The following is a 55810-nucleotide window of genomic DNA, read 5'->3' as shown; positions in this document are numbered from 1 at the left end:
CGGAATTCCTCGCCGGCGAGCTAGTGCGCGAGCAGCTCGCCCGTGCTGCGGCAGCGGCGGTCCACCCCCATCCTGAAGACGAGCCGGAGCCACACTCCCACTTGGCAGGCATCCCTGAAGCTGCCGCCGAGCCGGAGCCGACCTCGGAATCACACGAGGCCCACAAGGGCTGGTTCGGCAAGCACTTGCTGCGCTGGGTCGGGGTCCAGCCGGCACATCATCCCCGCTCGTAGTTCTCGGTCGATTAGTTCGCTGCGCCGGCAATGTACGTAATCGTACGCGGTGCTGAATTAAGGAACTCGCAAGCGGGTGGAACTCAGAGTATCCGCGGTGCAGGGGCGCAGTCTCGGCTGAGTCATTGATCGTGAGTCCGGTTCGATGCCGGGCCATCGTCGGGTGACGGCGCGCGCCATGGTCTTTCTCACAGGATGATGTCGATGTTCGCCAAGATCACCATACGTACCAAGATTACTGCGCTGGTCGCCGCGCTGCTGATCGCCCTGTCGGGTCTCGGCGCGCTGGCGGTGGTCGAGATGCGGTCGCTCAATGCCGCGTCGACGGATATCGCGACCAACTGGCTGCCGAGCGTGCGGATTCTCGGCGAGATGCGCGCCTACGTGCTGAGCTACCGTGGCGCCCTGCGCGACCATATCCTGGATCTCACCCCAGAGGGCAAGGATGGAGCGGACAAGCGTCTGGCCGCTGCTGAGAAGGCGCTCGACAAGGCGAATGGCGACTACGAAAAGCTGATCTCATCGCCGGAGGAGCGGGCGCTCTTCAACGAGTTTGCGAAGGGGTGGACCGACTATAAGGCCTCCGTGTCCAAGGCTCTCGAAATGTCTCGGGGCAGCGTCGGCCAGTTTCCCGCGTCGGCATGGGATTATGTGAAGAAGAACTTGGTCCCGATCGCGACCCGGATGGATGACACGCTGCAGCGCGACATCGACCTCAACAACAAGGGGGCGCAGACCTCGACAGAGACGGCTGACACCACCTACAGCTTCGGCTTTGGCCTGGTGGTCACGATTCTTGCGCTCGCCTTTGCGCTGGGCATCGCCATGAGCGTGTTGGTGATCCGGGACATCATCAGTGCGATCGCATCGATCATTTCGCCGATGCAGGACCTCGGGAAGGGCAATCTGGCAGCGGAGGTGCCGCATCGCGGCGAGCCGACCGAAATCGGCCGGATGGCGGATGCGCTGCAGGTCTTCAAGGAGGCGCTGATCGCCAAGCGCGATGCCGACGCCGCGGCCGCCAAGGAGGCCGAGGAGAAGATCGCGCGCGCCCAGCGGGTCGACACCGCGACCCGGCAGTTCGAACACGCCATCGGCGAGATCGTCGACACCGTGTCGTCCGCCTCGACCGAACTCGAAGCTTCGGCCAGCACCCTGACCTCGACCGCCGAGCGCGCCCAGGAGTTGGCGACGTCGGTGGCGGCGGCTTCCGAAGAAGCCTCCACCAACGTGCAGTCGGTGGCGTCGGCGACCGAGGAGATGACCTCGTCGATCACCGAGATCAGCCGTCAGGTGCAGGAATCGGCACGCATCGCCAACGATGCGGTCGATCAGGCGCGCCGGACCAACGAGAGCGTCAGCGATCTGTCGCACGCCGCCGCGCGGATCGGTGACGTGGTCGAACTGATCAACACCATCGCCGGCCAAACCAACCTGCTGGCGCTGAACGCCACGATCGAAGCGGCGCGTGCCGGCGAGGCGGGCCGCGGCTTCGCGGTGGTGGCGGCCGAAGTGAAGGCGCTGGCGGAGCAAACCGCCAAAGCCACCGGCGAAATCAGCCAGCACATCACCGGCATTCAGACCGCGACCGGCCAGTCGGTCGATGCCATCAAGGAGATCGGTCAGACCATCGGGCGGATGTCGGAGATCGCCTCGACCATCGCTTCGGCGGTGGAAGAGCAGGGCGCCGCCACCCAGGAAATCTCCCGCAACGTGCAGCAGGCCGCGCACGGCACCCAGCAGGTGTCGTCGAACATCACCGACGTGCAGCGCGGCGCCACCGAGACCGGCTCCGCCTCGTCGCAGGTGCTCTCCGCCGCGCAGTCGCTGTCGCAGGACAGCAACCGGCTGAAGGTCGAGGTCACAAAATTCCTCGACACCGTACGGGCGGCCTAACCGCCCGCGGTCCCGCGGATTGCAAGATCTGCGAAGATCGAAGGCGCTACGCTCAACGACCTCATGGCCGGGCTCTGTTCCGGCCATTTGCGTTTGGGGTGTTGCTGCCCGAGGAAGGTGCGGTATCTGACTGTTTGTTGGTGCACATCGATTAGTTCGGGCGGATCCTGCCTTCCAGGAAAGTGAACCTGATACTCAGAATGCGCCGAGCTCGGCTAAAAGGAGCGCATTCTGCAATGCGCGCTGTGATTGGACAGCCTTTCTGACCGAATCCATGGCGAGGAGACCGCCGTCCCGACAGCTAATCAGCTCCGGCGCCGCGCAATCCTCCAGTCGTCCTACTTGTCCAGTAGTTCTACGGGGGCGGGGTTTAACCCCCCTCAATCTGCAAGCTGCACATTGGGTTCCAGAATTGGACCGGTTAACTGCGCTCCTATGCTCGCTGTGGCGTGCGGTGTCGTACCAATCCTGTGATTTGGTCTTCCATCAGACGAGTAGATGCCGATGTTGTCCAGACTTTCGATTCGTACCAAGATCATCGCGCTCGTGGCGCTGCTTCTCGTGGCCATGTCGGGGATCGGTGGGCTGGGCCTGCTCAAGATGCGGACCCTGAACGACTCGACGGTCGATATCGCCACCAATTGGCTGCCGAGCGTGCGCGTGCTTGGTGACATCCGCACGACCCTGGCGATGTACCGGGTGACGCTGCGAGCCCACGCGATGGAAACAACGGTGGACGGCAAGACGGCTGCGGCGAAGCGGATTGCCGGTGTCGAAGACGTCATCAACAAGCAGCTCGCCAGCTACCAAAAGATGATTACCACGCCTGAAGAAAAGGCGCTGTACGAGCAGTTCAGCAAGGAGCTGAACGTCTATCTCGACGGTGCCAAGAAGGCAGTGGAGATGTCGCAAAAGAGTGTCGGTCAGTCGACTGCCGAGCTGGGCGAGTACCTGACCAAGACGCTGGGGCCGATCGGAAGCCGGGTCGATGCCGTCCTGCAGAAGGATGTCGATCTGAACAAGAAGGGTGCTGATGAGTCGACCGCGTTGGCGGAAGCGACTTATAGCTCGGCGGTGATGATCGTCGTCAGCATTCTGGTGCTGACGATCGCGTTCAGCTTCATCGCCAGCTATCTGGTGATCCGCGACATCAGCCGCGGCATTGCGTCGATCATCGCGCCGATGCAGGCGCTGGGCCAGGGCAACCTCGCTGCCGAGGTGCCGCATCGCGGCGAGTCGACGGAAATCGGCGCGATGGCGGATTCGCTGCAGATCTTCAAGGAAGCGCTGATCGCCAAGCGCGAGGCCGATCAGGCTGCGGCGCGCGAAGCCGAGGAGAAGATCGCTCGCGGCCAGCGGGTCGACGCTGCCACAAGGCAGTTCGAGTCTGCGATCAGCGAAATCGTCGAGACGGTGTCGTCGGCTTCCACCGAGCTGGAGGCATCGGCCGGCACGCTGACCTCGACGGCCGATCGCTCTCAGGAACTGGCGACCTCTGTCGCCGCGGCGTCCGAAGAAGCTTCCACCAATGTCCAGTCGGTGGCGTCCGCGACCGAGGAGATGTCGTCGTCGATCACCGAGATCAGCCGTCAGGTCCAGGAGTCCTCGCGCATCGCCTCGGAGGCGGTGGATCAGGCTCGCAAGACCAACGCCAGCGTCGGTGATTTGTCGGAAGCGGCCAGCCGGATCGGCGACGTCGTCGAGCTGATCAACACCATTGCGGGCCAGACCAACCTGTTGGCGCTCAATGCTACGATCGAGGCGGCGCGCGCCGGTGAGGCGGGCCGTGGCTTCGCCGTGGTGGCCGCCGAGGTCAAGGCGCTGGCGGAGCAGACCGCGAAAGCCACCGGCGAAATCGGCCAGCACATTTCGGGAATCCAGTCGGCGACCAACGAGTCGGTCAATGCGATCCGCGAGATCGGGCAGACCATCGGGCGGATGTCGGAGATTTCGTCGGCGATCGCCGCTGCGGTCGAGGAGCAGGGCGCCGCTACTCAGGAAATTTCCCGCAACGTGCAGCAGGCGGCGCACGGCACCCAGCAGGTGTCGTCGAACATCACCGACGTGCAGCGCGGCGCCACCGAGACCGGTTCGGCCTCGGCCCAGGTGCTGTCGGCAGCGCAGTCGCTGTCACAGGAATCCAGCCGGCTGAAGATCGAGGTCACCCGGTTCCTCGATACGGTCCGCGCAGCCTGATCGCCGCGCCGACTTCCTCCCTTCAACTCCGCGTCATGCCCGGCCTCGTGCCGGGTATCGATGTTTTAGGGGGAGACGGCGCTGCGCGCGTCCCCATCGTGAGGTTCTGTTTGGGGTGAGTCCGCCAAAGCGCGGCTCTGATTCCATCAGAAAGGAATCGCTCTCAGGCGAAACGCTTGGCGATCAGCAGGCAGAGCAGCACCGAACCCGACGATGCCGTCACGATCGCCATGTTGGTCAGGTTCTGAGCCAGCATTGTGAGCCACGCGCCGCCCGCCGCAGCGGCCGGCTTGCGTCGTTTCGCTTTGGAGGTCTTGGCGGCCATGGCGCTATCCGGTCAGAGGCGGTGATCGGGACATGTTCCCCGATCCTGCGCCCAGTATCCGGCGCAGCGTTGGCCGAAGCCTTAACGGGAGACGGTCTCCCGCCTCCGATCACGCTCCATGGTTTACGGATCGCGGCTGCGTGATGATCCGAGGTCTGGTCAGACGAGGCATGCGGTTTGCGCGCTCGCTCTTAGATTGAATCTGGCCGATGCAGTCCGCAGTTTTGTGCCAAATCAAACCATTTGGCAGGGCTCTTTTGTTAGATTGAGAATTGATAGCGCCTGTTACAATCGTTCTAAACTCCCGATGGCGCCGGCTTGAATCTCTTGACCTTCGCGGCGCCGATTGGAAGAACGAGTAATGACCCAAATCCCCCATCACAACGGCCACAGCCATCACCAGCCGATCCTGCTGGGGAACGCGCGACGCGGCTATCGCGGCGTCGTGCAGGCGATCGATCCGCACCGCGGGGCGTCGTCGTTGCAGCCGATCGAATTGGAAAGCCGGCTGATCGAGCTCGGTTTCGTCGAGGGGGCCAAGGTCGAAGTGTTGCACGAGGGTATCATCGGCAGGGATCCGATCGCGGTCCGGGTCGACAACATCACCATCGCGGTCCGCCGCCGCGAGGCGATGGCCGTCGTGTTGATGTGACGCGCAGATTGCAGCTTCTTGATTTGGCGATTGCGCGATGAGCTCGATCGATTCTCACCCGTTCAACCTTGCCCTGGTTGGAACACCCAATAGCGGCAAGACCTCCCTGTTCAACGCGCTGACGGGTAGTCGCCAGAAGGTGGCGAACTACCCGGGCGTGACCGTCGAGCGCAAGACCGGCCTGTTCACCACGCCGGCCGGCCGCGTCGTCAGCCTGGTCGATCTGCCGGGCACCTATTCGCTGCGCGGCCGCAGCCCCGACGAAGAGATCACCCGCGATGTGGTGCTGGGCCGCAAGTCGGGCGAGCCGGTGCCGGATCTGGTGCTGTGTGTCGCCGACTCGACAAACCTGCGGCTGACCTTCCGGCTGATGCTGGAATTGAAGGGGACCGGCCGTCCGCTGATGCTCGTGCTGAACATGTACGACATCGCGATGCGCCGTGGCGTCACGGTCGATGTCGAGAAGCTTTCGGCGCAGCTTGGTATTCCGGTGGTGACGTCGATTGCGGTCCGCAAGGGCGGCACCGCGGAGCTGCTGAAGCGGACCGATGAATTCGCCGCTCAGACGCCGACGCCCGCGACCGACACCAATTGGCGACCGCTGTCCACCAGCGAGCTGCGCGCCCTGCAGCGCGAGGCCGACCGCATCATCGGCGAGTGCGTCAGTCTGCCGGCGCGGCCCCACACCCTGACGGCTCAGATCGACCGGGTGGTGCTGCATCCCGTCGCCGGCCTGCTGATCCTGATCCTGATCCTGTTCGTGATGTTCCAGGCGGTGTTCTCCTGGGCGCAGCCGATCATGGAGCTGATCTCCGGTGGCTTCGAAGCCCTCGGCGCTTTCGTCCAGGCCAACTTGCCCGAGGGGCTGCTGCAGAGCTTTCTGCAGAACGGCGTGATTTCCGGCGTCGGCAGCGTCCTCGTGTTCCTGCCGCAGATCATCATCATCTTCCTGTTCATCCTGCTGCTGGAAGACCTCGGCTACATGGCGCGCGCCGCGTTCCTGATGGACCGCATCATGGGCGGCGCCGGGCTGCACGGCCGTGCCTTCATTCCGCTGCTGTCGAGCTTTGCCTGCGCGATCCCCGGAATCATGGCGACGCGCGTGATCGACAACCGCCGCGACCGCCTCACCACCATCCTGATCGCGCCGCTGATGACCTGCTCGGCGCGCATTCCGGTCTATACGTTGATCATCTCGGCCTTCGTGCCGGCCAAGGACGTGTTCGGCTGGATCAATCTGCAGGGGCTGGTGATGTTCGGCCTCTACACCGCGGGCATCGTCAGCGCCCTGACGGTGTCGGCGCTGGTCAAGTTCTTCATGTGGCGCGACTACGAGCCGGCGCCGTTCATGCTCGAACTGCCGGACTACAAGCTGCCGCGGCTGCAGAGCGTTGCCATCGGCATTTATATCCGCGCCAAGATGTTCCTGCAGCGCGCCGGTACCACCATCTTCTCGATGATGGTGCTGATCTGGTTCCTGGCCTCGTTCCCGCGCCCGCCGATCGGCGCGACCGAACCGGCGATCGACTACAGCCTGGCCTCGATCATCGGTCACGCGGTCGAGCCGGTGCTGGCGCCGCTCGGCTTCAACTGGCAGATCGCGGTGGCGCTGATCCCCGGCATGGCGGCGCGCGAGGTCGCGGTCGCGGCGCTCGGCACCGTCTATGCGATCGAGGGCGGCAAGGAAGCCGCCGAACAGATCGGCCTGGTGCTGGCTTCGAAGTGGAGCCTGGCCACCGCGCTGTCGCTGCTGGCCTGGTTCGTGTTCGCGCCGCAATGCGCCTCGACGCTGGCGGTGATCAAGCGCGAGACCGGAAGCTGGCGCTGGATGGGCGTCACCTTCGTCTACATGTTCGTCCTCGCCTATATCGCCAGCCTGATCACCTACAACGTCGCCGTCGCCCTCGGCGCCGGCTAGTGCCGGCGTCAACGAGCGCAGTCCAGTGCTGCGCTCTGGGTCACTCACCCTAGGCAAAGCCTCTTGGTGAAGAGACGCGCCGCGCCGTCTCGAACCATTTGCCGCGCGACATGCAACCGCTCATCCCGTCGAGACGTTCGGCTTTGCCAGGCTCCTCGGGACGAGGCGTCAGTCAATGTGGGAAAGCCATCTTGGCGATGGCGAGCGGCAGCCCGTCGCTGGCCTAGAACACCGCGATCGGCTGCGCCGCGTAGCTCGGGCGAATTTCGGCCTGCGGCCGCACGGCGCGCAGCACCGCCTTGGCGATGCCCCGGCCGCGATCGTCGATCCCGGTCCACTGCGCATGGCGGCCGCGGGAATCCACCTCCAGCAGCTTGACGCCCTGCGGCACGTCCTGGCCGTCGCGGACGACGCCGCGCAGGATGCCGTCGCACGGCGCCCGCACCGGAACGCCGCCGAGGTGACCGATCGGATAGCCGCTGAAGACACGGCTGCCGATCTCGACCGCGGTCCGCCATCGGCCGCTGGCCTCGGAATATTGGAAGCGCTCGGCTCCGACGCCGCCGAGCGGGCTGGCGACGCCATCGGCCGCATCGGTCCAGCCGGAGCCGACGATCAGGCCGCTGCGGCCGGGACGGGTTTCGATCGCAACGTCGCAGTTCACCGCGGTCGAAAAGCCGGGGCCGAGGCCGACGCTGATGCGTGCGAGCCCGCGCAGATCCGGCGTGACCCGGTGCTTCTGCATCCGCGCATCGATCAGCACGTCGACGGCGCTGATCGGCAGCAGGTCCGGGAGCGCCAGCCAGGTCACCAGCACGTTGTCGGAGCGGCGCAGCGCCTTGAAAATCTGGGTGGCGTGATCGACGCGCTCACCACGCACGCCTTCGACCGTGACTTCGTCGCCATACAGCGCATCGTGAAACGCCATCTTGCGGCGGATCACCGGCGGAAACGGATCGTGCGACATCACCACACAGCAGCCGGCGCGGTGCAGATGCACAGCGACGGCGGAGGCGATCTCATTAGTCCCGAGCACGACCGCGAAGCCGCCGGCGCTGAGTTGGAGAGGCTGCGTCATCACCACCACGCTGTGTTCAGTGTCCGAGGCCTGTTTAAGCAAGAGCCGGACCAGACCGAGCAGCGGCTGTTAGTGGTAATGGGTGGCGGGTTTTGATGTCGGAAAGCCAACGTTGTGTCGGGTTGTGCGGCGCGAGCGGTGTCGCTGTAATGACATCGGCTGGCAACTAGGTGTGGTTTGTCGGCCTAAATCGAACGTCGTAGCGTTTGGCCCGGTTCATGCAAGTTCACTTGCAACGAAACCGATGGAGACCGTCCCGTGCACCCTGAACCACTGCACGCAGAGCGGCCCGAACCCGCGCCCTCATCGCCCCCTGCCGGGCGCCCCGCAGAGATGCCTCCTGGTATGCCGGCCGGAATGCCGTCGGCCACAGGTGGCGCCTGTCCGTTTCACAATGATCAGCGCGAGGCGCGCGTCGGCAAGCAAAAGACGCTGGTCCTGACCGGCGCGTCGCGCGGTATCGGCCATGCCACCGGCAAGCTGTTCTCCGACGCCGGCTGGCGCATCATTACCTGCTCGCGACAGCCGTTCGCCGACGACCGCTGTCCGTGGGCGACCGGCCTCGAGAACCACGTCGCGGTCGAACTCGCCGACCATCGCGCGGTGCCCCGGGCGATCGACGAGCTGAAAGAGAAGCTCGGCGGCGGCCCATTGAACGCCCTGATCAACAATGCGGCGATCTCCCCCAAAAGCGCCGAAGGCGAGCGGCTGACCTCGTTGAACACGCCGGTCGGCACCTGGATGAGCGTGTTCCATGTCAACCTGCTGGCACCGGTGATGCTGGCGCAGGGGCTGTTCGACGAACTGCGCGCCGGCCAGGGCTCGATCGTCAACGTCACCTCGATCGTCGGCTCGCGCGTGCATCCGTTCGCCGGCAGCGCCTATGCCACCTCGAAAGCGGCGCTGACCTGCCTGACCCGTGAGATGGCGCATGACTACGCGCCCTACGGCATCCGGGTGAACGCGATCGCGCCGGGCGAGATCAAGACCGACATCCTGTCGCCCGAAACCGAGGCCATGCTGGCGCCGACGATTCCGATGCGGCGGATCGGGACGCCGGAGGAGGTCGCCAAGGTGATGTTCTTCCTGTGCTCGGATGCGGCCAGTTACGTCACCGGTGAAGAAATTCACATCAACGGCGGTCAGCACGTCTGAGTGTCGGCTTCAGGCGAATAGTTCGCAATTAGTTGCGGTTGACTAGCAATCACACACGGTAGCCTGCCGGCTGCCGCTCTTTTGGTCGGTCAGTTTTGCGCTGCGTCAATGCGGTAACGGCGGCGGACTGGTGCTAGAGTAGTAATCAGTTGATTATCAGCATTTTGATCAGTGGTAATGAACTAAGCAGAGCTAGCCATAACTTCCGCAGCGATGCAGCCAAGATGAGCACGACATCTGGTTGGAATTCATCCACAATCTCCCAATGCTCCGGATCTGACGGGGGAAGGCTCGGGAGCGATGGAGACGAGCTATGGCTCAGCGCGAAATCCGCCTTGTCGAAAACGAGTACCCGTCGCCGTCGATGACCCATCCTCCGATACCGCTGAGTGATATCGCGCTCACCGGCATTTTCGAGATCTCGAAAATCCTCACCTCACCGGCGCGGCTGGAGATCACGCTCGCCAACGTCGTCAACCTGCTGCAGTCGTTCCTGCAGATGCGCAACGGCGTGGTGTCGCTGCTGGCGGATGACGGCATCCCGGATATTACCGTCGGCGTCGGCTGGAACGAGGGCAGCGACAACCGCTATCGCGCCCGCCTGCCGCAGAAGGCGATCGACCAGATCGTCGCCACCGCGGTGCCACTGGTCGCCGACAATGTCTCGGCCCATCCGATGTTTACCGCCGCCGATGCGCTGGCTCTCGGCGCTACCGACGAAACCCGGGTGTCGTTCATCGGGGTGCCGATCCGGATCGATTCCCGCGTGGTGGGGACGCTGAGCATCGACCGCGTCCGTGACGGCCGTTCGCATTTCCGGATGGACGCGGACGTGCGCTTTCTCACCATGGTGGCCAATCTGATCGGCCAGACCGTGAAGCTGCACCGCGTCGTCACCCGCGACCGCGAGCGGCTGATGGCGGAGAGCCACCGGTTGCAGAAGGAACTGTCCGAGCTGAAGCCGGAGCGCGAGCGCAAGCGGGTCAAGGTCGACGGCATCGTCGGCGAGAGCCCGGCGATCCGCAAACTGCTGGCCAAGGTCAGCATCATCGCCAAGTCGCAGTCGCCCGTGCTGCTGCGCGGCGAGTCCGGCACCGGCAAGGAGCTGATCGCGAAGGCGATTCACGAGCTGTCGGCGCGCGCCAACGGCCCGTTCATCAAGATCAACTGTGCGGCGCTGCCGGAATCGGTGCTGGAGTCCGAGCTGTTTGGGCACGAGAAGGGCGCGTTCACCGGCGCGATCGCCTCGCGCAAGGGGCGGTTCGAACTCGCTGACAAGGGCACCCTGTTCCTCGACGAGATCGGTGAGATCTCCGCGTCGTTCCAGGCCAAGCTGCTGCGCGTCTTGCAGGAGCAGGAGTTCGAGCGGGTCGGCGGCAACCAGACCATCAAGGTCAACGTCCGCATCGTCGCTGCGACCAACCGAAATCTGGAAGAGGCGGTGGCTCGCAAGGAGTTTCGCGCCGACCTGTACTACCGCATCAACGTGGTGCCGATGATCCTGCCGCCGCTCCGCGACAGGCCCAGCGACATCCCGCTGCTGGCGACTGAATTCCTGAAGAACTTCAACAAGGAGAACGGCCGCGAGCTGGCCTTCGAGACGCACGCGCTGGATCTGCTGAAGGCTTGCTCGTTCCCCGGCAACGTCCGCGAGCTGGAGAACTGCGTGCGCCGCACCGCCACCCTGGCGATGGGGCCGGAAATCCGCGACAGCGATTTCGCCTGTCACCAGGACGAATGCCTGTCGGCGATCCTGTGGAAGGGCCACGCCGAACCTGCGCCCGAGCGTCCGCGCCCGGAAATTCCGCTGCAGGTCCTGCCACGTAAGGCGCCGGTGGAAATCGTGCATCCGCGCGAGCCGGTCGCATCAGCGGATGACTTTGCGCCGGCGCCGATCCGTTCGGAGGTCCCGTCCGACGAATCGAACATGTCGGAGCGCGAGCGGCTGATCAACGCCATGGAGCGAGCCGGGTGGGTGCAGGCGAAGGCCGCGCGCATTCTCGGCCTCACGCCGCGCCAGATCGGCTACGCGCTGAAGAAGCACAACATCGAGCTCAAGCACTTCTGACGCGTCTTGCACGTGATCATCGGCCAGACGCGCGACGCTCTCCGGCGTCGCGCGTTTTGTCTGTCTGTGGGTGCTTCAAAGCAGACCATTGTGGTGTCTTGCGAAGTTTGATGACGGGTCAGGGCAGCTGTCAGACTTGCGACAAGTGTCGGGGGCCCTACACCGGCGCGGGCCCTCTGAGGCGACAAATAGTTCTTTAAAATCAATCATCACGCATCTGGCACGCGGCTTGAAAGACAACTGGTCAGCAGCACTCTGCGAACCAGGAGCCGACCATGGCCTACAAGATTGTTACCTCCCAGTGCACCGTCTGCGGTGCGTGTGAATTCGAATGCCCGAACGCCGCGATCAGCATGAAGCGCGGCACCTACGTGATCGACGTGACCAAGTGCACCGAGTGCGAAGGTCAGTTCGACAGGCCGCAGTGCGTCTCGGTCTGCCCGGTCGACAACACCTGCGTGCCGGCCTGACGCGTGATCTTGCAAGACGGCCGACGCCTTGACCGTCGGACGCCGTCTTCAACGGATCGCCGCGCCCGCGGAACGGAATTGATCTTCGCCGGCTCGGTTGCAGCACCATCACCCACCGTCAAGCCGCCTGTCGTGCGGCGATCGAACGAGGCCCGGATATGAGCAAGCTGCTGCAACTGCACGATTTCAGCGCGCTGGGAACGACGTCGTTCGACGAGATACGCAAGAGCGCAGCGCAATCGGGCTGCAGCAGCAAGGGCGGCGCCGGCAAGACCGGCTGCGGCTCGGCCGCAGGTCCCAGCGATCTGCCGCCGGAAGTTTGGGAGAAGGTGAAGAACCATCCCTGCTACAGCGAGCAAGCGCATCATCACTTCGCCCGCATGCACGTCGCGGTCGCGCCCGCGTGCAACATCCAGTGCAATTACTGCAATCGCAAATACGATTGCGCCAACGAATCCCGCCCCGGCGTGGTGAGCGAAAAGCTGACCCCGGAACAGGCCGCGCGCAAGGTCGTCGCAGTGGCCTCGACCATCCCGCAGATGACTGTGCTCGGCATCGCCGGCCCGGGCGATGCCCTCGCCAATCCGGCCAAGACCTTCAAGACCTTCGAGTTGGTCACCGAGACCGCGCCCGACATCAAGCTGTGCCTGTCGACCAACGGCCTGATGCTGCCCGACTACGTCGAGCAGATCGCCGCCATGAAGGTCGATCACGTCACCATCACCATCAACATGGTCGATCCCGAAGTTGGTGCGAAGATCTATCCGTGGATTTTCTACAATCACCGCCGCTACACCGGCGTCGAGGCTTCGAGGATCCTCAGCGAACGGCAGTTGCTCGGCCTGGAGATGCTGGTCGCGCGCGGCATCCTGGTGAAGGTCAACTCGGTGATGATCCCGGGGATCAACGACGAGCATCTGATCGAGGTCAACAAGGCGGTGAAGTCGCGCGGCGCCTTCCTGCACAACATCATGCCGCTGATCTCCGAAGCCGAGCACGGCACTGCGTTCGGCCTGTCCGGCCAGCGCGGCCCGACCGCGCAGGAGCTCAAGGCGCTGCAGGATGCCTGCGAGGGCGAGATGAACATGATGCGGCACTGCCGGCAGTGCCGTGCCGACGCCGTCGGTCTGCTCGGCGAAGACCGCAGCGCCGAATTCACCACCGAAAAGGTGATGGCGATGGATGTCGAATATGATCTCGCCGCGCGCCAGGCCTACCAGGCCAAGGTCGAGGCCGAGCGCGACGCGATCGCGGTCGCCAAGCAGCGCGAGCTGGATAAGCTTGCCGACGAGACCGCGACCATCAAGATCCAGGTGGCAATCGCCACCAAGGGCGGCGGCGTCATCAACGAGCACTTCGGCCACGCTCACGAATTCCAAATCTACGAAGCGTCGACGGCTGGTGCGAAGTTCGTCGGTCACCGGCGTGTCGATCTGTATTGCGAAGGCGGCTACGCCAGCGAAACCGGCATCGAGCCGATCCTCAAGGCGCTGAACGACTGCACCGCCGTCCTGGTTGCCAAGATCGGCATGTGCCCGAAGGATTCGCTCGCGGGCGCCGGCATCGAGGCGGTCGAGACTTACGCGTTCGAATACATCGAGCAGTCGGTGATCGCGTACTTCAAGGAGTACCTCGAGCGCGTCGGCAAGTCGGAGATCCGCCACGTCGCGCGCGGCGATGCCACGATCCGCCAGGGCGCGTTCACCGAGGCTTAGGGCGAGCGCAGCGAAGGGGAACGGCCATGGCCTACAAGATCGTCGCCTCGCAATGCACCGGCTGCTCGGCCTGTGAGCCGCAGTGCCCGAACGTGGCGATCTTCGAGAAGGGCGGCACCTTCGCGATCGATCCTTCGAAGTGCTCGGAGTGCATCGGCCACTACGACGAGCCGCAATGTGTCGCGGTGTGCCCGGTCGACGGCACCTGCGTGATCGACAATTCCGTCCCGCGCTACCAGGCAGCATGAGGCGATTCCGATGGACATGAGCTTCACCCCCTCGGCCGAAAAATTCATCCGTCGCATGCTGCGGTTCAGCGGCGGCACCGGCGGCTTCCGCATGGTGGTTAGCGCCGGCGGCTGCTCCGGCCTGTCGGCGCAGTTCGACATTGCCGGCGCGCCGCACACCGGCGACGCGGTGGTCGATCGCGGCGACTACAAGCTGTTCCTGCCGGAATCGAGCTTGAAGCTGCTCGAAGGCGTGGTGATCGATTTCATGGAGACGCCGACCTCCAGCGGCTTCATGTTCCACGATCCAAAGGGATCGAACTGTCAGTGCGCCAGCGACAGCGGCTCCAAGCCGACCGCCGGTCTGCACCAGCTGCGGGAGCTGTGAGCCATGCCCGACTTAATGCACAGCGAACTGACGATGTCCGGTCCGGAGCAGTCGTTGCTGGCCGGGGCGTTGCTCGGCGCCGGTCTGCCGGCAGACGCACATCGGCATCTCGAGCTGGCGGGCCGTGACTATCAGAGCGAGGCGCTGGCTGAGCAGCATCTGCGCGAAGCTCATCTGCTGGCGCCCGACCATGCCGCAGTGCTGATCGGGCTGTACCGGTTCTATTTCTATAAGGGCCGCCTCGGCGAGGCACTCGAAGTGGCGCAGGCCTGCCTGTGCAAGGCGGCGCGCGACAACGGCCTCGCCTCCGACTGGCGCAGGGTGCGCCGCGGCGACGCCGAGTTTTCCAGCTATTCGGCGGTGCTGCCGCGGTTCTATCTGTTCGCGCTGAAGGCCTATGCCTATTTGCAGATGCGGCTCGGCCAGCTCAACGAAGGTCATGCGGCGGTCGAAAAGCTGCTCGAACTCGATCCGACCGACAAGGTCGGCGCTGCCGTGCTGCTCGAGGTGTGGCGGCGGATAGGGCAGGACGATGACGACTGACATCGACGAAGCCCGTGATTGGCAGGGCAATGAGGTTGATTGTGCGTCGTGCCCGCATCACGAGCTGCTGTCCGCCGGGCTGTGCGAATTGAAGAAGGCGTGTGTCCAGGATCGCTATGCGCGGCGGCTGGAGCGGTTCTTCCAGCAGAATCGCGCGCTCGCCGATTCCTATCTCGACCATCCGTATTTCGAGACGCGCGCGGTTGCGGCCGGCTATGCCACGGTGTTCCTGCTGCCGAAGCTGCTGCAGGATCCCGACGAGACGGTGCGGTGGAGCGCGGCACGCCGGCTGCCGAAGCGCTATCTGCTCGGCCTGCGCAGCGACCCGCATCGCGAAGTGCGGATCCGCGTCGCTTCGGTCTTGAGCGACGACGAGCTGCGTCCGATGGCGAGCGACGAGGATTATTATGTCCGCCAGATCGTGGCGCGGCGGACATCGCCCGGTCTGCTGCCGCTGTTGGTGCTCGATCCCGATCCCGGCGTGCGCCGCGAAGTGGCTCGGCGGATCGGCCCGGAATGGCTGGCCCAGATCGCGATGGATAAGGACGGCGAAGTCCGTCTCGAAGCCGCAAAGCGAATGACGCCGGGCCGGCTGCTGGCGATGCTCGGCGATGCCGATTGGCGGGTTCGCTACGAAGTCGCCAGCCGTGTCGACGCCTACGAACTGGCGCCGCTGCTCGACGATCCCGATCCGCTGGTGCGCGAGCTTGCGCGCAGCCGCAGCGGCTTCACCGAACCTGCACAGCTCAAACCCGCAACGGAGCCCTCGCCATGAACATCGCGCGTGACAGCGACATCGTCGAGCTCGACGGCCCGCCGGAGTTTGAATACGGCCAGAAGGTCCGGGCGCGGCTCAACATCCGCAACGACGGCACCTTTCCCGGCAAGGAGATCGGCGAGGTGCTGGTGAAGAAGGGCGACGAGGGCTACGTCGTCTCGATCGGCACCTTCCTGCAGCAGTTCTACATCTACGGCGTCGACTTCGTGGCGCAGGGCCGCATCGTCGGCATGAAGCGGCGGGAGTTGGTCGCGGTCGAAGCCTTTCAGGCTGAAACGCAGGAGGCCGTGTGATGACGCCGGAGCCGCGATACCAATGGGGCCAGCGCGTCCGCGCCGAGATCGACCTGTTCAATGACGGCAGCTTTCCGGACCAGCCGGAGGACGCGCTGCTGGTGAAGAGCGGCGACCCCGGCGAGATCGTCCGGATCGGCCTGCACACCGAAACTAATCGGCCCGTCTATCTGGTGGAATTCGCCGAACACCGGGTGATCGGCTGTCTCGAAGACGAAATCACCCCACTCTGACCTGTCGCCGCGGCGGCCAAGCAAAGGACCACCCTCGATGAAAGTGATGATCCGCAAGACCGCGACCGGCCACTCCGCCTATGTCGCCAAGAAGGACCTCGAAGAGCCGATCGTCGAGATGGAGAATCCCGCGCTGTGGGGCGGCAAGGTCACGCTCGCCAATGGCTGGCAGCTCGAACTGCCGGTGATGGCGGCGGACACGCCATTGCCGATCACCGTCGAAGCCCGCAAGCTCTGACCATGGCGCTGTCGCCCGACGATCTCGCCCGGCTCGACGCGCTGCTCGGAGGCGACGCGGCCGAGGCCGGTGCGCTGAAGACGGTGCGGCAGGAGCTTTCCGGCCTGTCGCTGACGCAGTGTGACGCGTCCGACATCTATGCGGAGCAGCCGTTCCGCGATTATCCGCGGTTCAGCGTCTATCTGGTCGACGGATCGAACCATTGCTGGACCATCACGACCGATGCGACGCGCGCGACCGGCCTGGTGGTGGTCCATCACAAGGCCGCAAGAGCGATCTAACAGGGAGCAGGATCATGCCGGTACAAGCACTCGACGACATCGCCGCAGGCTTGTTGCGCGGCCGGGTGATCCCGTATCTCGGCTCGGCCTGCGTGGCGCTCGGCGAATCGAGCAGCGTGCCGACCTCACCGGCCGAGCTGGTAGCGCGGCTGACTGCGAAGACCACGGTGCCGCACAAGGTCCGCACCAATCTCACCGGCGCCGCGCAGTACATCGAGAACTTCAAGCACCGCAAAACGCTGACGACGATGATGGCCGAGGCGTTCCGGTCCTCGCCGCAGCCGAACGAGCTGCATCGGATGCTGGCGTCGCTGCCCGAGCTGCCGCTGCTGGTCCACGCCTGGTATGACGACCTGCCACAGAAGGCGTTCGCCAATCGCCAGAATTGGGGCATGGCACAGGGCGTCAGCCAGAGCGAACATCACGGCCATTGGGTGAATTACTACAAGCCCGACGGCAGCGAGATTGCCGAGCCCGCACCCGGCATCGTCACCGAGGACGAGATGCCGCTGTATGCGCCGGTCCCGGACGAGGCGCTCGGCTGGACGACGATGCTGTATCAGCCGATCGGCTCGGTCGCGCCGGCAGCCAATTTTCTGGTGTCCGACAGCGACTATGTCGAAGTCCTGACCGAGATCGACATTCAGACGCCGATCCCGCTGACGGTGCAGCAACTGCGCAAGGACAGGAACTTTCTGTTCCTCGGCTGCCGGTTCGATAACCAGCTCGACCGCGCCTTCGCCCGCCAGATCATGAAGCGCTCCTCGGCCCAGCATTGGGCCGTGTTGCCGGATACGCCCACCCGTAACGAGGAGCGCTTCCTCGAGGAACAGTCCATCACCCGGATTGATTGGCCGCTGACGAAGTTCGTCGCCATGCTCGGCGAACTGCTGCAGAGCCAGGCGCTTACGGCGTAGGCGCTTCTTCGTCTCCTCCCGCTCTCAATGAACGTCCTGGCCGGGCTCGTCCCGCCTGCGTGGCCGAAGCCGCTTCGGCGCGGCGGACGCCCGGCCATCTCCGTTCTTGCTCCAGGCCTGCCGTACCCGTGAATGCCCGGCATAAGGCTGGGCACGACGATACGTGCACTCCAGCATTTCTGGCTTCGACAGAATCAGGACCGCACTTCCTAGCGGTCGCAGCTTGCAGAACCTCATGGTGAGGAGGCGCGAAGCGCCGTCTCGAACCATGCGCGGCGGGCGATGTGGCTCCTCATCCTTCGAGACGCCCGGCGAAGCCGGGCTCCTCAGGATGAGGACATTGGAGCCTTGGCAAGGGCCAAATCCGCTTCGATCAATCGATCAAGCGCTCTAGCTATCTTCGTCGTGCGAGGAGCTTGATCCAGCAGCCCCATGCTCCGGGCCCCGGATCGCCTCGCTTCCCTCGCGATGACGCAGCGAAGCCGTTCTCGAGTTGCGACAGAGTCTCGCGTAGCACGCCCGGCCGGTATCAGTTTGTTTCGTTTCTAACAGCCGTCCCCTGGGATGTCGTCCGCTCGGCAGCGATGTCGGATTCTAAACATCTACGTACATTCTGCCCGGACATTCTACATCTCCCCGAAAACACACACTTTTTCGTCTCCGGCGAAGCTTGGCACGCTCGTTGCAAAACAGGGATCAGCAAGGCGAGGGATGTTGGCCGAGCAGTTACTGCAAAGGGCAACGTCCGCATCTGAGCCGTGCGACGGTTTTGAACGGAAGAAGGCTGCGCCTCGGCGCAAATCGATCAAGCGGCATTAGGTCAACGGAGAGAAAACATGGCACTTCGGCAAATCGCATTCTACGGCAAGGGCGGCATCGGCAAGTCGACCACCTCGCAGAACACTCTCGCGGCGCTGGTCGAGATGGGTCAGAAGATCCTGATCGTCGGCTGCGACCCCAAGGCGGACTCCACCCGTCTGATCCTCAACACCAAGATGCAGGACACGGTGCTGAGCCTCGCCGCGGAAGCGGGTTCGGTGGAAGACCTCGAACTCGAAGACGTGATGAAGATCGGCTACAAGGGCATCAAGTGCACCGAAGCCGGTGGCCCGGAGCCGGGCGTCGGCTGCGCCGGCCGCGGCGTTATCACCGCGATCAACTTTCTCGAAGAAAACGGCGCCTATGAAGACGTCGACTACGTCTCCTACGACGTGCTCGGCGACGTGGTGTGCGGCGGCTTCGCGATGCCGATCCGTGAAAACAAGGCGCAGGAAATCTACATCGTCATGTCCGGCGAGATGATGGCGCTGTATGCCGCCAACAACATCTCCAAGGGCATTCTGAAGTACGCTTCGTCGGGCGGCGTCCGCCTCGGCGGCCTGATCTGCAACGAGCGCCAGACCGACCGCGAGCTCGACCTCGCCGAAGCGCTGGCCAAGAAGCTGAACTCGAAGCTGATCCACTTCGTGCCGCGCGACAACATCGTGCAGCACGCCGAGCTGCGCCGCCAGACCGTGATCCAGTACGCGCCCGACAGCCAGCAGGCCAAGGAATATCGCGCCCTGGCCAACAAGGTCCATGCCAACTGCGGCAACGGCACCATCCCGACCCCGATCACCATGGAAGAGCTGGAAGAGATGCTGCTCGACTTCGGCATCATGAAGACCGAGGAGCAGCAGCTCGCCGAGCTCGCCGCCAAGGAAGCCGCCAAGGCGGCCGCGTCCGCCTGATCGCATCAGCCAGGCCGGTCGCCTAACGCGACCGGCCGCCATCCCGGCGGCCCCAGACACGAGGAACAACGATGAGCACCGCAGTCGCAGAATCCCCCGCGGACATCAAGGAACGTAACAAGGCGCTGATCGCCGAAGTCCTGGAGGCCTATCCGGACAAGTCGGCCAAGCGTCGCGCCAAGCATCTGAACACGTACGACGCCGAAAAGGCGGAGTGCTCGGTCAAGTCCAACATCAAGTCGATCCCGGGCGTGATGACGATCCGCGGTTGCGCCTACGCCGGCTCGAAGGGCGTGGTGTGGGGCCCGATCAAGGACATGGTCCACATCAGCCACGGCCCGGTCGGCTGCGGCCAGTATTCGTGGGGCTCGCGCCGCAACTATTACAAGGGCACGACCGGCGTCGACACTTTCGGTACGATGCAGTTCACCTCCGACTTCCAGGAGAAGGACATCGTTTTCGGCGGTGACAAGAAGCTCGGCAAGATCATCGACGAGATCCAGGAGCTATTCCCGCTCTCCAAGGGCATCTCGGTGCAGTCGGAATGCCCGATCGGTCTGATCGGCGACGACATCGAGGCGGTCTCCAAGGCCAAGTCGAAGCAGTATGACGGCAAGCCGATCATCCCGGTGCGTTGCGAAGGCTTCCGCGGCGTGTCGCAGTCGCTCGGCCACCACATCGCCAACGACGTGATCCGTGACTGGGTGTTCGACAAGGCCGCCGAGAAGAACGCCGGCTTCCAGTCGACCCCCTACGACGTCGCGATCATCGGCGACTACAACATCGGCGGCGACGCCTGGGCCTCGCGCATTCTGCTCGAGGAAATGGGCCTCCGCGTGATCGCGCAGTGGTCCGGCGACGGCACCATCGCCGAGCTGGAGAACACGCCGAAGGCGAAGCTGAACATCCTGCATTGCTACCGCTCGATGAACTACATCACGCGGCACATGGAAGAGAAGTTCGGTATTCCGTGGGTTGAATACAACTTCTTCGGCCCGTCCAAGATCGAAGCGAGCTTGCGCGAGATCGCCGCGAAGTTCGACGACAAGATCAAGGAAGGCGCCGAGCGCGTCATCGCCAAGTACAAGCCGAAGATGGATGCGGTGATCGCCAAGTATCGCCCCCGCCTCGAAGGCAAGAAGGTGATGCTCTATGTCGGCGGTCTGCGTCCGCGCCACGTCATCGGCGCCTACGAAGATCTCGGCATGGAAGTGGTCGGCACCGGTTACGAATTCGCCCATAACGACGACTATCAGCGCACCACCCATTACGTGAAGGACGGCACGCTGATCTACGACGACGTCACCGGCTACGAATTCGAGAAGTTCGTCGAGAAGGTGCAGCCCGACCTGGTCGGCTCCGGCGTCAAGGAAAAGTACATCTTTCAGAAGATGGGCGTTCCGTTCCGCCAGATGCATTCCTGGGACTATTCGGGCCCGTATCACGGCTACGACGGGTTCGGCATCTTCGCCCGCGACATGGACATCGCCATCAATGCCCCGGTCTGGAAACTGACCAAGGCACCTTGGAGCTGAGCTGAACCTTCACACCGGGCTTCCGGCGCCAGCCGCCGGAAGCGCCGCGACACCGAATTCTTGGGAAAGACATCACCATGACCGAGACCGCAGAGAAGATCCGCGATCACTTCGACCTCTTCCGTGAGCCCCAGTACGAAGAGTTGATGGAGAACAAGCGGAAGAATTTCGAGAACTATGTTGGCGAAGCCGAGGTCGCGCGCGTCTCGGATTGGACCAAGACCAAGGAATATCAGGACAAGAACTTCGCCCGCGAAGCGCTTGTCATCAACCCGGCCAAGGCCTGCCAGCCGCTCGGCGCGGTGTTCGCGGCGGTCGGCTTCGAAAAGACGCTGCCGTTCGTGCATGGCTCGCAGGGCTGCGTCGCGTACTATCGCAGCCACTTCACCCGGCACTTCAAAGAGCCGACCTCCTGCGTGTCGTCGTCGATGACTGAAGACGCCGCGGTGTTCGGCGGACTCAACAACATGATCGACGGCCTGGCCAACGCCTATGCGCTGTACAAGCCGAAGATGATCGCGGTCTCGACCACCTGCATGGCGGAAGTCATCGGTGACGACCTCAACGCGTTCATCAAGAACGCCAAGGAAAAGGGCTCGGTCCCGACGGACTTCGACGTCACCTACGCCCACACCCCGGCGTTCGTCGGCAGCCACATCACCGGCTACGACAACACCATGAAGGGCGTGGTCGAGCACTTCTGGGACGGCAAGTCCGGCACCGCGCCGAAGCTCGAGCGCAAGCCGAACGAGTCGATCAACTTCCTCGGTGGCTTCGACGGCTACACCGTCGGTAACCTCCGCGAAATCAAGCGCATCTTCGACACGATGGGCGTCGAATACACCATCTTCGGCGACAACAGCGACGTCTGGGACACCCCGGCCGACGGCGAGTTCCGGATGTATGACGGCGGCACCACGCTGGAGCAGGCCGCCAACGCCGTCCACGCCAAGGCGACGATTTCGATGCAGGAGTTCTGCACCGAAAAGACGCTGGCGACAATCGCCGAGCACGGCCAGGAAGTCGTGGCGTTCAATCACCCGGTCGGCATCAGCGGCACCGATCGCTTCCTGCAGGCGGTGTCGCGGATCACCGGCAAGGCGATCCCCGAAGCGCTGACCAAGGAGCGCGGCCGGCTGGTCGACGCCATCGCCGACTCGGCCGCCCACATCCACGGCAAGAAGTTCGCCATCTATGGCGATCCGGACCTGTGCTACGGCCTCGCCGAATTCATCCTCGAACTCGGCGGCGAACCGATCCACATCCTCGCCACCAACGGCAACAAGACGTGGGAAGCCAAGGTGCAGGCGCTGCTTGACTCATCGCCGTTCGGCGCTGGTTGCAAGGTCTACGCCGGCAAGGATCTCTGGCACCTGCGCTCGCTGCTGTTCACCGAACCGGTCGACTTCATGATCGGCAACACCTACGGCAAGTATCTCGAGCGCGACACCGGCACGCCGCTGATCCGCATCGGCTTCCCGATCTTCGATCGCCATCACCATCACCGCGCGCCGGTGTGGGGCTATCAGGGTTCGATGAACGTCCTGGTCAAGATCCTCGACAAGATCTTCGACGAAATGGACAAGTCGACCAGCGCCGCCGGCAAGACCGACATCAGCTTCGACATCATCCGGTGATGCCGCAGCTTCGGAGAACCTGATTACAGGAGTGCCGCATGAGCCGCCTCGCAGACAAGATTCAAGACGTCTTCAACGAGCCCGGCTGTGCGGCCAATCAGGCCAAGTCCGACAAGCAACGCAAGAAGGGCTGCAGCAAACCGCTGCAGCCGGGAGGCGCAGCCGGTGGCTGCGCCTTCGACGGCGCCAAGATCGCGCTGCAGCCGATCGTCGACGTCGCGCACCTGGTGCACGGCCCGATCGCCTGTGAAGGCTCATCCTGGGATAACCGCGGCACCAAGTCGTCCGGCTCGAAGTTGTATCGCACCGGCTTCACCACCGACATGGGTGAGAACGACGTCATATTCGGCGGCGAGAAGCGGCTGTTCCGGTCGATCAAGGAAATCATCGAGAAGTACGATCCGCCCGCAGTCTTCGTGTATCAGACCTGCGTGCCGGCGATGATGGGCGACGATATCGTCGCTGTCTGCAAGGTGGCGGCCGAGAAGTTCGGCAAGCCCTGCATTCCGATCATCTCGCCCGGCTTTGTCGGGCCGAAGAATCTCGGCAACAAGCTCGCCGGCGAGGCGATGCTGGACTACGTGATCGGCACCCAGGAGCCGGAGTTCACGACCCCTTACGACATCAACATCATCGGCGAATACAACGTCGCGGGGGAACTGTGGCAGGTGAAGCCGCTGCTCGACGAGCTCGGCATCCGCATCCTGTCGTGCCTATCGGGTGACGCGCGCTATCACGAGGTGGCGCAGTCGCACCGCGCCCGTGCCGCCATGATGGTGTGCTCGACCGCGATGATCAACGTCGCGCGCAAGATGGGAGAGCGCTACGGCATCCCGTACTTCGAAGGATCGTTCTACGGCATCAGCGACACTTCCGAATCTCTGCGCCAGATCGCCCGCCTGCTGATCCAGCGCGGCGCCGACGCCGAGCTGATGGACCGCGTCGAAGCGCTGATCGCGCGCGAAGAGGCCAAGGCCTGGGCGGCAATCAAGGCCTACACCCCGCGCCTCGAAGGCAAGAAGGTGTTGCTGATCACCGGCGGTGTGAAGTCGTGGTCGGTGGTGGCGGCGCTGCAGGAGGCCGGGCTGACGATCGTCGGCACCAGCGTCAAGAAGTCGACCAAGGAAGACAAGCTGCGGCTCAAGGAGATGAGCCCGGACGTCCATCAGATCGACGATCTGCGCCCGCGCGAAATGTACAAGATGCTGAAAGAGGCTCAGGCTGACATCATGCTGTCGGGTGGCCGCTCGCAGTTCGTCGCCTTAAAGGCGCGCATGCCCTGGATGGATATCAACCAGGAGCGGACCTACGCGTATTGCGGCTATGTAGGCATCGTCGAAATGGTCCGGCAGATCGACAAGTCGCTGTCCAATCCGATCTGGGCTCAGGTGCGCAGCGCCCCGCCGTGGGACGAGGTGACCTGGGAAGAGCGCGCCGATGCCGCCAACGCCGCCGACGATCGCCAGCGCGCGATCTTCGGGCGTTCGGCTCGGGTGGCGTAAGGAGGCTGCGATGGCACAGATCGTCACCTCGACCAAGTCCTGCACCGTCAATCCGCTGCGGATGAGTCAGCCGCTCGGCGCCGCGCTGGCCTTCATGGGGCTACGCAACTGCATGCCGCTGCTGCACGGCTCCCAGGGCTGCACCTCGTTCGGCCTGGTGCTGTTCGTTCGCCACTTCCGCGAGTCGATTCCGCTGCAGACCACGGCGATGAGCGAAGTCGCAACCGTGCTCGGCGGCTTCGAGAACGTGGAGCAGGCGATCGTCAACATCGTCGGCCGCACCAAGCCCGACGTGATCGGGATCTGCACGACCGGCGTCACCGAGATCAAAGGCGACGATCTCGACGGCTACATCAAAATGGTGCGAGCCAATCATCCGGAACTGGCAAACGTCGCGCTGGTGCCGGTGTCGACCCCGGACTTCAAGGGCGCGTTCGAAGACGGCTTCGCCGCCACCGTGACGCGGATCGTGGAGACTTTGGTCGAGGTCCCGGCTGAGGGCAGCGTGCCGGATGCCGACAGGATCAACGTGTTGGCCGGCAGCCATCTGACGCCGGGCGACATCGACGAGCTGCGCGACATCATCGAAGCGTTCGGCCTGACACCGACCTTCCTGCCGGACATCTCCGGTTCGCTCGACGGCCATCTGCCGGACGACTTCACACCGACCACACATGGCGGCGTCTCGGTCGCCGAAGTCGCAGCGATGGGCGGCGCCGCCTATACGCTGGCGTTCGGCGAGCAGATGCGCAAAGCCGCGGTCGCGCTCGAAACCAAGGCCGGCGTGCCGTTCTCGCTGCTGGCGCGGGTCACCGGGCTTTCCGCCGCCGATGAGCTGATGGCGACGCTGGCCAAGATCAGCGGTCGGCCCGTGCCGCTGAAATATCGTCGCCAGCGCAGCCAGCTGGTCGATGCCATGCTCGACGGCCACTTCTATTTCGGCGGCAAGAGCGTCGCGATCGGCGCCGAGCCCGACATGCTGCTGAATATCGGCGGCTTCCTCGCCGACATGGGCTGCACCGTCAGTGCTGCGGTCACGACCACGACCTCGCCGATCCTGGTCCAGGTGCCGAGCGACGAGGTGCTGATCGGCGACCTCGAAGATCTCGAACGCCGCGCCGAAGATTGCGACCTCTTGATCACGCACTCGCACGGCCGCCAAGCCGCCGAGCGACTGGGCGTGCCGCTGTTCCGGATGGGCCTGCCGATGTTCGATCGGCTCGGTGCCGCGCATCAGGTTGCGGTCGGCTATCGCGGCACCCGCGATCTGATCTTCGCGATCGGCAATATGTTCATCGCCAACATCAAGGAGCCGGATGTGAACAGCTGGCGGAGTGCCGCTGCTCGCCCGGATCAGACCGATGCGCCGGCTACGGCTCATTAGCAACGACGGCAGTCGAGCGGAGCACAGCGCCGATGCACAACTCAGGAGAACCGGCATGAAAGTCGCCTTTGCCACCCAGGACCTTGCGCGCGTCGATGCGCATTTCGGCTGGGCCCGGAATATCGCGATCTACGAAGTCACCGCCGACGATTATCGCTTCATCGAAGCGGTGCAGTTCGCCGAGGAAAAGGAAGACGGCAACGAGGACAAGCTGGTCGCCAAGATCGACGCGATCCGGGATTGCGCCATCATGTACTGCACGGCGATCGGCGGCTCCGGCGCGGCGCGCGTTGTCGCTGCTCAGGTCCACCCGCTGAAGCTGGCGCAGCCGGAGCTGATCACCGACCTGATCACCAAGCTGCAGGGCGTGCTGCGCGGCGTGCCGCCGCCGTGGCTGCGCAAGGCGCTGATGAAGGGTGAAGAGCGCACGTTCGATTTTGCCGACGAGGCCTGACATGACCGAAGCCACCACTGCTCCCGACGCCGCGCTCGACTCGCTGTTCGTCAAGGAACTGGTCAAGCAGCTCCGTGCCCAGGACACCCACGGTGTCTGGGAGGGCAAGTCCGATCTGAAGCTGCTGGAGCCGTTCATCGTCGACAAGGCCAAGCGCCGTGAGATCCCGATCATGGGCGATCCGGATCCGGAGACGCTGTGGCGGCTCGAACTGTTCTACAACGCGGTGGCGCTGTCGATCGAACGCGAGACCAGAATCATGGTGTCGCCGATGATGAAGATGCACCACGAGGGCTTCGGCCGGCTGATCCTCAGCGCCGGGCGACTGATCGTCATCAACAAGCACATGCGTGACGTTCATCGCTTCGGCTTCGATAACCTCGGCAAGCTGGCCGAGGAGGGCGACAAGCTGGTCGCCGCTGGCAGCGAGATGATCCGCAAATATCCCGACGTCGCCAACCTCTAACGCGAGAGCGAGAACGCATGTCCGACATCGACACGCTGAAGGCCGAGATCAAGAAGCTGTCCGCCCGCGCGACGACGATGAAGATGAATCTGCACGACCTGTCGGAAGAGCTGCCGATCAATTGGCAGACCATCATGATGGTGGCGCAGGAAACCCAGGATGCCTACGCGGCCCTTGAAGCTGCGCGGAAGGCTTTGAAGGAGCTGGAAGCGAAAGCCGCCTGATCGCGGCCGAACGCCTCAGCCCAAACGGCATGGCCTCGAGCCGTGCGCAGGAGCGAACAATGGCGATCTTTTCCACCCGCGACGGCCAGCCGTGGGAACCGACTTACCTCACCGCGATCGACGACAAGAAGTGCATCGGTTGCGGCCGCTGTCACAAGGTGTGCTCGCGCGACGTGATGCATCTGATGGGCGTCAACGAGGAGGGCGAACTGGTCGCTTGTTCGCTCGATGATGATGACGATGACGAGGAGTTCGTCCGCAAGGTGATGGTCCTCGACGCGGCCGGCAACTGCATCGGCTGCTCGGCCTGCGTCCGGGTCTGCCCGAAGGCGTGTCAGACCCACGTCAAGGCTAGCGAACTCGGGCTCTAAGCAAGGGAGCGACGGACATGCTCGGCGCAGCGGGAATCCAGGCGGCAGGCGCGACGGCAGCGGCGCTGCCGCTGCGCGTGACGGCGTCGAGCTTCGCGTCCTCTCCGGCGGTGGTGTACCGGGCCTTGACCGGCTGCACCCCGGCCGAAGCCCAGATCGATGACGATCGGTCATTCGATCGTCACGTGCTGGCGTCGATCCTGTCGGTTGCGGTCACCGAACCCGGCTCGATCACGGAGTCCAGCGGTCTGACGGCCGACGATTTCGCGGCGCTGATCGTCGGCTGGTTCCCGCACGTCTCGGTCCTGTTGTCAGTACTGGCAGTCGGCGAGCACGACGAGGACGAGGAAGCCGGCATGGTCCGCGACCTGCTGCTCAAGCATCGCTCGACCTCGGGCGACGTCGGCCGGTGGCTCGCCGCGATGGTGGCGCGCCGGGCAATGCAGCCGGAGCATCTGTGGGAAGATCTCGGGCTGCGCAGCCGCGCCGAGCTGAGCCGGCTGCTGATGCGGCATTTCGAGCCGCTGGCCCGTGACAACACCCGCAACATGCGCTGGAAGCGGTTCTTCTACCGCAAGCTCTGCGAAGACGATGGTATGGTGATGTGTAGCACTCCGGTCTGCTCGCAGTGCGGCGACTTCGCCGAGTGCTTCGGTGAAGAAAGCGGCGAAAGCCGGATGGCGATCCGCCGCCGCGAGGTTGAACTGCGGACGGCTGGCGTGGCTTAAGTCAGATTCAGAAAGCATCGCCGCATGCACAGCGGGCTCCTTCTCCCCGCGCGCGGGGAGAAGGGCGGGATGAGGGGGCCTCACCACACGGCCGAGTGCTAATAGTGACGTTGGTAGTCCGGCGAATACAGCTCGCATGCTCAGACCTCTGGAGGCGCCCCCTCACCCGGCCCGGCTTTGCCGGGCCGACCTCTCCCCGCGTGCGGGGAGAGGTTAGCGCCGCGTAGCGGGGTAGCTCGCCTCTAAGCTGCGAGCGATTGTCGGAAACCGTCGGCTTCGCGACCATGTCGGACCTCCGACATTGTCGGGTGCTGATAATTTTGCACGAAATCAGTGGTTTGCCGTCTGTGCCCGCGCTGGCACAGCGGTTGCACTTGTTGATGTCGGACCCAACAAATGGAGGCCGACCATGATCATTCTCACCGAACAAGCCGGGACCGCTGTGAAGGCTGCGATGTCGCGCGCCGGCAAGCTTGAAGCCGGGCTGCGCGTTATGGTCGAGGCGGGCGGCTGCGCCGGCTACAAATATCTGATCGGTCTCGATGCCGAGCCGCGTGTCGATGACGCGGTGGTCGAAGCCGGCGGCGTCAAGGTGTTCATCGATCCGGACTCGCAGCCGCTGCTGTCCGGCATGACCATCGACTTCGTCGAGAGCCTGGAAGGCTCCGGCTTCACGTTCGACAACCCCAACGCCGGCACTAAGTGCGGTTGCGGTAAGTCGTTCGGTTAAGCGCAGCGCCAGCCACGGGAGCGGGCCATGCTCAGCCTCGGCAAGTTCGATCATCACTTCTCCACTTCTCCGAATGCCGGTCCGCTGCCGCAGGCTGATGCAGTCGGGCGGTTCGGCAGCATCGGCTGGGGCGACGCCGTCAAATTGATGCTGAAGGTCGAGCCCGACGACGGGCGGATCGCGCAGGCCCGCTTTCAGGCGTTCGGCTGCAGCTCGGCGATCGCCGCCTCGGCGGCCCTCACCGACATGATCACCGGCAAGACCATCGATGAAGCCAGCGGCATCAGCGCCGCGGCGATCGCCGACTACCTGGGCGATCTGCCGCGCGAGCGGATGTACTGCGCGGTGATGACTTTTGAGGCCCTGCAGCAGGCGATCGGTTCGTATCGCGGCAAGGCCGCGGTGGCCGAGGCCGATGCGCCGCCGGCCTGCAAGTGCCTCGGCGTCGGCCAGATGATGATCGAGCGCACCATTCGCTTCAATCGGCTGACCAGCCTCGACGACGTCACCGCCTACACCAAGGCTGCCGGCAGCTGCAGCACCTGCTTCAAGCAGATCGAATCCCTGCTCGCGCGCGTCAATGCCGAGATGGTCGAGGACGGCCTGATTGCGGCCGAAGATGCCTACCGGATCGGCTCCGCGACGCCGCGCGCCACTGAGTTGAAGCCGCATGGTGCGCCGCCGCCGGCCGCCAATATCTTTGCCGCCAAGGCGACGCCCGCGCATCTGCGTCCGATCGCCAAGGCCACGCTGTCACGTCCGGCGCCTCCGTCGGCCGGACTGGTCGATGCGCCGCCGCAGGAGGCGCTGATCGCCGAGGCGGTCGAAGAATTGCGGCCGCATCTGCAGCGCGATGGTGGTGACTGCGAGTTCGTCAGCCTCGACGGCAACATCGTCTATGTCCGGCTGTCCGGCAATTGCGTCGGCTGCCAGCTTTCGTCGGTGACGCTCTCGGGTGTCCAGGCCAAGCTGGCCGAGAAATTCGGCCGGCCGCTACGCGTGGTGCCGGTGTCATGAACGAGCCGGCAGACATCGTCTATCTCGACGCCAATGCAACGACGCGGACCGATCCGCGCGTCGTCGAAGCGATGCTGCCGTATTTCTCGCTGTACTACGGCAACCCGTCATCGAAGTATGGACTCGGCGGCCACGCCGCGCGTGCGGTCAAGCGGGCGCGCGAACGCGTCCAGGCGCTGGTCGGCGCCGCGCAGCCGCACGAGCTGATCTTCACCTCGGGCGGCACCGAGAGTAACAACGCCGCGATCCTGTCCGCGCTGGAAGCTGCGCCGCGCCGGCGTGAGGTGATCATCTCGGCGGTCGAACATCCGGCGGTGCTGTCGCTGTGTGCCTGGCTGGAGAAGAACAAGGGCATCCGCGTTCATTTGATCCCGGTCGATCGTCAGGGCCGGCTCGACATTCTGGCCTATCGCGAAGCGATGTCTGACCGTGTCGCGATCGCGTCGATCATGTGGGCCAATAACGAGACCGGCGTGATCCAGCCGGTGGCGGATCTGGCTGAGCTTGCCAAGGAAGTCGGTGCGCTATTTCACACCGACGCGGTGCAGGCGGTCGGCAAGTGCCCGATCGATCTGCAGTCGACCATGATCGACATGCTGTCGTTGTCCGGACACAAGCTGCATGGCCCGAAGGGCGTCGGCGCGCTGTATGTCCGGAACGGCATCCGCTTCAAGCCGCAGATCAAGGGCGGTCAGCAGGAGCGCGGCCGCCGCGCCGGGACCGAGAATGTGCCGGGCATCGTCGGCCTTGGTATCGCGGCTGAGCTTGCTGCTGGCGCGATGGCCGACGAGGACATTCGCGTGCGCGGTCTGCGTGACCGGCTCGAACGCGAGATCCTGGCGCGGGTTGATCACTGCGTCGCCGTCGGTGCTCGCGCCGAGCGCCTCCCCAACACCTCGAACCTCGCATTCTCGTTCATCGACAGCGAGGCGATCATTACGCTGCTCGACCGGGCTGGTATTGCCGCGTCGATGGGCTCGGCGTGCGCGACCGGTTCGTTCGAGCCGTCGCATGTGCTGCTGGCCATGAAAGTCGCCGAAGACGCGGTCCGGGGCGGCGTGCGGTTCTCGCTGTCGCGCGACAACACCGATGCCGACATCGACCGCGCGCTGGAAGTCGTTCCGGCCGTGGTTGCCAAGCTGCGGGCAATCTCGCCGTTCGGAGCCGATGATGCTCCGCAAGCGGTCGGGCGTTCGTCTGGAAGTGCGCAAGGAACAACCCATGTCTGAGATCAAGTCTGAGATCGTCCGGCCGGATCAGTCCTGCGGTTTTCAGTCCGCGCCGATCGTGCTCAACGACACCACGTTGCGCGATGGTGAGCAGGCGCCGGGTGTTGCGTTCTCCACCGCCGAAAAGGTCGCGATCGCCCGCGCATTGGCGCGCGCCGGCGTGCCGGAAATCGAGGCTGGGACGCCTGCGATGGGCGCCGACGAGATCGCGGCGATCCGCGCCATCGTCGAGGCCGGACTGCCGCTGACGACGATTGCCTGGTGCCGGATGCGCACCGAGGACGTCGATGCCGCGCTGAAGGCCGGCGTTTCGATGGTCAATGTTTCGGTGCCGGTGTCGGACGTGCAGATCGCTGCGAAGCTCGGCGGCCTGCGCTCGAATGCGCTCGAAACCGTCAAGCGCGTGGTCGGCTATGCCCGCGATCGCGGCCTCGACGTCGCCGTCGGCGGCGAGGATTCGTCGCGTGCCGATCCCGAATTCCTTGCCGAGGTGATTGCCACCGCGAAGGCATCCGGCGCGCGCCGGTTTCGGATTGCCGACACACTGAGCGTGCTCGACCCGTTCTCCAGCCACGCGCTGCTCGCGGCGCTCCGCGCCTCGACCGACCTCGAGCTTGAATTTCACGGCCACGACGACCTCGGCCTCGCCACCGCTAACACGCTGGCCGCGCTGCGTGCCGGCGCCACCCATGCTTCGGTGACGGTGATCGGTCTTGGTGAGCGTGCCGGCAACGCACCGCTCGAAGAGGTCGCGGTGGCGCTCAAGCAGCTCTATGGCCGCGACACCGGCATCGTGCTGTCGGAGCTCGGCAACGTCGCCGATCTGGTCGCGACCGCGGCGGCCCGTACGATTCCGCTCAACAAGGCGATCGTCGGCGAGCACGTCTTCACCCATGAATCGGGGATACATGTCGACGGACTGCTCAAGGACCAGCGCACTTATCAGTCGCTCGATCCGAATCTGTTCGGCCGCTCCAATCGCATCGTCATCGGTAAGCATTCCGGGCTGTCGGCGATCACCTCATCGCTCGCCAAGCTCGATCTGCCGGCCACCGCGGACGAGGCGCAGGGCATCCTGGCCAAAGTTCGCCGTTATGCGGTCACCCACAAGGGCCCGGTCGGCAACGAGACATTGATCGCGATCTGGCGCGAAGTTCGCGAGCGGACGCTCACCAATTGCGCCTGAGCGCCGACAACCACCAAGGAGACCGAGATGAGCACATCCGCCGTCACCGAACCCGCCGATATCGTGGCCCGGCTGCAGCGCGCCGGCTCCGCCGAGGAGTTCTTCGAACTGCTCGGCGTCGATTACGATCCCAGGCTGCTCAACGTCGCGCGGCTGCACATCCTCCGGCGCATGGGTCAGTATCTCGCCGGTGAAGATCTCGAGCACCTGCCGGGCGACGAAGCCGCTGCCCGCTGCAAGGCGGTGCTGGAGCGGGCTTATGCCGATTTCGTCACGTCCTCGCCGCTCGATCAGCGGGTGTTCAAGGTGCTGAAGGACGCGGTGGCACCGAAGACGCCGAAGCGCCCGGCCTTCGTCCCGCTCGACGCGTTGAAGTAACCGCCGCTTCTTGGTTCTGCTGTCGACGGCCCGTCGCGTTCGCGGCGGGCCGTTTTGCTGTGCCTGCCAGACGCATTTTCTCACATCCATGTCGTGTTTGACGGGTGATCTCACAGCGGCGTGAAATGTCTGGTCGGTCACGCGGCTGTCGCCTTCCCGACAAGTGTCGGAGTTGTCGGATTGCAACCCTCGGAAGCGCCGGTAACAATCCCAATCGCTCGCCGCAAATGATTGGTTTGGCGCGATATTTTCCTCGGCGGAAAAGTTGGTACGAGGCTTGCTCATAAGTCTCCGTCGTCAAGCTTCTGTCAGCAAGCGCGGAGCCACTCCATGCATATCGTCGTCTGTATCAAGCAGGTTCCGGACTCGGCCCAGATCCGCGTGCATCCGGTCACCAACACGATCATGCGCCAGGGCGTGCCGACGATCATCAATCCCTACGATCTGTTCGCGCTCGAGGAGGCGCTGCGGCTGCGCGACAAGTTCGGCGGCGAAGTCACGGTGCTGACGATGGGCCCGCCGACCGCCGAGGACTCCTTGCGCAAGGCACTCACCATCGGCGCCAACCGCGCCGTGCTGCTGACGGACCGCTTCTTCGCCGGCTCCGACACGCTGGCGACCAGCTACGCGCTCGCCGCGGCGATCCGCAAGATCGGCTCGACCTTCGGTGCCGTCGATGTGGTGTTCACCGGCAAGCAGACCATCGACGGTGACACCGCCCAGGTTGGCCCCGGCATCTGCAAGCGGCTCGACTTCCTGCAGCTTACCTACGTTTCGAAGGTTTCTTCGCTCGATCTCGAAGCCCGCACCATTGAAGTCGAACGTCGCTCCGAAGGCGGCGTGCAGGTGCTGCGCAGCAATCTGCCATGCCTGATCACCATGCTGGAAGGCACCAATCAGGTGCGCCGCGGCTCGATGGTCAACGCGCTGAACGCCGCCCGCGCCGAAGTGGTGAAGTGGAGTGCGCAGGACGCCGGCGTCGAAGACATCCAGAAGTGCGGCCTGCGCGGCTCGCCGACGGTGGTGAAGCGCGTGTTCGCGCCGACCCCGCGGGCCGAGAAGGCCAAGGTCGTTGAGGCCGCCGGCCAGCCACCGGCGGAAGCGCTGATCGACGAAATCTTCAAGCTCCGGCCCAAGCTCGAGAACGAAATGTTCGAGCTGGCGCGCGGATTCTGACAACCCGAACAGAGAGCCGCTTCGATGAGCCAGCCCGCCAAGCCTGCCCCGCAGCCCGCCGGACGCGCCGCCGCCAAGAAGGAGCTGCCCGAGCATTTCAAAGCCTATAAGCACGTCTGGGTGTTTATCGAGCAGGAGCGTGGTCACGTTCACCCCGTCTCCTGGGAGCTGATGGGCTCCGGCCGCCGGCTCGCCGATAAGCTCGGCGTCGAGCTCGCCGCGGTTGTGATCGGCCCGACCGGTGACGCCACGAAGGCGGCGGTCGCCGAGTCGTTCTGCTACGGCGCCGACCTCGCTTACGTCGTCGCCGACGACGTGCTGACCGACTACCGCAACGAGTCCTACACCAAGGCGCTGACAGATCTGGTCAACACCCACAAGCCGGAGATCCTGCTGCTCGGCGCCACGACGCTCGGCCGCGACCTCGCCGGCGCGGTGGCGACCACGCTGCTCACCGGCCTGACCGCTGACTGCACCGAGCTCGAGGTCGATAGCGACAATTCGCTCGCCGCGACCCGTCCGACCTTCGGCGGCTCGCTGCTGTGCACAATCTACACGCTGAACTTCCGGCCGCAGATGGCGACCGTACGGCCGCGCGTGATGTCGATGCCCGAACGGGTCGAGAAGCCGGTCGGACGCGTCATCGAATTTCCGCTCGGTCTGGTCGAAGCCGATATCGTCACCAAGATCCTGGCCTTCGTGCCGGATCGCGACAAGGCGACCTCGAACCTCGCTTACGCCGACATCGTCGTGGCCGGCGGTCTCGGGCTCGCTTCGCCGGAGAATTTCCAGCTGGTGCGCCAGCTCGCCGGCGTGCTCGGCGCCGAATACGGCTGTTCGCGGCCGCTGGTGCAGAAGGGCTGGGTCTCGGCCGACCGCCAGATCGGTCAGACCGGCAAGACCATTCGGCCGAAGCTGTATATCGCCGCCGGCATCTCCGGCGCGATTCAGCACCGCGTCGGCGTCGACGGCTCAGATCTGATCGTCGCGATCAACACCGACAAGAACGCGCCGATCTTCGACTTCGCCCATCTCGCTCTCGTCACCGATGCGATCCGGCTTCTGCCGGCGCTGACCGAAGCCTTCCGCAAACGGCTGTCTGCGCACACCCGCGACCGGATCGCGAGCTAACAGGAGGCTGCCATGATCGAAGAACGTTTCGACGCCATCGTCGTCGGAGCCGGCATGGCCGGCAACGCCGCGGCGCTGACCCTGGCCAAGCGCGGCCTGAAGGTGCTGCAGATCGAGCGCGGCGAATATCCGGGCTCGAAGAACGTGCAAGGTGCGATTCTCTATGCCGACATGCTCGAGAAGCTGGTGCCCGACTTCCGTGAGGATGCGCCGCTGGAGCGCCATCTCGTCGAGCAGCGGTTCTGGATGATGGACGCCAAGTCTCACACCGGCCTGCATCACCGTTCGGAAGACTTCAACGAAGAGAAGCCGAACCGCTACACCATTATCCGCGCCCAGTTCGACAAGTGGCTGTCGAGCAAGGCGCAGGAAGCCGGCGCGATCGTGCTGTGCGAAACCACCGTCAAGGAATTGGTGCAGGACGCCTACGGCAAGGTGATCGGCGTGATCACCGATCGTGAAGGCGGTCAGGTGCATGCCGACGTCGTGGTGCTGGCCGAAGGCGTCAACGGCCTGCTCGGCACCAAGGCCGAGCTGCGCGAGCGTCCGTCGCCAGAGAACGTCGCGCTCGCCGTGAAGGAAATGCACTTCCTGCCGCGCGAGACCATCGAAGCCCGCTTCAACCTAAAGGGCGACGAGGGCGTGGTGATCGAGGCTGCCGGCACGATCTCGGCGGGCATGACCGGCATGGGCTTCATCTACACCAACAAGGAGTCGATCTCGATCGGCATCGGCTGTCTGGTGTCGGACTTCCAGAAGACCGGCGAGACCCCGTACGGCCTGCTCGAACGCTTCAAGAAGCATCCGTCGGTAGCGACACTGATCGAAGGCTCGGAAGTGAAGGAATACGCCGGCCACTTAATTCCGGAGGGCGGCTATAAGGCGATCCCGCAGCTTTATGGCGACGGCTGGGTCGTGGTCGGCGATGCTGCGCAGCTCAACAACGCGATGCATCGTGAAGGTTCGAACCTGGCGATGACCTCGGGCCGGATCGCCGCGGAAGCGATCTTCCAGGTGAAGTCGCGCAAGGATCCGATGACCAAGGAGAATCTCGCGCTCTACAAGAAGATGCTGGATGACTCCTTCGTCATGAAAGATCTGAAGAAGTACAAGGATATGCCGGATCTGCTGCATATCCGCTCGCAAAACTTCTTCCTGACCTATCCGCAGCTCGTCAACAAGGCGCTGCAGAACTTCGTGCGGGTCGACGGCACGCCGAAGATCGAGAAGGAAAAGACCACGATCAAGTCGTTCGTTTCGGCGCGGTCGTGGGGCGGATTGTTCGGCGACGCGTTCCGCTTCGCGCGGGCGTGGCGATAACTCAGCGGGATTCGAGAAAGCGGAGAACGGACGATGACAACGGAAGCCCCGGTTCGCGTCGAAGACAAGCTGTATCAGAACCGCTATCTGGTCGACGTCGGCAACGCCCACATCAAGGTCAAGCCTCACGCCAAGCCGTCGCCGCAACTGCTGGCGCTGCTGAAGATCTGCCCGGCGCATTGCTACGAACTCAACAGCAACGGGCAGGTCGAAGTGACGCCGGACGGCTGCGTCGAATGCGGCACCTGCCGCGTGCTGGCCGAAGGCGGCGGCGACATCGAGTGGAGCTATCCGCGCGGCGGCTACGGCGTGCTGTTCAAGTTCGGCTGAGAGCACCGCGCCAGGGGCGACGGCTCGCGCAGGCAGGAGCCGCCGCCTGCGCCTCTGTGGCTGCTCGCTTCGGCCCTGATTGCTTCATAGCGCAAGACATGAATGCCCGGGCTTGTCCCGGGCATTGGTGTTTATGGATCCGTCCTGCTGTTGTGGCTGTGTATGCTCGCGGCGAGCACAACCCCGTAGTAAGGAGACGCGTAGCGTCGTCTCAAACCATGCGCCGCAAATGTCAGTCTCCGGATCCTTCGCGACGCGCGCTGCCCTCGCTCCTCAGGATGGAGCGCATTGCGTGCGACGAGGAAACCGCGTCGATTGGTCGATGAAGCGCGACAGATGGAGAGCGGGAAGGGCCAGGCGACCGAGCAGCTCAGTCGTGAGGCCGCCAGGGACCGCCGTCTCTTATTGCCTCACGCCGCCGAGTTGAGCACGTGCTGCGGGCCGACGGTGCCGCGTCGCAGGCCGAAGCCGCGGCGGGCCAGCCATTGCTGAATACGGGGCGAGTCCAGCGTCGCTTCTTCGGCGAGGCCACTGGTGAAGCAGCGCCACGGCGCCAGATGCCGCTCGGGAACGCCGACGATGACCGGAATTCCCTGATCCACGGCGTCGCTGATGACGTCGCTGAGGCCGCCGCCATCGGCTTCGAGCTTGCCGAATTTGTTGACGATCAGCAGTTCGGGCTCGTTGCGGAACGAGGCCGCGATCAGTGCGGCTGCTTCCTGCACGGCTTCCGGATCGACGCGGCAGCCATGGGGCTGCTTGTCGCGTTCCTCAGCGAGCTGAAGGATGAAGTGGGAGGACAGTTCCTCGACTTCCATGTCACAGCGCGGGCCGCCGTCGTCAACGACCGCCTGATACGGCACCAGACCCGCGACAACGACGCCAGCGTCGCGCAGCCGACGGCCAAGATCCGACATCAGCCGGCAAGCGGCCGAGCCATCGGTGTACACGATCGCGAGAATCGAAGGTCGTCCCGACCTGCCGTGAGAAAAGTCCATCGCGTCTGCTTTGCCCCAAATGCGACTTTCGCCTTAGGACATGCCAGAACCCGCAAACTGCTTCTTTGCGTCAAATCAATCCGACTTCAGTAGGGCTGTCGAACGAAAAACGGCGGATCGCCGTGCGATCCGCCGTTTGATTTGTGCGGCCTTGCGCCGCAGCGATGGTGATCGGCTCAGTTGGCGCCGAGCAGCGACTGTGCGGGCCGATTGGCGGACGGCAGCAGCATCGAACGCAGCTTGGCGTATACCCGCACGCCCAGCCCGACGAGCCGAGGCTGGGTGCGGCGGCAGAACGCAATCTTGCGGATGTGGCCTTCGACATGCCAGCGCGCGCTGGCGCCGTCCTTGAAGAAGATCACGTCACCCGGGCCGTAGCGCTTCGCCGGCATGCCGGCGCTTTCGATCACCACCGAGCCTTCGAGAATGCAGATGGTCTCGTCGATGTCGTAGTGCCAGTTGAACTTGCCTTCGGTGCACTCCCAGATGATCGTCGACGCCATGCCATCGGCGCTGCGCGACAGCGTGCAGTTCGTTGCGACCGGATTGCCTTCGATGATCCACGACGGCTCGATCGGCGCCGGCTTCAGCTCGACGTCGGTGCGGGAGGTGAGGATCAGGTCGTTGGGCATCGAGCGTCTCCTGCTGATCGGTGTTTGGTTGTGATGCTGGTCGTTTCCGGAAAGAAGCTCACGTAACTAAGCGGCCTGAACGTGCTGGCGTCGTAGCACGAGCTGCGCGACGGTCGCGGCCGAAGTAAAATTCTCCGGCGTGATGTCGGACTGCGGCAGTGTCATGTCGAATTCGGCTTCCACTGCGAGCATCAGGTTGACCATCTCCATCGAGGTCAGTCCCGCATCGGCAAACGTCGTGTCGCGCTTGATGTCGCCGGAGAGCCCGTTCTGCGTCAGGATCGACTCCACCAGAGCGAGGATCTTGCTCTCCACCGCAGTCGCCGAGCCTGCCTGCATGACGCGATCTCCTTGATGTATTCTGAAGTCTTCAGCGCGCCTCTCGGACGGTTTGGTCCGTACGCGCAGCTCGCTATCGTTGCGGCGATGTAATCGCAACTGCCTGTCGGAGACAATGCTGTGCCGAGTGCCGACATATTCATTCGAATTTTAACGCTAACGAGGATTCCGAAAATTTTCGCGATCGACGCAAAGTCCGATTAACCCTCAATTCGAATCCAAATTGATTCACTTTGAATTCGCCTCGACGTGTTCCTGACCGATCCATAGCTTGCTACCAGCAGCGATCGACCGTTCGGCGCAGCCGATCTGATCCCGATCGCGAATGACACAAGCAGCGCACGTCCGCATCAGGGAGTTCACGACCATGGCGATCATCACCGATAACGCGGTTCGCGACTTCACGGCCCAGCCGGCCAACGACAAGTTCGGCACCGAGCCGATGCCGTTGATGCAGCGCGTGGTTCACGTCGCGGCGATCGCCGCCGCTCATGCGGAGGCGGTCGATCGCGAAGCCCGGTTCCCCAAGGCTGCGCTTGATGCGGCGCGCGAGTACGGTCTGCTCGGCGCGCAGATTCCGATCGAGTTCGGCGGCGAGAGCGCCTCGGTCCATGACATCGCCGAGATGTGCTACGCGCTCGGGCGCGCCTGCGCCTCCACCGCGATGATCGTCGCGATGCACCAAACCAAGGTGGCGTGCCTGGTGCGCCACGGCCGCGGCAACGCCTGGCACGAGCAGCTGATGCGGCGGATCGCTGCCGAGCAGATGCTGCTGGCGTCGTCGACCACCGAAGGCAACAATGGGGGCAACATCCGCTCCAGCGCGGCGGCGATCGAGCGCACCGAAACCGGCATTGCGCTGGTGCGCGACGCCACCGTGATCTCCTACGGCGCCGAAGCTGATGGCGTGATGACCATCGCGCGCCGCGCGGGCGATGCTGCTGCCTCGGATCAGGTGCTGGTGGTGTTCACCAAGGACGACTACACGCTGACGCCGACGCTTGGTTGGGAGACGCTCGGTATGCGCGGAACCCGAAGCACCGGCTTCGAACTGCGTGCGACTGGCCGCGCCGATCAGGTGTTCACCGAAGCCTACGATCGCATTCATGCGCAGACGATGACGCCGGTGGCGCATCTGAGCTGGTCATCGGCTTGGGCGGGCATCGCTGCTGCCGCAGTGGAGCGGGCACAGGCGTTCGTTCGCAAGGCGGCGCGCGGCGCCGGCGGGCAGATGCCCCCGGGCGCGGCGCACTTCACTAGCGCCAAGCGCTCGCTGACGAAGCTGCGGGCGATGATCGCCACGCATCTCGACGCCTACGCCGCGCATGAATTCGACGAACGCGCGCTGAGCTCGCTGGAGTTCCAGTCCTCGATCAACCTGCTCAAGGTCGAAGCTTCTGAGCTTGCTGTCGAGACGGTGATGAGCGCGATGCGCGCCTGCGGCCTGTCGGGCTATCGCAATGATGGCGACTTTACCCTCGGCCGTCATTTGCGCGACGTGCTGTCCGCGCCGCTGATGATCAACAACGACCGGATCCTCGCCAATATCGGCACCGCCAATCTGATGAGCCCGGTGCCGGCGAGCCTGCGCGACTAAATCGACCGTCAATCGTCAACGAGGAGGCCGCTTCATGAATATGGCGATCCGCACCACGCCGGCCGAAGCCGAGCTGCAGCCGGTCGATCCGCTTGATCACCTGGCCGAGCACCTGTTCCACAAGCTCGGCGCCGACGGCGTCTATGCGCGCACCGCGCTGTATGAGGGCGTGGTCGAGAAGCTGGCGGCGCTGATCTCGCGGCATCGCGAGGACGGCACCGAAGTGATGCGGTTTCCGCCGGTGATGAGCCGCGGTCAGCTCGAGAAGTCGGGCTATCTGAAGAGCTTCCCCAATCTGCTCGGTTGCGTCTGCGGTCTGCATGGCACGGAGCAGGAGATCAACTCGGCGGTCAGCCGGTTCGATTCCGGTGGCGATTGGACGACGTCGCTGTCTCCCGCCGATCTCGTGCTGTCACCCGCGGCCTGCTATCCGGTGTATCCGATCGCGGCGAGCCGCGGTCCGCTTCCGGCGGGCGGCGCGCGTTTCGATGTCGCCGCCGATTGCTTCCGCCGCGAGCCGTCGAAGCATCTTGACCGGCTGCAATCGTTCCGGATGCGGGAATATGTCTGCATCGGAGCGCCGCAGGATGTCGCGGACTTCCGCGAGCGCTGGATGGTGAAGGCGCAGGCGATCGCCCGCGATCTTGGTCTGGCCTTCCGCGTCGAGACTGCATCCGATCCGTTCTTCGGCCGCGTCGGTCAGATGAAGGCGATCAGTCAGCAACAGCAGGCGCTGAAATTCGAACTGCTGGTGCCGCTCCGGTCGGAAGAGCAGCCGACCGCCTGCATGAGCTTCAACTATCACCGCGAGCATTTCGGCGTCACCTGGGGCATCGAGGACGCGGCTGGCAACCCGGCCCACACCGGCTGCGTCGCCTTCGGCATGGATCGCCTCGCGGTAGCGCTGTTCGCGACCCACGGCATCGATACAAGTGCTTGGCCGGCCAGCGTGCGCGACGTGCTGTCGCTCGACTGACGGCCTTGCATTGTCATTCCGGGCATGCATATCGCGTGACCCGGAATGACGAGAGTTGGTAACTTTGCGACCTACGCCGTATTCCCGGCGTCAATGGTTTGCACCGAGCCGGTGATATTGCGGCCGCCGTCGCCGAGTAGGTACTCGACCATTCGGGCAACGTCATCGGCTTCGGCGAGGCGGCGCAGGGCGCTCCGGTTCGCTATCTTGTCGCGACCTTCGCCGGCAAGTCCCGCGGTCAGTTCGGTGTCGATGAAGCCGGGCGCGATTGCGTTGACGGTGATGCCGAGCCGGCCGACTTCGCGCGCCAGCGAGCGGGTGAAGCCGATCGTCGCCGCCTTGGTGGCACCATACACCGACAGGCCATTGTAGCCGGTGGAGCCGATGATCGACGACATGTTGATCACGCGGCCGGCGCCATCGGCCATCATGTGGCGGACTATGTATTTGGTCAGTACGATCGGCGAGGTCACGTTGATGCGCAGCAGCGTCTCGATCTGGCTGTTGTGCATGGTGGCGAGCACGCCCTCGGTGCCGATGCCGGCGTTGTTGACGAGCCCGTAGATCTTGCCGAATTCCTGGCGCAGCGACTTGGCGAAGCCGGCGAGGCCGTCGATGTCTCCGAGGTCGTAAGCCTTGAACGCGATCGAGCCAGGTCCTTTCGCAGCCTCGTCGATCGCAGCCTTCAGCTCGTCGCTCTCGCGCCGCGCCACAGCGATCACGCCGTAGCCAGCCGCGGCGAGGCGCCGTGCGATCGCAAGCCCAATCCCCCGGCTGCCGCCGGTCACCGCCACCTTATGCATGGCGGGCCAGCTTTCCGGAGGCGGTGACATCGAGTTGCTGCACAAAACGGATCGACGCCGGGACTTTGTGCGGCGGCAGAGCGGCGCGGCAATTGGCGAGGATCGCCTCGCGGATCGCGCCGGTGCGCCCGGCGTCCGCCACACTGGCGAGCACCGCCTCCGCGACGACCAGCGCGCCGGTGATTGGGCTGCGCCGCGCTCGCACCCGCGACATCCGCACCGAGGGATGCTGGTTGATCACGGCTTCGACTTCCTCGGGATGAACCTTGAGGCCTCCGACGTTGATCACGCCGTCGCGGCGGCCGACGAAGTAATAGCGATCGCCGCGCAGCTCGACGATGTCGCCGGTGTCGACGAAGCCGTCGGCGTCGGTCAGCGGCGGAGCGCTGCGGCCGACATAGGTGTGTGCGGTGCGGGTCGACTTGATCCGCAGCGAGCCATCAACCACCTTCATGGTGATGCCGGGCGTATTGCCGATTAGCGACGCCGGAAAGCCCTCATGGCCGTCATTGACCGCGAAGCCGACGCCGGCCTCAGTCGAGGCGTAGGCGTGGCCAATGGAGGCATCGGGGAAGGCGTTGCGGAGCCCGTCGAGCACGGCTTGGTCGGCGATCTCGCCGGACAATCGGACATAGCCGGGGCGAAAACCGCCGATCGCCGGATTCATCAGCGCCTTGCGCCAATGCGACGGCGTGCCGGAGATGTGGGTCACGCCGCGCGCGGCGAGCCGCGCCAGATGATCGCCGATTGCTTCACCGGGCGCGGACAGTACCATCGAGCCGCCGCCGAGCACGGCGCGGAGGAAAATCTGCAGGCCGCCGTAGCGGCGGATGTCGTAGAACGTCGCCCAGGTCGGCGCATCTTTCGCGACGTTGTCGCCGACGATCGCGCCGGTCAGCGCTGCCAGCGTGTGTGCGACGATCTTCGGCCGGCCGGTGGTGCCGGAGGTCAGCATCAACCACGACGTGGCATGCGTGGCTGCGATGGGGGCCGCGGGCTGCAGCGGCAAACCTGCGGTGACGATGGTGCCGACGCCGAGGCCTTGCCACCGCTCTGGCGCATCCGTGACGATGGCGTCGATCTCCGCATCCGCGATCAGATCGGCGGCGTAGGCCATGTCGACGTCCGGCGGGCACAGCAGCATTCGCCGCGCCACGCCGTCGAGTTCGATCATTGCTAGTCCGGTGACAAGCTGTGTCGAGAGCGACAGCAGCACCGAACGGCCGGCGAGCTCTGGCAGCTTGCCGGCAAGACAGGTTCCCCGCGCGATGTCGGCGAACGCGATCTCATGAGTCGCGTCCGAGAGCGTGCGGCTGGTCAGATCAGTGGTGAGATAGTGGCGGAGCGCGACGATCTCACGCGGGGACATTCTCATAGGCTCCAATGAAGTCGCCGAGCGTCTCCGGGAAGATGGCGTCGTCTGCCGTGCTGAACGGATCGATGCCGAGTTCGTCTTCGAGGCGCGCGACAAGCACGGCAAAGCCGAGCGAGTCGAAGCCGGATTCGTGTAGCACGAGGTCATCCGTCAGCGCAGGAACCTTGAAGCCTTGTTCGTCAGCGATCTGTTGCATCGCCGAGACGATCGTTAACCGTACAGACATCGACACTTCGCCTTTCTGATCGATCCGTGAGACAAGGAGCATATGGCGCAAAATCGAAACAAATCCATGCGCTTCACTTGCAATTCGGGCCGATTGGTAAATGGCTTTGGAAGCCCGCAAGGTACGTTGCCGTGAGATCGGCGACGCCGACATCGACGCTGTCTCCGATCTGCTGACGCGCGGCTTTCCGGGCCGCCGCCGCGACTATTGGTGGCGCGGACTGCATCGCCTCGGCGCGCGTGAATTGCCGGATGGCTGCGCACGATACGGTTATCTGCTGGAGAGTGGTGGCCGTCCCGTCGGCGCATTGCTGCTGCTGTACGCGGCGCGTCGTCCCGGAGCGGAACAGATTCTCCGCTGCAACGTCTCGAGCTGGTACGTCGAGCCCGATTTTCGCAATTATGCGACGCTGCTGACGTCGATGGCGCAGAAGAACAAGCAGGTCACCTACGTCAATATTTCGCCGGCGGTGAACACCTGGCCGATCGTTGAGGCGCTGGGGTTCAAACGCTACTGCAACGGCATGTTCTTCGCGTTGCCCTGGCTGTCGCGCGCCGAAAAGGGCGCGCGTGTCGAGGTGGTGACCGAAGCAACCGGCGTGGTCGCCGGGTTGAGTGAGACGGAGTGTGAGCTCCTCCGCAGCCATGCGTCTTATGGATGCCTGGCTCTCGCGGTGCATCTGCCTGATGGCCGCACGATGCCGTTCCTGTTTTTGCCGAAGCGGGTGAAGCACGGCCGCTTCCCATTCCCCGCGATGCAGCTGGTGTATTGCCGCGACGTCGCCGAATTCGTGCAATGCGCAGGCGTGCTTGGCCGAGCGCTGCTCTGGCGCGGCCGGCCGCTCGTGATTCTCGACGCGCTCGGTCCGATGGATGAACTGACTGGCTTCTATGTCGAGTCCCGTGGCCGCAAGTACTACAAGGGCCCGAACCCGCCGCGGCTTGCCGATCTCAGCGAGACCGAGCTGGTGCTGTTCGGTCCCTGATCGCGGACGGGTATCGGCCGCGCCGCTCAGCCGTGAGCGAACTCCCAATACAGCTTGCGGGCCTTGGCGTAGAACGGACCCGGCTGCAGCGAGCGGTGGTCGATCCGGATGATTGGTTGCACCTTGGCGAAATTGCCGCTGGCGAAGATCTCGTCGGCGGTTTCGAAATCCCGATAGGTCAGCGAACGCTCGATCACGGTCACGCCGTCGCCGCGCAGCAGCTCGATCACGCGCTGCCGGGTGATGCCGCTCAGGAAGGTGCCATTTGCGGCCGGCGTGTAGACAACCCCGTCCTTCGCCATGAAGATGTTGGAATTGCCGAGCTCGGCGATGTGGCCGAGCATGTCGCGCAGCAGGCAATTGTCGAAGCCGCGGCTCTTGGCTTCCATCATCGCGCGTGAGTTGTTTGGGTACAGGCAGCCGGCTTTGGCCTCAACCGGCGCAGATTCCGCGGTCGGCCGGCGGAACGGCGACAGTGTAATCGACAAGCCGGTCGGTTTCGGCATCGGGGCTTCGTAGATGCACAGGCACCAATTGGTGGTGTCGGGATCGAACAGCACGCCGCCCCCGACACCGTTCTGCGCCCAATACATCGGCCGGATGTAGAGCTCGGCATTTCCGGCGAACCGCTTCAAGCCGTCCTGGACCAGACCGAGCCATGTCTCCTGATCAACCAGGGCATTCAGTTGGAAGTTGGTCGCGGACCAGTTGATCCGTGCCAGATGCCGGTCGAGATCCGGCGTGACGCCCTCGAACGCGCGGGCGCCATCGAACACCATCGAGCCGAGCCAAGCAGCATGCGTGCGCGGCCCCATGATCGGCACGTTGCCATCGTGCCACTCGCCCTCGAAGAAGGTCCAGGTCTGCGAATAGTTGATTGGTGCGGCAGCAGGCATCGTCGGGTCCATCACAATCGGAATGCGCCGTGGGTAATGCGGCTGAAGATGTCAGCGTCGAGCGCGACGTAGCGGCCTGCGGCTATATCGGCGACATAGAGCGGATCGCTGACGAGGGACGGATCGAACCCGTCGGCGATCAGCGGCTGCTTTGCCTGCTTGAACGTGCCGGTGAGATCGAGGGCCGTCCGCAGCCGCAGGAAGAGCGGCCGTGCATAGGCCGGCAGCCGTTCGACGAGGTGCCGATGCAGCGTCGCGAGATCAAAGCCGTGGTCTGTCACAAGGGCCGCCATGCCGGCGCGGCCGTCATGGTTCGGAACGCTAACGCCATAGACGGTGGCGTCGATCACGCCGGGGCAGGCGGCGAGTATGTCGGCGACTTCGCTCGCCGCGACATTCTCGCCCTTCCAGCGGAAGGTGTCGCCGATCCGGTCGACGAAGCGGAAGAAGCCCTTGGCGTCCTGCAGCATCAGGTCGCCGGTGCGGAACCAGGCGTCACCCGGCGCAAACACGTCGCGCAGGATTTTGCGCTCGCTATCGCCATCGGTGGTGTAACCTTCAAAGCGGCCGCCGCCGCGCTCGGCCTCGCCGATCCGGCCGATCGCCTCACCAGGCTCGTCGCGGGCGCAGCGAATGCAATGGCCTTGGCCGTCTCGCATCGGCAGTCCGGTTTCGAAATCGAATTTCACCAGCGCGGCCGGAAAGCGATGCGCCAGGAATGATGGTATCCGCCCGATCGCGCCCGGCTCACCCTCGACATTGTAGAGCGAGAAGTTGCCCTCGGTGGAGGCGTAGAATTCCAGAATGCGGGAGATCGCGAACCGCGCCTGAAACGCGTCCCACACGTCGCCGCGCAGCCCGTTGCCGCAAGCGAGCCGCAAGCGATGGCGTGTCTCGTTGGGCGCATGCGGCGCCTGGACAAGATAGCGGCACAGCTCGCCGATATATTGAAACAGCGTGCAGTCGTAGCGGACGATATCGTCCCAGAATCGCCGCGCGGAGAATTTCTCGGCGATCACGACCGACCCGCCCGCCATCAGCAGGCTGCCGGTTGCGACCACGCCGCCGACGCTGTGATAGATCGGCAGACAATCGTAGATGCGATCATCGGGCGTCGCGCCGGTGAGTCCAGCGAACCAGCCGGCCCAGCTCATCACCCGGCGATGACTGACCCGCGCTGCCTTCGGCAGGCCCGTCGTGCCCGAAGTGTAGATCAGCAGTGCCACATCATCGATGGTGACAGCGGGACGTTCATTTGCTGTCAGCGGATCGTCCTTCACAGTCGCCAATGCGACGGACAGCCCTGACTCGTCAACCTCGTCGCCATGCAGCCATAGCCGAGGCGCCGATGCCAGATGCGGTGTTGCGCTGCCGTAGGCGTCGTTCAATTCCCTCGCCACGATGATATGGCTTGGCGCAGCAACATCGATGCAATGGGCGAGCGAGGAGCCGGTCAGCTGGGTGTTAAGCAACGCTACCACGCCGCCGACCTTGGTGATGCCGAGCCAGATCGCCAGATAGTCGGGACGATTCGGCATCAGGAGGGCGACGATGACGCCTTTGCCGATTCCCTGCGCCAGCGCCCAGCGCGCGTAGCGATCAATCTGGCGCGTTAGTTCCGCGTAGCTGAATCGCTCGTTCTCCGAGAGCAGCGCCGGCGCGTTTGGCGTGCTTGTTGCCCATTCGGCGATCGCATCGCACATCAGGCGCTGTGGCTCGCGTTCGATCCGCGCCGTGATTTCGATCGCGTTAAGCCAGCTCTTGGCGACCGACGGGCGTGCAGACGCCGTATCGGGGGGGTGGGTAGCTGCAGCTGCGTGCGCGGTCATCGACACCGGTTCTGAAAGTTCGTTCGAGTTTGAGTGCAATTGTAGGCGAGGGCGGTTGGCGATTTGTTGCGAACGGTTCGACGAAGCGCGCTTAAGGTAAACAAATCGGAATCGATTCAAATTGTCTTCAAATCAGCAAGCGAAATTAGGGATAGTTTGTCGTCGTTTTTGAAATGTGTTGTCCGCTAATGCGGCGCGTTCTAGCAAAGGCCAGACGCGGACCTCTGTGTGTGTGAAGTGCAGCCGCGGCGAAGGGAGGAGCTCATGCGCAACGAGACGCTCGCTATCCACGCCGGCTACGAGCCCGAACCCACCACTCACGCCGTTGCGGTGCCGATCTATCAAACCGCATCCTATGCGTTTGACAGCGCCGACCACGGCGCCGCCTTGTTCAATCTCGAGACCGAAGGCTATCGCTACTCGCGGATCGCCAATCCGACCACCAGCGTGCTGGAAAAGCGTGTGGCTGAGCTGGAAGGCGGCGTCGGCGCGCTGGCAGTGGCGAGCGGTCAAGCCGCGCTGCATTTCGCCTTCGTCAATCTCGCCGATCACGGCGGCAACATCGTTTCGGTGCCGCAGCTCTACGGCACCACGCATACGCTGCTGTCCCACATCCTGCCGCGGCAGGGCATCACCGGCCGTTTCGCGACCAGCGACAAGCCAGACGACATCGCCAGGCTGATCGATGAAGACACCCGTGCGGTGTTTTGCGAAACCATCGGCAATCCCGCCGGCAATGTCTGCGACATCGAAGCCATCGCCGAAGTCGCGCATCGCGCCGGCGTGCCGCTGATCGTGGACAACACCGTGGCGACGCCGATTCTGTTGAAGCCGATCGAATTCGGCGCGGACGTCGTGGTGCACTCGCTCACCAAGTTCCTCGGTGGCCACGGCACCACGCTCGGCGGTGCTATCGTCGACAGCGGAAGGTTCGACTGGGCCAAGAATCCTGCGCGGTTTCCGGCCTTCAGTCAGCCGGACCACTCCTATCACGGCATGATCTATGCGGAACGGTTCGGGCCGACTGCGTATGTCGAGCGTGCACGATCGATCTATCAGCGCACGATGGGCTCGGTGCTGTCGCCGTTCAACGCCTTCCTGCTGCTGCAGGGGATCGAGACCGTGGCGCTGCGGATGGAGCGTCATGTCGAGAACGCCCGCAAGGTTGCCGAATTCCTGCGCGACGATCCGCGCGTTGCCTGGGTCAACTATACCGGCTTCCCGGACAGCCCGTATTATCCGCTGGTGCAGAAGTATCTCGACGGCCGCGCATCGTCGCTGTTCACCTTCGGCATCAAGGGCGGAATGGAGGCCGGCAAGGCGTTCTACGATTCGCTCAAGCTGATCACCCGGCTGGTGAACATCGGCGATGCCAAATCGCTCGCCTGCCATCCGGCCTCGACCACCCATCGCCAGATGTCGGTCGAGCAGCAGCGCCAAGCAGGAGTGCTGCCGGAGACGATCCGGTTGTCGATCGGTATCGAACACATCGCCGACATCATCGAAGATCTCGATCAGGCGCTGGCGCAGGCCTGCGGTTCGCAGCCGCGTCTCGCAGCCGAATAGGCGGCCAGGGCGTATGACGCTCCTGTTCGACAATGCCGATCCGATTGCCAGCCCAGCGCTGGCCCCGGCTGGCGTCGGCGATGAACGACGCAGGCGAGGACGATTAGATCATCGCAAGCCGATCGAGATCGGTCTGGTCAACAACATGGGCGACGCGGCGTTGCGGGCAACCGAGCGTCAGTTCGCCCGACTGCTGCGCGATGGCGCCGGCACCCGGCGGGTTCGGCTGCATTGCTTCGCGCTGCGATCGGTGCCGCGGTCGCCAACCGCCCGCCACCGCATCGACAGTCTCTATTCCGATATCGCTGATCTCGGCCGCGTTCGGCTCGACGGTCTGATCGTCACCGGCGCCGAGCCGCGCACGGCGGCACTCCGCGACGAGCCGTATTGGGACGAGTTTCGTCGACTGGTGGATTGGGCCGAAGCCAACACCCGCTCGACGATCTGGTCCTGTCTCGCCGCCCATGCCGTCGTCCTGCACGTCGACGGCATCGAGCGCCGAAGACTGCCGCGCAAGTGCTCGGGGGTCTATGCCGTCGAGAAGCTGCAGCAGGATCCGATGCTGAATGACCTGCCGGCGACGATGCGGGTTTCGCATTCGCGGCTCAACGATCTCGACGCGGACGACCTGTCCGCCGCCGGCTATGAGGTGCTGACGCGGGCAGCAGGAGCGAACGTCGACGTGTTCAAGCGCGACGGCCGCAGCCGCATGGTGTTCTTTCAAGGTCATCCGGAGTACGACGCCGCGACGCTGCAGCGCGAATTCCTCCGCGACATCGGCCGCTATCTTGCCGGTGAACGCAACGATTGTCCGACGGCACCGGAAAACTACTTCTGCGCCGAGACGGCACTTCGGCTCGCCGCGTTTTGCGATCGTGCCCGCGCGGATTGCAAGCCGGAGATGATCGCTGAACTGCCGCCGTTGGCGCTCCGGCCTGGACTGGCGGCTTCGCTCGAAGCTTCTGCGGCGGCCCTATTCAGCAATTGGCTCTCGCTGCTCGCGGTCGAGCATTAAGCCGCAAACCAATTCATCCGAGCATACGATGAAGCGTGGCGTTGGTCGCGCGGACGCCCGGAAGGCGGATTATTCCGCCGGCTGCGTGAGCCGGCGTCGGCGCCATCCCGTCAGGAGCCGCAGTACCGAACCGTCGATGCCGGCCAGTTTGATCGACGCGCTGCGCATCAGCAGCGCCAGCGCGATGAACGAGATTGCGGTTGCCGCGACAGCGCCAGAGATCCCGAACAGCGGGATCAGGATGAAGAAGCCGACTGCGCGCATCAGCACGGTGCCGCCGATGATCGTCAGATAGCGGCCCTCGTGGCCCGTCAGCATCAGGATCGAACCGCAGGGTCCGGCGGCGGCGACCGCGGCGGTGCCTGCCGTCAGGATCGCCAGCGCGCTGTAATACGAGACGTATTCAGCGTTGAAGAGATACAGGATCCAGTGGCCGCCGCCGAGCACCACCATCAGGCCGCCGATGACGATCGCGAGCGTGACGAGCGCTACGGAATCGAGCAGGCCGTCGAGTTCGCGGTGCTGCCGGCTGTAATACAGATGCGGGAAGTGCCGGGTCGAGAAGATGTAGACCGCTCCAGTGGCCATCGCGAAGGCGTTGGCGATCCGGGTGGTGACGAAATATGCGCCGGCGACGGTTGGACTCATCAGGTAGCCGATGATCACGACGTCGGCGTATTGATTGGCCGCCTCCAGGCAACTCGACACCCACAGCTTGGCCGAGCGTGTGCTCCAGGTGCGCAGCTCGAAGGCCACGCGTGAGCGGCCGAAATGCGGAAACTGAGCGTGGACCCGTCGCCGCAACAACGTCATCTGCACCATCACGGTGAAGCACGAGGCTGCCGCCATGGTCAGAAAGATGGTGTGGATCTCGATCGGTGTGCCGGAGATGACGCACTCGGCGAGGTAGACCATCGGACAGGTGGCTACCAGCAGGTAGGTGAGGCCGTCGCTGACACCGACGCCGACGGCGCCGCGGGTGACGTGTGCTGAAATCAGCATCAGCGCGAAGCACACCAGGTACAGCGTCGTCGATGCGGCCAGCACCGTATCTTGCTCGAGCGAGACCCAGAAGAAGAACGGCAGGCCGATCAGAATGCTGCCGGCGAGGCTGGCCAGCGCCGTGAAGGTCATCGCGCCTTTCAGTTTCGGCTCGTCGCCCGCATTGGTGTATTCGCTCCACGACCGCATGATGAAAATCTGCTGGCCGAAGGTCGCGACGACGCTGAGCAGGCCCGCGGCGCTGAACAGCATCGAATAGGTGCCGAAGTCATGGCCGCTCAGCGTGCGTGCGGCGAGCGTCACCAGTCCGAGATTGACGATCGTGATCAGAACGCGCAGCCCGAACGCGCCAGTCATGGCGCGAATCGCAGGGTTGTTGCGCAGATCGATCAGTCTTTCGAACGCGGTACCGAATTTCAAAGTCATCGACCTCGCGACGGGTCTGCAGATTCTGAGGGAGCCGTCGACGACCGGAACGGTCCTCCGGGGACCGGGTTCACCACGTCGATAATCCCGCCGCCACCGTCCTGGCGCACCGTAGCAATCTATCCTATTTGAACGATCGGCGAGCGAATGCCGGGCGATAATTGTCGATAACGGTAAAGATGCTCGCAGACCCGACCGAAGCGGGGGCGCTTTGGCATTAACCATCGTCTCATCAGCGCGGATATCGGATCTATGAATAGTCGTGTCGTCAGCCTCAACTTCGGAACGCTGCTGCGGATTGCGGCCTGGCTGTGCCTTGCGGGGATCGCGTTTGCGACCCTCAGCCCGATAGGTCTCAGGCCAACCACCGGATTTTCGCCCTCGATTGAGCGCTTCGTGGCGTTCGCGGTGGTGGGAGCACTGTTTGGAGCGGCTTACCCGCGCTACATCCTGTTTGCTGCGATGATCGTGCTCGGCGCTGCGGTGCTATTTGAACTGCTGCAGGTGCTGGAGGCGTCACGGCATGGGCGGCTGTTCGACGCCAGTGTCAAACTCGCCGGCGGAACGATTGGTCTTGCCGCCGGATCAATTGCCGGCCGTCTGCTCCGTAGCGATTGAGGCGCAAGGCAGAGCGTCAGCGCGCCGGGACCGCGACGGGGTCGTTGGCGCGGGCCATTCGGCGTAGCGGCTGCAGCTTGGGCTGAATCACGCTGCCATCGATCAATTCGAGCCGCCCACAGCGGTTGAGCGTGTGCAGCTTGCGTCCGGGCCAGCGCGGCCCAGGTTCGATGACGTGATGCACGGTCTGCTCGAAAGTCTCTGGCGAGAGCGCATTAATCTCCGCAAGGGCCAGCGCCCCGCCATAGCCGTGCGTACAGTCCTGCACCGGTCGCCACAGCCGTCCATTGCGTCGGAAGAAATGCCCTGCGGGACGCGCGCTGGCGCGATCAACCAGGGCTGGACGCAGCGCGTGCGGTCGCCACGGCGCGAACAGATCGTCTGCGACGTAGATCGACAACGTGTCCGAATAGCCCCCATCGTTGTCATCGTCGCGAGTGGCGCCGAATAGATAATGCAGCCCGTCGTGCTGCAGGATGGTGGCGTCGGCAAGTTCAACGCCGGATAGCAGCGTCGCGTGGCGCTCCCAGCGCCCCGGAAACTCGACGCAGCGATAGATCGACACGGTCTTCTGCAGGCTGCTCTCCGGGATCATCCAGAGCTCGTCGTCCTGCACGATGAGGAACGGGTAGGACAAATGCCACGGCTCTTCGAGCACCGGCACCGCTTCGCCGATCGGACCGGTGTCGCCGAACTCGACCGCCGAAATCGTACCCTTGCCGACGCGATGGTCGAGATCTTCGAAAAACACGAAGGTGCGACCCTTCCAGGTCACTGCGAACGGATCGGCATAGAACCGGTTCGCCGGGCTCGGCAGCGCGTGCCAGTTTGGTCCCGACAGATCGCCGGAACTCCAGATCCCGGCATCGTCGGTGTAGCGCCAGCCGATCCGCCAATGCGGCGCATAGCAGCACAGCCGGTAGATTGCTTTGGCGATCGACATCGCGAGGTTGCGGGCGACAAAACCTGCGGCGGAGTGCGCGTGGCCGAGATGAGGGCCGTCGTGGCGGACGCCTTGTGCTCGCAGACCGCTTTCGAGGACGCCCCTCAGCAGCGTTCCGGTACGTGCCATGGTGGCGCCGAGCGCGCCGCCGAGGCCGCTGGCGTTCTCACCCGACGGCTTTCCTGACCACACCACCGCGCCGGTAACCTCGTCGCGGATATCGATCACCGGCAGGTCGCCTGCGAGGATGGCGGCGAGCGCGGCGTCTTCGCCGGCGTGGCCATCAAACAGCGGGCGCAGATACAGCCGGGCAGGGCAATCAGCTTCGCGGGGCGCCGTGGTGAAGTCGATCACCACTTCGGGTGAGCCATAGGAGGCGCGAGAGGTTTCGAGCAGCGCCGGCTCGCGATCGCCGCCGCAGCGCTGGCCACGCCGCAGCAGCATCCGTTCGAGGTCGAGCAGTGTGTCGAGCCCGGCCGGCCGTTCCCCGGACGTCGAGATCCAGCTCACCTGCAACGTTCGGCCACTACCCGCCAGCAGATCGAGCAGGTGGCGCATCCACGCTCGAGGTCGTTGCTGGTCGAAACGAAGCTCAACAATCATCAGACAATCCGTCAAGAATAACTATATCGCCTGTTCGAGAATGCGGACGTATTCATCGACCATGGCGTCGACAGAGTATCTATTCATCAGACCTTCGCCACTGCGCTGGAGTCGCACCCTGAGCGCAGGGTCGTCCAGCACGGCACTGATCGCGGCGCCGAGCGCGGTCGGATCTGCAGCATCGACCAGCACCGCCGCCGGTTCGCTCTGATACGACAGTACCTCGCGTAGAACCGGCAGATCGTTGGCAACCACGGGCACTCCGGCATGAGCCGCCTCGACGGCGGCGAGCCCAAAGGTCTCGGCCAGCGACGGGAATACGAACACGTCGAGACAGGCGAGGAAATCGGCGACCTGTTCGGGTGTGATTTCACCGACGAAGAACACCCGATCGGCGACGCCGAGCTGTTCGGCGAGCGCGCGCAACCGCGCTTCGTCCGGCCCGTGCCCCGCCAGCGCCAACCGCCAAGCCGGATGTGCCGGCAAAACCCGGATGCTGGCGTCGAGCTGCTTCAGCGGATGCAGCCGCGCCGCGGTGCCGAGAACGACGCCGTCGACCGGCAAGGCGAAGCGGCGTCGCGCGTCGGCTTTCGCCAACGTTGAGTGCTTGCGATCGAAGCCGTGCGGAACATGGGTGAGGCGCCTGCGGTACGAATCCGGATAGCGCGAATAGTCGCGCAGCATGTCTTCAGAATTCACCGTAATGGTGTGGAAGATGCCGAGCCGCCCCATCATCAGGTCGAGCTTCTGCAGCCAGCCCGGCATCGTCAGCCGTGCCGATACTTGATTGGCAATCACCGGCGCCGGGCTCACCAGCCGGGCGATCGCACCGCCGATAGCATTGCCATAGTGCTGAAACGTCAGGATGGCGTCGGGGCGGGCGGCGCGGATCTGCTGGCCGAGCGACACCAGGAAGCGCAGGAATGACAGCGGGTTGCTGGGACGCCGCGGGGCGCAATAGGCAGTGTTGGCCGGCTCGTCGAACCCGCGCGATTGCCGGAAGAAGAACAGGTTCGCAACGTCGTAGCCGCGCGCCGCGAGGCCGGCGCCGACAAGACGAGAGATTTCCTGCGCACCGGCGTTCTCGGCCTGGGTCTGGATCAGAAGAACGCGACGACGGATTGATTTCGCCGACGCTCCGGCGGAAGCCTTCGGTACACGCGAGCTTGCAGTGCGTCCGCCGGTGACGAACGCATGCTCGGCTCGAGTGATCTGTTCGTTCACGTGCCTCGTCTCCCCGTGCGCTTTCCGTCTTGTTCAGCTTGCTGCAGGTGTGACGGTTAACGAAAAGTGCACGTCCTGACCGCGTAATTGTACACTCTCGCGGCCGCGCCTGGTCGATTTCATTGTGGCGCGGTTAATTGATGCGGAAAGCACCAAGCGAGTTAGTCGCACTCACGCTTCGTCCGTACGGTTCCTTAATCATTTGGTAACGTTCCGTTCGGCTGGCCTGGAGTAACCACGGATTAACCGTAGATATTTACTTTGTCCCGGTGGTGACGCAGGCGGTTCGTGTGGAGTGTGCGTATGTCGGGTAGCCAACCAGGCCGGGACAAGGCGGTCCCCGCCCCGCGTCCGACTGCGGACATCTGGGAGAGTCCTGATCAGCTTCCGACCGATCGAGGCGACCTGATCAAAGCCAAGCTGACGCCCGCCGTTATCAGCAAGTTCCTGCGTGACAATCTCAAGCGGATCATGCTGCTTGCCGGTACGCTGTTCGTGCTTGGCATGATCGTGCTGTGGCTGCTGCCGGTCCGCTATGCGGCCACCGCACTGGTGATGGTTGATCCACGTGAGCAGCGCGTCACGACCGATCAGGAGGTGCTGCCCGGGATTGGTCAGGACGCCGCTGCGCTGCAGAGCCTGATCGAAATTGCGAAGTCGGATGGTTTCCTGCGGCCCTTGGTCGAGAAGCTGAAAGTTGCCGAAGATCATGAGATCGCCGGCAGCGAGACCGATCCGGCCCGCGTGCTTGAGCGGTTCCGCAAGCATCTGGAAATCGCGCGGCGCGGCCTGACGTACGTGATCGAAATGACCTTCGTGGCGAAGGATCCGCAGCGCGCGGCGTATTACGCCAACGCGGTCGCCGAAGCATTCGTCGCCAGTCAGACCCAGGTGCGCGCTGTCGCCGCCGACGAGGCCGCCGGCTGGCTCAACAGTCGCCTGAAGACGCTGAACGAAAAGCTGCGAGCGTCGGAAGACGCTGTCGCGGCGTTCAAGACGCAGTACCGCATTGTCGATGCCGGCCGCGAAAGCACGACGCGTCAACTCCGCGTCACCGAGCTGACCCAGCAGGTGTCCGCAGCGCGACTGCGCACCGAGGAAGCCAAAAACCGCTACGAGCAGGCGCAGCGCGACCTGAAATCCGAGGTCGATGGCTCGACCGGATCGAAGTCCGACCTCGTCAGCGTGCTGCGCACCCAGCGCACCCAGCTCAACGATCAGATCGCTCAGAAGCGCGCTGTGCTCGGGGATCGCCATCCGGAGCTGGTGATCGCCTATAATCAGCTTGCCGAGCTTAATCGCCAGATCGAGGCCGAGCGCAAACGCAACATCGCCAGCGCCAAGTCCGACTATGAGGCGATGCGCGACCAGCAGAAGGCGCTGGAACAGCAATTGAAGACGCTCGAGACCGAGATGCTCGGCGACGACCAGGCTTCTGTGAAACTCAAAGAGTTGCAGCGCGAGGCCAACGCCAATCGGGCGATCTACGAGCAATTCCTGGAGCGCTACAACGCCACCAATCAGCAGCGCCTGCTGCAGGCGAGCCAGACCAAGGTGGCTTCGTTTGCGACGCCGCCGACCCGGCCGACCCGCCCGCCGCTGCTGGTGCTGATCGCCGCCATCGC

General features: G+C 64.2%; 57 protein-coding genes (2 of these 57 running past the window's edge). 44 read left to right on the top strand and 13 right to left on the bottom strand.

All coding sequences use genetic code 11. The annotated features are described in order from the left end of the window. The 3 genes from LRC39_RS23510 to LRC39_RS23500 form a co-directional block, all read left to right on the top strand. On the top strand, positions 1-233 hold the 3' portion of the coding sequence (locus LRC39_RS23510; RefSeq protein WP_346295826.1) for an acyl transferase. Its footprint begins 160 nt before the window's first position; the window shows 233 of its 393 coding nt (coding positions 161-393); its start codon lies off the left edge, out of view; it ends in the stop codon at positions 231-233. A gap of 204 nt (positions 234-437) precedes the next feature. Next, a complete protein-coding gene (locus LRC39_RS23505; protein WP_346295825.1) occupies positions 438-2129 on the top strand; it encodes a methyl-accepting chemotaxis protein in 1692 nt (563 codons plus the stop codon). 504 nt (positions 2130-2633) lie between these two features. Continuing rightward, positions 2634-4325 (top strand): methyl-accepting chemotaxis protein, encoded by a 1692-nt coding sequence (locus LRC39_RS23500; protein ID WP_346295824.1) that lies wholly within the window; start codon positions 2634-2636, stop codon positions 4323-4325. Between the two features lie 163 nt (positions 4326-4488). Here the strand turns inward: LRC39_RS23500 and LRC39_RS23495 are convergent, their stop codons facing one another. Beyond that, positions 4489-4650 (bottom strand): hypothetical protein, encoded by a 162-nt coding sequence (locus tag LRC39_RS23495; protein ID WP_165858170.1) that lies wholly within the window; start codon positions 4648-4650, stop codon positions 4489-4491. A 361-nt stretch (positions 4651-5011) separates the two neighbouring features. Here LRC39_RS23495 and LRC39_RS23490 point away from each other — a divergent pair, with 361 nt between their 5' ends. Together LRC39_RS23490 and feoB are read left to right on the top strand one after the other, a co-directional pair. Next, complete coding sequence (locus LRC39_RS23490) at positions 5012-5302, top strand: FeoA family protein (protein WP_107357111.1); 291 nt, start codon at positions 5012-5014, stop codon at positions 5300-5302. Between the two features lie 37 nt (positions 5303-5339). After that, the gene (gene feoB, locus LRC39_RS23485) at positions 5340-7220 is read left to right on the top strand and encodes a ferrous iron transporter B (protein WP_346295823.1); all 1881 of its coding nucleotides are present in this window, start codon (positions 5340-5342) and stop codon (positions 7218-7220) included. 223 nt (positions 7221-7443) lie between these two features. Here feoB and LRC39_RS23480 read toward each other — a convergent pair whose 3' ends face one another. Then, a complete protein-coding gene (locus tag LRC39_RS23480; RefSeq protein WP_346295822.1) occupies positions 7444-8298 on the bottom strand; it encodes a xanthine dehydrogenase in 855 nt (284 codons plus the stop codon). Positions 8299-8655: 357 nt separating this feature from the next. Here LRC39_RS23480 and LRC39_RS23475 point away from each other — a divergent pair, with 357 nt between their 5' ends. From LRC39_RS23475 to LRC39_RS23320, 32 genes are all read left to right on the top strand, one after another. After that, positions 8656-9453 (top strand): SDR family NAD(P)-dependent oxidoreductase, encoded by a 798-nt coding sequence (locus LRC39_RS23475; protein ID WP_264053585.1) that lies wholly within the window; start codon positions 8656-8658, stop codon positions 9451-9453. Positions 9454-9766: 313 nt separating this feature from the next. Beyond that, the gene (gene nifA / locus LRC39_RS23470; protein WP_346295821.1) at positions 9767-11521 is read left to right on the top strand and encodes a nif-specific transcriptional activator NifA; all 1755 of its coding nucleotides are present in this window, start codon (positions 9767-9769) and stop codon (positions 11519-11521) included. A 275-nt stretch (positions 11522-11796) separates the two neighbouring features. Continuing rightward, positions 11797-11991 (top strand): 4Fe-4S binding protein, encoded by a 195-nt coding sequence (locus tag LRC39_RS23465; RefSeq protein WP_346295820.1) that lies wholly within the window; start codon positions 11797-11799, stop codon positions 11989-11991. A 158-nt stretch (positions 11992-12149) separates the two neighbouring features. Then, a complete protein-coding gene (nifB, locus tag LRC39_RS23460) occupies positions 12150-13706 on the top strand; it encodes a nitrogenase cofactor biosynthesis protein NifB (protein WP_346295819.1) in 1557 nt (518 codons plus the stop codon). 26 nt (positions 13707-13732) lie between these two features. Next, the gene (locus LRC39_RS23455; RefSeq protein WP_107346172.1) at positions 13733-13954 is read left to right on the top strand and encodes a 4Fe-4S binding protein; all 222 of its coding nucleotides are present in this window, start codon (positions 13733-13735) and stop codon (positions 13952-13954) included. Positions 13955-13964: 10 nt separating this feature from the next. Further along, positions 13965-14321 (top strand): HesB/IscA family protein, encoded by a 357-nt coding sequence (locus LRC39_RS23450; RefSeq protein ID WP_346295818.1) that lies wholly within the window; start codon positions 13965-13967, stop codon positions 14319-14321. A gap of 3 nt (positions 14322-14324) precedes the next feature. Further along, entirely contained in the window at positions 14325-14864 is a 540-nt protein-coding gene (locus tag LRC39_RS23445) for a hypothetical protein (protein ID WP_346295817.1), read from the top strand. Next, complete coding sequence (locus LRC39_RS23440) at positions 14854-15639, top strand: 4Fe4S-binding leucine-rich repeat protein (protein WP_346295816.1); 786 nt, start codon at positions 14854-14856, stop codon at positions 15637-15639. The genes LRC39_RS23445 and LRC39_RS23440 overlap by 11 nt, the downstream gene beginning before the upstream one ends. Continuing rightward, positions 15636-15935 (top strand): nitrogen fixation protein NifZ, encoded by a 300-nt coding sequence (locus tag LRC39_RS23435; protein WP_107357101.1) that lies wholly within the window; start codon positions 15636-15638, stop codon positions 15933-15935. Before LRC39_RS23440 ends, LRC39_RS23435 begins: the two co-directional genes overlap by 4 nt. Then, positions 15935-16168 carry a nitrogen fixation protein NifZ gene (locus LRC39_RS23430; protein WP_107357100.1) on the top strand — a complete coding sequence of 78 codons (234 nt, stop codon included), beginning with the start codon at positions 15935-15937 and terminating at the stop codon, positions 16166-16168. The genes LRC39_RS23435 and LRC39_RS23430 overlap by 1 nt, the downstream gene beginning before the upstream one ends. Positions 16169-16205: 37 nt before the next feature. Beyond that, positions 16206-16406 carry a putative nitrogen fixation protein NifT gene (gene nifT, locus LRC39_RS23425; RefSeq protein WP_107357099.1) on the top strand — a complete coding sequence of 67 codons (201 nt, stop codon included), beginning with the start codon at positions 16206-16208 and terminating at the stop codon, positions 16404-16406. Between the two features lie 2 nt (positions 16407-16408). Beyond that, on the top strand, positions 16409-16687 hold the full coding sequence (locus LRC39_RS23420) for a hypothetical protein (RefSeq protein WP_346295815.1): 279 nt from the start codon (positions 16409-16411) through the stop codon (positions 16685-16687). A gap of 14 nt (positions 16688-16701) precedes the next feature. After that, entirely contained in the window at positions 16702-17604 is a 903-nt protein-coding gene (locus LRC39_RS23415) for an SIR2 family protein (RefSeq protein ID WP_346295814.1), read from the top strand. Positions 17605-18440: 836 nt separating this feature from the next. Further along, on the top strand, positions 18441-19334 hold the full coding sequence (nifH, locus tag LRC39_RS23410; protein WP_054161688.1) for a nitrogenase iron protein: 894 nt from the start codon (positions 18441-18443) through the stop codon (positions 19332-19334). Between the two features lie 71 nt (positions 19335-19405). Further along, the gene (gene nifD, locus LRC39_RS23405) at positions 19406-20869 is read left to right on the top strand and encodes a nitrogenase molybdenum-iron protein alpha chain (RefSeq protein WP_107357096.1); all 1464 of its coding nucleotides are present in this window, start codon (positions 19406-19408) and stop codon (positions 20867-20869) included. Positions 20870-20946: 77 nt separating this feature from the next. Further along, positions 20947-22506 carry a nitrogenase molybdenum-iron protein subunit beta gene (gene nifK, locus LRC39_RS23400; protein ID WP_346295813.1) on the top strand — a complete coding sequence of 520 codons (1560 nt, stop codon included), beginning with the start codon at positions 20947-20949 and terminating at the stop codon, positions 22504-22506. Positions 22507-22544: 38 nt separating this feature from the next. Beyond that, a complete protein-coding gene (gene nifE / locus LRC39_RS23395) occupies positions 22545-24008 on the top strand; it encodes a nitrogenase iron-molybdenum cofactor biosynthesis protein NifE (protein ID WP_346295812.1) in 1464 nt (487 codons plus the stop codon). A 10-nt stretch (positions 24009-24018) separates the two neighbouring features. Then, entirely contained in the window at positions 24019-25392 is a 1374-nt protein-coding gene (gene nifN, locus LRC39_RS23390) for a nitrogenase iron-molybdenum cofactor biosynthesis protein NifN (RefSeq protein ID WP_346295811.1), read from the top strand. A gap of 55 nt (positions 25393-25447) precedes the next feature. Then, positions 25448-25846: a nitrogen fixation protein NifX gene (nifX, locus tag LRC39_RS23385; RefSeq protein WP_107346158.1), complete on the top strand. Its 399-nt coding sequence runs from the start codon at positions 25448-25450 to the stop codon at positions 25844-25846. Between the two features lies 1 nt (position 25847). Continuing rightward, positions 25848-26312: a NifX-associated nitrogen fixation protein gene (locus LRC39_RS23380; RefSeq protein WP_012497763.1), complete on the top strand. Its 465-nt coding sequence runs from the start codon at positions 25848-25850 to the stop codon at positions 26310-26312. Between the two features lie 17 nt (positions 26313-26329). Continuing rightward, positions 26330-26536, top strand: coding sequence for a CCE_0567 family metalloprotein (locus LRC39_RS23375; RefSeq protein WP_346295810.1), 207 nt, complete (start codon positions 26330-26332; stop codon positions 26534-26536). 59 nt (positions 26537-26595) lie between these two features. Next, positions 26596-26907, top strand: a complete 312-nt coding sequence (fdxB, locus tag LRC39_RS23370; protein WP_107346155.1) for a ferredoxin III, nif-specific — start codon at positions 26596-26598, stop codon at positions 26905-26907. A 17-nt stretch (positions 26908-26924) separates the two neighbouring features. After that, a complete protein-coding gene (locus LRC39_RS23365) occupies positions 26925-27635 on the top strand; it encodes a nitrogen fixation protein NifQ (RefSeq protein WP_346295809.1) in 711 nt (236 codons plus the stop codon). Positions 27636-28044: 409 nt separating this feature from the next. Then, entirely contained in the window at positions 28045-28365 is a 321-nt protein-coding gene (locus LRC39_RS23360; RefSeq protein WP_013504427.1) for a HesB/IscA family protein, read from the top strand. A gap of 27 nt (positions 28366-28392) precedes the next feature. Continuing rightward, entirely contained in the window at positions 28393-29382 is a 990-nt protein-coding gene (gene nifU, locus LRC39_RS23355) for a Fe-S cluster assembly protein NifU (protein WP_346295808.1), read from the top strand. After that, complete coding sequence (gene nifS, locus LRC39_RS23350; protein WP_346295807.1) at positions 29379-30611, top strand: cysteine desulfurase NifS; 1233 nt, start codon at positions 29379-29381, stop codon at positions 30609-30611. The genes nifU and nifS overlap by 4 nt, the downstream gene beginning before the upstream one ends. After that, positions 30604-31797 carry a homocitrate synthase gene (nifV, locus tag LRC39_RS23345; protein WP_346295806.1) on the top strand — a complete coding sequence of 398 codons (1194 nt, stop codon included), beginning with the start codon at positions 30604-30606 and terminating at the stop codon, positions 31795-31797. The genes nifS and nifV overlap by 8 nt, the downstream gene beginning before the upstream one ends. Positions 31798-31824: 27 nt before the next feature. Next, the gene (gene nifW, locus LRC39_RS23340) at positions 31825-32175 is read left to right on the top strand and encodes a nitrogenase stabilizing/protective protein NifW (protein WP_346295805.1); all 351 of its coding nucleotides are present in this window, start codon (positions 31825-31827) and stop codon (positions 32173-32175) included. Positions 32176-32505: 330 nt separating this feature from the next. Further along, positions 32506-33351 carry an electron transfer flavoprotein subunit beta/FixA family protein gene (locus tag LRC39_RS23335; RefSeq protein ID WP_346295804.1) on the top strand — a complete coding sequence of 282 codons (846 nt, stop codon included), beginning with the start codon at positions 32506-32508 and terminating at the stop codon, positions 33349-33351. A 24-nt stretch (positions 33352-33375) separates the two neighbouring features. Next, a complete protein-coding gene (locus tag LRC39_RS23330) occupies positions 33376-34482 on the top strand; it encodes an electron transfer flavoprotein subunit alpha/FixB family protein (protein ID WP_012497757.1) in 1107 nt (368 codons plus the stop codon). Between the two features lie 12 nt (positions 34483-34494). Further along, a complete protein-coding gene (locus LRC39_RS23325) occupies positions 34495-35802 on the top strand; it encodes an FAD-dependent oxidoreductase (protein WP_107346147.1) in 1308 nt (435 codons plus the stop codon). A gap of 33 nt (positions 35803-35835) precedes the next feature. Next, positions 35836-36132, top strand: a complete 297-nt coding sequence (locus tag LRC39_RS23320) for a ferredoxin family protein (RefSeq protein WP_346295803.1) — start codon at positions 35836-35838, stop codon at positions 36130-36132. A gap of 410 nt (positions 36133-36542) precedes the next feature. Here the strand turns inward: LRC39_RS23320 and LRC39_RS23315 are convergent, their stop codons facing one another. The 3 genes from LRC39_RS23315 to LRC39_RS23305 all read right to left on the bottom strand — a co-directional run bounded on the left by LRC39_RS23315 (position 36543) and on the right by LRC39_RS23305 (position 38101). After that, positions 36543-37130: a DUF2478 domain-containing protein gene (locus LRC39_RS23315; protein ID WP_346295802.1), complete on the bottom strand. Its 588-nt coding sequence runs from the start codon at positions 37128-37130 to the stop codon at positions 36543-36545. Positions 37131-37306: 176 nt separating this feature from the next. Further along, on the bottom strand, positions 37307-37762 hold the full coding sequence (locus LRC39_RS23310) for a cupin domain-containing protein (protein WP_346295801.1): 456 nt from the start codon (positions 37760-37762) through the stop codon (positions 37307-37309). A 66-nt stretch (positions 37763-37828) separates the two neighbouring features. Further along, complete coding sequence (locus LRC39_RS23305) at positions 37829-38101, bottom strand: phosphopantetheine-binding protein (protein WP_346295800.1); 273 nt, start codon at positions 38099-38101, stop codon at positions 37829-37831. Positions 38102-38468: 367 nt separating this feature from the next. On the opposite strand from LRC39_RS23305, the gene LRC39_RS23300 reads away from it, so the two are divergent. After that, positions 38469-39698: an acyl-CoA dehydrogenase family protein gene (locus tag LRC39_RS23300; RefSeq protein ID WP_346295799.1), complete on the top strand. Its 1230-nt coding sequence runs from the start codon at positions 38469-38471 to the stop codon at positions 39696-39698. A 34-nt stretch (positions 39699-39732) separates the two neighbouring features. Then, the gene (locus LRC39_RS23295; protein ID WP_346295798.1) at positions 39733-40674 is read left to right on the top strand and encodes an amino acid--[acyl-carrier-protein] ligase; all 942 of its coding nucleotides are present in this window, start codon (positions 39733-39735) and stop codon (positions 40672-40674) included. A gap of 71 nt (positions 40675-40745) precedes the next feature. Here the strand turns inward: LRC39_RS23295 and LRC39_RS23290 are convergent, their stop codons facing one another. Genes LRC39_RS23290 through LRC39_RS23280 form a run of 3 tightly spaced genes read right to left on the bottom strand, consistent with a single transcriptional unit; the run spans position 40746 to position 43078 of the window. After that, complete coding sequence (locus LRC39_RS23290; protein ID WP_346295797.1) at positions 40746-41477, bottom strand: SDR family NAD(P)-dependent oxidoreductase; 732 nt, start codon at positions 41475-41477, stop codon at positions 40746-40748. Then, on the bottom strand, positions 41470-42846 hold the full coding sequence (locus LRC39_RS23285) for a class I adenylate-forming enzyme family protein (protein ID WP_346295796.1): 1377 nt from the start codon (positions 42844-42846) through the stop codon (positions 41470-41472). Before LRC39_RS23285 ends, LRC39_RS23290 begins: the two co-directional genes overlap by 8 nt. After that, entirely contained in the window at positions 42833-43078 is a 246-nt protein-coding gene (locus LRC39_RS23280) for an acyl carrier protein (protein ID WP_012497748.1), read from the bottom strand. The genes LRC39_RS23285 and LRC39_RS23280 overlap by 14 nt, the downstream gene beginning before the upstream one ends. A 100-nt stretch (positions 43079-43178) precedes the next feature. Between LRC39_RS23280 and LRC39_RS23275 the strand changes: the two genes are divergently transcribed. Further along, a complete protein-coding gene (locus LRC39_RS23275) occupies positions 43179-44063 on the top strand; it encodes an acyl-CoA acyltransferase (RefSeq protein WP_346295795.1) in 885 nt (294 codons plus the stop codon). A gap of 26 nt (positions 44064-44089) precedes the next feature. Here LRC39_RS23275 and LRC39_RS23270 read toward each other — a convergent pair whose 3' ends face one another. Beyond that, the gene (locus LRC39_RS23270; RefSeq protein ID WP_346295794.1) at positions 44090-44959 is read right to left on the bottom strand and encodes a branched-chain amino acid aminotransferase; all 870 of its coding nucleotides are present in this window, start codon (positions 44957-44959) and stop codon (positions 44090-44092) included. A gap of 11 nt (positions 44960-44970) precedes the next feature. Next, positions 44971-46788, bottom strand: coding sequence for a long-chain-acyl-CoA synthetase (locus LRC39_RS23265; protein ID WP_346295793.1), 1818 nt, complete (start codon positions 46786-46788; stop codon positions 44971-44973). 264 nt (positions 46789-47052) lie between these two features. Between LRC39_RS23265 and LRC39_RS23260 the strand changes: the two genes are divergently transcribed. Together LRC39_RS23260 and metA are read left to right on the top strand one after the other, a co-directional pair. Then, positions 47053-48354, top strand: a complete 1302-nt coding sequence (locus LRC39_RS23260) for an O-acetylhomoserine aminocarboxypropyltransferase/cysteine synthase family protein (protein ID WP_346295792.1) — start codon at positions 47053-47055, stop codon at positions 48352-48354. Between the two features lie 13 nt (positions 48355-48367). Further along, on the top strand, positions 48368-49369 hold the full coding sequence (gene metA, locus LRC39_RS23255) for a homoserine O-succinyltransferase MetA (RefSeq protein ID WP_346295791.1): 1002 nt from the start codon (positions 48368-48370) through the stop codon (positions 49367-49369). A 69-nt stretch (positions 49370-49438) separates the two neighbouring features. Here the strand turns inward: metA and LRC39_RS23250 are convergent, their stop codons facing one another. Beyond that, entirely contained in the window at positions 49439-50797 is a 1359-nt protein-coding gene (locus LRC39_RS23250) for a lipopolysaccharide biosynthesis protein (protein WP_346295790.1), read from the bottom strand. A gap of 252 nt (positions 50798-51049) precedes the next feature. On the opposite strand from LRC39_RS23250, the gene LRC39_RS23245 reads away from it, so the two are divergent. Further along, positions 51050-51415, top strand: a complete 366-nt coding sequence (locus LRC39_RS23245; RefSeq protein WP_164639186.1) for a hypothetical protein — start codon at positions 51050-51052, stop codon at positions 51413-51415. A gap of 16 nt (positions 51416-51431) precedes the next feature. Here LRC39_RS23245 and LRC39_RS23240 read toward each other — a convergent pair whose 3' ends face one another. Both LRC39_RS23240 and LRC39_RS23235 read right to left on the bottom strand, forming a co-directional pair. After that, entirely contained in the window at positions 51432-52961 is a 1530-nt protein-coding gene (locus tag LRC39_RS23240) for a glucosamine inositolphosphorylceramide transferase family protein (protein WP_346295789.1), read from the bottom strand. Between the two features lie 21 nt (positions 52962-52982). Further along, positions 52983-54083: a glycosyltransferase family 4 protein gene (locus LRC39_RS23235; RefSeq protein WP_346297547.1), complete on the bottom strand. Its 1101-nt coding sequence runs from the start codon at positions 54081-54083 to the stop codon at positions 52983-52985. A 405-nt stretch (positions 54084-54488) separates the two neighbouring features. Between LRC39_RS23235 and LRC39_RS23230 the strand changes: the two genes are divergently transcribed. After that, positions 54489-55810, top strand: partial view of a GumC family protein gene (locus LRC39_RS23230; protein WP_346295788.1) — the 5' portion only. It continues 817 nt past the right edge of the window; only the first 1322 of its 2139 coding nucleotides appear in the window; the start codon lies at positions 54489-54491; its stop codon lies off the right edge, out of view.

This window comes from Rhodopseudomonas sp. P1 (assembly GCF_039642825.1).
In the GTDB taxonomy this organism is placed as follows: Bacteria; Pseudomonadota; Alphaproteobacteria; order Rhizobiales; family Xanthobacteraceae; genus Rhodopseudomonas; species Rhodopseudomonas palustris_H.
This window is presented reverse-complemented; position numbering and strand designations above follow the sequence as displayed.

Excerpts from the sequence above, each read along its gene's own strand:
- LRC39_RS23505 (WP_346295825.1), top strand. The coding sequence starts at position 438 with ATGTTCGCCAAGATCACCATACGTACCAAGATTACTGCGCTGGTCGCC.
- LRC39_RS23500 (WP_346295824.1), top strand. The coding sequence starts at position 2,634 with ATGTTGTCCAGACTTTCGATTCGTACCAAGATCATCGCGCTCGTGGCG.
- LRC39_RS23495 (WP_165858170.1), bottom strand. The coding sequence starts at position 4,650 with ATGGCCGCCAAGACCTCCAAAGCGAAACGACGCAAGCCGGCCGCTGCG.
- LRC39_RS23490 (WP_107357111.1), top strand. The coding sequence starts at position 5,012 with ATGACCCAAATCCCCCATCACAACGGCCACAGCCATCACCAGCCGATC.
- feoB (WP_346295823.1), top strand. The coding sequence starts at position 5,340 with ATGAGCTCGATCGATTCTCACCCGTTCAACCTTGCCCTGGTTGGAACA.
- LRC39_RS23480 (WP_346295822.1), bottom strand. The coding sequence starts at position 8,298 with ATGACGCAGCCTCTCCAACTCAGCGCCGGCGGCTTCGCGGTCGTGCTC.
- LRC39_RS23475 (WP_264053585.1), top strand. The coding sequence starts at position 8,656 with ATGCCGTCGGCCACAGGTGGCGCCTGTCCGTTTCACAATGATCAGCGC.
- nifA (WP_346295821.1), top strand. The coding sequence starts at position 9,767 with ATGGCTCAGCGCGAAATCCGCCTTGTCGAAAACGAGTACCCGTCGCCG.
- LRC39_RS23465 (WP_346295820.1), top strand. The coding sequence starts at position 11,797 with ATGGCCTACAAGATTGTTACCTCCCAGTGCACCGTCTGCGGTGCGTGT.
- nifB (WP_346295819.1), top strand. The coding sequence starts at position 12,150 with ATGAGCAAGCTGCTGCAACTGCACGATTTCAGCGCGCTGGGAACGACG.
- LRC39_RS23455 (WP_107346172.1), top strand. The coding sequence starts at position 13,733 with ATGGCCTACAAGATCGTCGCCTCGCAATGCACCGGCTGCTCGGCCTGT.
- LRC39_RS23450 (WP_346295818.1), top strand. The coding sequence starts at position 13,965 with ATGGACATGAGCTTCACCCCCTCGGCCGAAAAATTCATCCGTCGCATG.
- LRC39_RS23445 (WP_346295817.1), top strand. The coding sequence starts at position 14,325 with ATGCCCGACTTAATGCACAGCGAACTGACGATGTCCGGTCCGGAGCAG.
- LRC39_RS23440 (WP_346295816.1), top strand. The coding sequence starts at position 14,854 with ATGACGACTGACATCGACGAAGCCCGTGATTGGCAGGGCAATGAGGTT.
- LRC39_RS23435 (WP_107357101.1), top strand. The coding sequence starts at position 15,636 with ATGAACATCGCGCGTGACAGCGACATCGTCGAGCTCGACGGCCCGCCG.
- LRC39_RS23430 (WP_107357100.1), top strand. The coding sequence starts at position 15,935 with ATGACGCCGGAGCCGCGATACCAATGGGGCCAGCGCGTCCGCGCCGAG.
- nifT (WP_107357099.1), top strand. The coding sequence starts at position 16,206 with ATGAAAGTGATGATCCGCAAGACCGCGACCGGCCACTCCGCCTATGTC.
- LRC39_RS23420 (WP_346295815.1), top strand. The coding sequence starts at position 16,409 with ATGGCGCTGTCGCCCGACGATCTCGCCCGGCTCGACGCGCTGCTCGGA.
- LRC39_RS23415 (WP_346295814.1), top strand. The coding sequence starts at position 16,702 with ATGCCGGTACAAGCACTCGACGACATCGCCGCAGGCTTGTTGCGCGGC.
- nifH (WP_054161688.1), top strand. The coding sequence starts at position 18,441 with ATGGCACTTCGGCAAATCGCATTCTACGGCAAGGGCGGCATCGGCAAG.
- nifD (WP_107357096.1), top strand. The coding sequence starts at position 19,406 with ATGAGCACCGCAGTCGCAGAATCCCCCGCGGACATCAAGGAACGTAAC.
- nifK (WP_346295813.1), top strand. The coding sequence starts at position 20,947 with ATGACCGAGACCGCAGAGAAGATCCGCGATCACTTCGACCTCTTCCGT.
- nifE (WP_346295812.1), top strand. The coding sequence starts at position 22,545 with ATGAGCCGCCTCGCAGACAAGATTCAAGACGTCTTCAACGAGCCCGGC.
- nifN (WP_346295811.1), top strand. The coding sequence starts at position 24,019 with ATGGCACAGATCGTCACCTCGACCAAGTCCTGCACCGTCAATCCGCTG.
- nifX (WP_107346158.1), top strand. The coding sequence starts at position 25,448 with ATGAAAGTCGCCTTTGCCACCCAGGACCTTGCGCGCGTCGATGCGCAT.
- LRC39_RS23380 (WP_012497763.1), top strand. The coding sequence starts at position 25,848 with ATGACCGAAGCCACCACTGCTCCCGACGCCGCGCTCGACTCGCTGTTC.
- LRC39_RS23375 (WP_346295810.1), top strand. The coding sequence starts at position 26,330 with ATGTCCGACATCGACACGCTGAAGGCCGAGATCAAGAAGCTGTCCGCC.
- fdxB (WP_107346155.1), top strand. The coding sequence starts at position 26,596 with ATGGCGATCTTTTCCACCCGCGACGGCCAGCCGTGGGAACCGACTTAC.
- LRC39_RS23365 (WP_346295809.1), top strand. The coding sequence starts at position 26,925 with ATGCTCGGCGCAGCGGGAATCCAGGCGGCAGGCGCGACGGCAGCGGCG.
- LRC39_RS23360 (WP_013504427.1), top strand. The coding sequence starts at position 28,045 with ATGATCATTCTCACCGAACAAGCCGGGACCGCTGTGAAGGCTGCGATG.
- nifU (WP_346295808.1), top strand. The coding sequence starts at position 28,393 with ATGCTCAGCCTCGGCAAGTTCGATCATCACTTCTCCACTTCTCCGAAT.
- nifS (WP_346295807.1), top strand. The coding sequence starts at position 29,379 with ATGAACGAGCCGGCAGACATCGTCTATCTCGACGCCAATGCAACGACG.
- nifV (WP_346295806.1), top strand. The coding sequence starts at position 30,604 with ATGTCTGAGATCAAGTCTGAGATCGTCCGGCCGGATCAGTCCTGCGGT.
- nifW (WP_346295805.1), top strand. The coding sequence starts at position 31,825 with ATGAGCACATCCGCCGTCACCGAACCCGCCGATATCGTGGCCCGGCTG.
- LRC39_RS23335 (WP_346295804.1), top strand. The coding sequence starts at position 32,506 with ATGCATATCGTCGTCTGTATCAAGCAGGTTCCGGACTCGGCCCAGATC.
- LRC39_RS23330 (WP_012497757.1), top strand. The coding sequence starts at position 33,376 with ATGAGCCAGCCCGCCAAGCCTGCCCCGCAGCCCGCCGGACGCGCCGCC.
- LRC39_RS23325 (WP_107346147.1), top strand. The coding sequence starts at position 34,495 with ATGATCGAAGAACGTTTCGACGCCATCGTCGTCGGAGCCGGCATGGCC.
- LRC39_RS23320 (WP_346295803.1), top strand. The coding sequence starts at position 35,836 with ATGACAACGGAAGCCCCGGTTCGCGTCGAAGACAAGCTGTATCAGAAC.
- LRC39_RS23315 (WP_346295802.1), bottom strand. The coding sequence starts at position 37,130 with ATGGACTTTTCTCACGGCAGGTCGGGACGACCTTCGATTCTCGCGATC.
- LRC39_RS23310 (WP_346295801.1), bottom strand. The coding sequence starts at position 37,762 with ATGCCCAACGACCTGATCCTCACCTCCCGCACCGACGTCGAGCTGAAG.
- LRC39_RS23305 (WP_346295800.1), bottom strand. The coding sequence starts at position 38,101 with ATGCAGGCAGGCTCGGCGACTGCGGTGGAGAGCAAGATCCTCGCTCTG.
- LRC39_RS23300 (WP_346295799.1), top strand. The coding sequence starts at position 38,469 with ATGGCGATCATCACCGATAACGCGGTTCGCGACTTCACGGCCCAGCCG.
- LRC39_RS23295 (WP_346295798.1), top strand. The coding sequence starts at position 39,733 with ATGAATATGGCGATCCGCACCACGCCGGCCGAAGCCGAGCTGCAGCCG.
- LRC39_RS23290 (WP_346295797.1), bottom strand. The coding sequence starts at position 41,477 with ATGCATAAGGTGGCGGTGACCGGCGGCAGCCGGGGGATTGGGCTTGCG.
- LRC39_RS23285 (WP_346295796.1), bottom strand. The coding sequence starts at position 42,846 with ATGTCCCCGCGTGAGATCGTCGCGCTCCGCCACTATCTCACCACTGAT.
- LRC39_RS23280 (WP_012497748.1), bottom strand. The coding sequence starts at position 43,078 with ATGTCTGTACGGTTAACGATCGTCTCGGCGATGCAACAGATCGCTGAC.
- LRC39_RS23275 (WP_346295795.1), top strand. The coding sequence starts at position 43,179 with ATGGCTTTGGAAGCCCGCAAGGTACGTTGCCGTGAGATCGGCGACGCC.
- LRC39_RS23270 (WP_346295794.1), bottom strand. The coding sequence starts at position 44,959 with ATGCCTGCTGCCGCACCAATCAACTATTCGCAGACCTGGACCTTCTTC.
- LRC39_RS23265 (WP_346295793.1), bottom strand. The coding sequence starts at position 46,788 with ATGACCGCGCACGCAGCTGCAGCTACCCACCCCCCCGATACGGCGTCT.
- LRC39_RS23260 (WP_346295792.1), top strand. The coding sequence starts at position 47,053 with ATGCGCAACGAGACGCTCGCTATCCACGCCGGCTACGAGCCCGAACCC.
- metA (WP_346295791.1), top strand. The coding sequence starts at position 48,368 with ATGACGCTCCTGTTCGACAATGCCGATCCGATTGCCAGCCCAGCGCTG.
- LRC39_RS23250 (WP_346295790.1), bottom strand. The coding sequence starts at position 50,797 with ATGACTTTGAAATTCGGTACCGCGTTCGAAAGACTGATCGATCTGCGC.
- LRC39_RS23245 (WP_164639186.1), top strand. The coding sequence starts at position 51,050 with ATGAATAGTCGTGTCGTCAGCCTCAACTTCGGAACGCTGCTGCGGATT.
- LRC39_RS23240 (WP_346295789.1), bottom strand. The coding sequence starts at position 52,961 with ATGATTGTTGAGCTTCGTTTCGACCAGCAACGACCTCGAGCGTGGATG.